At 68.8% G+C, this 57671-nt stretch carries 43 protein-coding genes and 1 pseudogene (1 of these 44 running past the window's edge); 34 read left to right on the top strand and 10 right to left on the bottom strand.

The window, feature by feature from the left end:
• Positions 1 to 162, top strand: partial view of a TetR/AcrR family transcriptional regulator gene (locus ACRWK8_RS22550; RefSeq protein WP_378746508.1) — the 3' portion only. Its footprint begins 450 nt before the window's first position; only the last 162 of its 612 coding nucleotides appear in the window; its start codon lies beyond the left edge, outside the window; the stop codon is at positions 160 to 162.
• A 181-nt stretch (positions 163 to 343) separates the two neighbouring features.
• Complete coding sequence (locus ACRWK8_RS22545) at positions 344 to 934, top strand: DUF4245 domain-containing protein (RefSeq protein ID WP_431872724.1); 591 nt, start codon at positions 344 to 346, stop codon at positions 932 to 934.
• Between the two features lie 75 nt (positions 935 to 1009).
• Here the strand turns inward: ACRWK8_RS22545 and ACRWK8_RS22540 are convergent, their stop codons facing one another.
• Positions 1010 to 1981: a 4-hydroxy-3-methylbut-2-enyl diphosphate reductase gene (locus ACRWK8_RS22540; protein WP_378746431.1), complete on the bottom strand. Its 972-nt coding sequence runs from the start codon at positions 1979 to 1981 to the stop codon at positions 1010 to 1012.
• A gap of 295 nt (positions 1982 to 2276) precedes the next feature.
• Here ACRWK8_RS22540 and ACRWK8_RS22535 point away from each other — a divergent pair, with 295 nt between their 5' ends.
• From ACRWK8_RS22535 to ACRWK8_RS22525, 3 genes are all read left to right on the top strand, one after another.
• A complete protein-coding gene (locus tag ACRWK8_RS22535; RefSeq protein WP_378746426.1) occupies positions 2277 to 2921 on the top strand; it encodes a DUF8129 domain-containing protein in 645 nt (214 codons plus the stop codon).
• A gap of 156 nt (positions 2922 to 3077) precedes the next feature.
• Positions 3078 to 4415 carry an exodeoxyribonuclease VII large subunit gene (gene xseA / locus ACRWK8_RS22530; RefSeq protein ID WP_378746423.1) on the top strand — a complete coding sequence of 446 codons (1338 nt, stop codon included), beginning with the start codon at positions 3078 to 3080 and terminating at the stop codon, positions 4413 to 4415.
• A gap of 2 nt (positions 4416 to 4417) precedes the next feature.
• Positions 4418 to 4660: an exodeoxyribonuclease VII small subunit gene (locus ACRWK8_RS22525; RefSeq protein ID WP_378746416.1), complete on the top strand. Its 243-nt coding sequence runs from the start codon at positions 4418 to 4420 to the stop codon at positions 4658 to 4660.
• A gap of 162 nt (positions 4661 to 4822) precedes the next feature.
• Here ACRWK8_RS22525 and ACRWK8_RS22520 read toward each other — a convergent pair whose 3' ends face one another.
• Both ACRWK8_RS22520 and ACRWK8_RS22515 read right to left on the bottom strand, forming a co-directional pair.
• The gene (locus ACRWK8_RS22520) at positions 4823 to 5389 is read right to left on the bottom strand and encodes a DUF6542 domain-containing protein (protein ID WP_378746504.1); all 567 of its coding nucleotides are present in this window, start codon (positions 5387 to 5389) and stop codon (positions 4823 to 4825) included.
• Positions 5390 to 5579: 190 nt separating this feature from the next.
• On the bottom strand, positions 5580 to 6938 hold the full coding sequence (locus ACRWK8_RS22515) for a DNA recombination protein RmuC (protein ID WP_431872720.1): 1359 nt from the start codon (positions 6936 to 6938) through the stop codon (positions 5580 to 5582).
• Between the two features lie 211 nt (positions 6939 to 7149).
• On the opposite strand from ACRWK8_RS22515, the gene ACRWK8_RS22510 reads away from it, so the two are divergent.
• A complete protein-coding gene (locus ACRWK8_RS22510; RefSeq protein ID WP_378746407.1) occupies positions 7150 to 7848 on the top strand; it encodes an alpha/beta fold hydrolase in 699 nt (232 codons plus the stop codon).
• 9 nt (positions 7849 to 7857) lie between these two features.
• Here the strand turns inward: ACRWK8_RS22510 and ACRWK8_RS22505 are convergent, their stop codons facing one another.
• Complete coding sequence (locus ACRWK8_RS22505; RefSeq protein ID WP_378746401.1) at positions 7858 to 8826, bottom strand: FkbM family methyltransferase; 969 nt, start codon at positions 8824 to 8826, stop codon at positions 7858 to 7860.
• A gap of 203 nt (positions 8827 to 9029) precedes the next feature.
• Here ACRWK8_RS22505 and ychF point away from each other — a divergent pair, with 203 nt between their 5' ends.
• Positions 9030 to 10115, top strand: coding sequence for a redox-regulated ATPase YchF (ychF, locus tag ACRWK8_RS22500; protein ID WP_431872717.1), 1086 nt, complete (start codon positions 9030 to 9032; stop codon positions 10113 to 10115).
• 179 nt (positions 10116 to 10294) lie between these two features.
• On the opposite strand, the gene ACRWK8_RS22495 is transcribed toward ychF, so the two are convergent.
• A complete protein-coding gene (locus tag ACRWK8_RS22495) occupies positions 10295 to 10981 on the bottom strand; it encodes a lysoplasmalogenase family protein (RefSeq protein ID WP_378746368.1) in 687 nt (228 codons plus the stop codon).
• Positions 10982 to 11401: 420 nt separating this feature from the next.
• On the opposite strand from ACRWK8_RS22495, the gene ACRWK8_RS22490 reads away from it, so the two are divergent.
• The 3 genes from ACRWK8_RS22490 to ACRWK8_RS22480 all read left to right on the top strand — a co-directional run bounded on the left by ACRWK8_RS22490 (position 11402) and on the right by ACRWK8_RS22480 (position 16794).
• On the top strand, positions 11402 to 12364 hold the full coding sequence (locus tag ACRWK8_RS22490; protein WP_378746358.1) for a conjugal transfer protein: 963 nt from the start codon (positions 11402 to 11404) through the stop codon (positions 12362 to 12364).
• A gap of 79 nt (positions 12365 to 12443) precedes the next feature.
• Complete coding sequence (locus ACRWK8_RS22485; protein ID WP_049568747.1) at positions 12444 to 12767, top strand: hypothetical protein; 324 nt, start codon at positions 12444 to 12446, stop codon at positions 12765 to 12767.
• Positions 12768 to 12786: 19 nt separating this feature from the next.
• Positions 12787 to 16794 (top strand): TcpE family conjugal transfer membrane protein, encoded by a 4008-nt coding sequence (locus ACRWK8_RS22480; RefSeq protein WP_431872714.1) that lies wholly within the window; start codon positions 12787 to 12789, stop codon positions 16792 to 16794.
• Between the two features lie 53 nt (positions 16795 to 16847).
• Here ACRWK8_RS22480 and thpD read toward each other — a convergent pair whose 3' ends face one another.
• A complete protein-coding gene (thpD, locus tag ACRWK8_RS22475; RefSeq protein ID WP_431872712.1) occupies positions 16848 to 17753 on the bottom strand; it encodes an ectoine hydroxylase in 906 nt (301 codons plus the stop codon).
• 531 nt (positions 17754 to 18284) lie between these two features.
• Between thpD and ACRWK8_RS22470 the strand changes: the two genes are divergently transcribed.
• The 5 genes and pseudogenes from ACRWK8_RS22470 (at position 18285) to ACRWK8_RS22450 (ending at position 24466) form a co-directional block, all read left to right on the top strand.
• Positions 18285 to 18944, top strand: a complete 660-nt coding sequence (locus ACRWK8_RS22470; protein ID WP_378746336.1) for a GmrSD restriction endonuclease domain-containing protein — start codon at positions 18285 to 18287, stop codon at positions 18942 to 18944.
• Positions 18945 to 19156: 212 nt separating this feature from the next.
• A complete protein-coding gene (locus ACRWK8_RS22465) occupies positions 19157 to 21619 on the top strand; it encodes an ATP-binding protein (protein ID WP_378746332.1) in 2463 nt (820 codons plus the stop codon).
• A 191-nt stretch (positions 21620 to 21810) separates the two neighbouring features.
• Positions 21811 to 22878, top strand: a pseudogene (locus ACRWK8_RS22460) (hypothetical protein).
• Between the two features lie 169 nt (positions 22879 to 23047).
• The gene (locus ACRWK8_RS22455) at positions 23048 to 23692 is read left to right on the top strand and encodes a hypothetical protein (protein ID WP_431872709.1); all 645 of its coding nucleotides are present in this window, start codon (positions 23048 to 23050) and stop codon (positions 23690 to 23692) included.
• Positions 23693 to 24466: a CPBP family intramembrane glutamic endopeptidase gene (locus tag ACRWK8_RS22450; RefSeq protein ID WP_378746318.1), complete on the top strand. Its 774-nt coding sequence runs from the start codon at positions 23693 to 23695 to the stop codon at positions 24464 to 24466.
• On the opposite strand, the gene ACRWK8_RS22445 is transcribed toward ACRWK8_RS22450, so the two are convergent.
• Entirely contained in the window at positions 24436 to 25623 is a 1188-nt protein-coding gene (locus ACRWK8_RS22445; protein ID WP_431872707.1) for a DUF418 domain-containing protein, read from the bottom strand. The two genes, ACRWK8_RS22450 and ACRWK8_RS22445, sit on opposite strands and share 31 nt — an antisense overlap.
• Before the next feature lie 225 nt (positions 25624 to 25848).
• Here ACRWK8_RS22445 and ACRWK8_RS22440 point away from each other — a divergent pair, with 225 nt between their 5' ends.
• The 3 genes from ACRWK8_RS22440 (at position 25849) to ACRWK8_RS22430 (ending at position 29043) form a co-directional block, all read left to right on the top strand.
• Entirely contained in the window at positions 25849 to 26520 is a 672-nt protein-coding gene (locus tag ACRWK8_RS22440) for a hypothetical protein (RefSeq protein WP_431872705.1), read from the top strand.
• 418 nt (positions 26521 to 26938) lie between these two features.
• The gene (locus ACRWK8_RS22435; RefSeq protein WP_431872703.1) at positions 26939 to 28792 is read left to right on the top strand and encodes a hypothetical protein; all 1854 of its coding nucleotides are present in this window, start codon (positions 26939 to 26941) and stop codon (positions 28790 to 28792) included.
• Between the two features lie 56 nt (positions 28793 to 28848).
• On the top strand, positions 28849 to 29043 hold the full coding sequence (locus ACRWK8_RS22430; protein WP_431872701.1) for a hypothetical protein: 195 nt from the start codon (positions 28849 to 28851) through the stop codon (positions 29041 to 29043).
• Between the two features lie 112 nt (positions 29044 to 29155).
• On the opposite strand, the gene ACRWK8_RS22425 is transcribed toward ACRWK8_RS22430, so the two are convergent.
• The gene (locus ACRWK8_RS22425) at positions 29156 to 29431 is read right to left on the bottom strand and encodes a hypothetical protein (RefSeq protein WP_431872699.1); all 276 of its coding nucleotides are present in this window, start codon (positions 29429 to 29431) and stop codon (positions 29156 to 29158) included.
• 255 nt (positions 29432 to 29686) lie between these two features.
• On the opposite strand from ACRWK8_RS22425, the gene ACRWK8_RS22420 reads away from it, so the two are divergent.
• From ACRWK8_RS22420 to ACRWK8_RS22345, 16 genes are all read left to right on the top strand, one after another.
• On the top strand, positions 29687 to 30448 hold the full coding sequence (locus ACRWK8_RS22420) for a MerR family transcriptional regulator (protein WP_431872697.1): 762 nt from the start codon (positions 29687 to 29689) through the stop codon (positions 30446 to 30448).
• An 845-nt stretch (positions 30449 to 31293) separates the two neighbouring features.
• Entirely contained in the window at positions 31294 to 32160 is an 867-nt protein-coding gene (locus ACRWK8_RS22415) for a hypothetical protein (protein ID WP_431872695.1), read from the top strand.
• Positions 32161 to 32226: 66 nt separating this feature from the next.
• Entirely contained in the window at positions 32227 to 34737 is a 2511-nt protein-coding gene (locus ACRWK8_RS22410; RefSeq protein WP_431872693.1) for a hypothetical protein, read from the top strand.
• Positions 34738 to 34863: 126 nt separating this feature from the next.
• Positions 34864 to 37953, top strand: a complete 3090-nt coding sequence (locus ACRWK8_RS22405) for a hypothetical protein (protein WP_431872691.1) — start codon at positions 34864 to 34866, stop codon at positions 37951 to 37953.
• Positions 37954 to 38267: 314 nt separating this feature from the next.
• Positions 38268 to 38591, top strand: coding sequence for a hypothetical protein (locus tag ACRWK8_RS22400; RefSeq protein WP_431872689.1), 324 nt, complete (start codon positions 38268 to 38270; stop codon positions 38589 to 38591).
• A gap of 230 nt (positions 38592 to 38821) precedes the next feature.
• The gene (locus ACRWK8_RS22395; protein ID WP_431872687.1) at positions 38822 to 40039 is read left to right on the top strand and encodes a hypothetical protein; all 1218 of its coding nucleotides are present in this window, start codon (positions 38822 to 38824) and stop codon (positions 40037 to 40039) included.
• Between the two features lie 66 nt (positions 40040 to 40105).
• Positions 40106 to 41995, top strand: coding sequence for a phage tail tip lysozyme (locus ACRWK8_RS22390; protein WP_431872685.1), 1890 nt, complete (start codon positions 40106 to 40108; stop codon positions 41993 to 41995).
• A gap of 176 nt (positions 41996 to 42171) precedes the next feature.
• Complete coding sequence (locus ACRWK8_RS22385) at positions 42172 to 43071, top strand: hypothetical protein (RefSeq protein WP_431872683.1); 900 nt, start codon at positions 42172 to 42174, stop codon at positions 43069 to 43071.
• Entirely contained in the window at positions 43071 to 43721 is a 651-nt protein-coding gene (locus tag ACRWK8_RS22380) for a hypothetical protein (RefSeq protein WP_431872681.1), read from the top strand. The genes ACRWK8_RS22385 and ACRWK8_RS22380 overlap by 1 nt, the downstream gene beginning before the upstream one ends.
• 289 nt (positions 43722 to 44010) lie before the next feature.
• Positions 44011 to 44838 carry a hypothetical protein gene (locus ACRWK8_RS22375; protein WP_431872679.1) on the top strand — a complete coding sequence of 276 codons (828 nt, stop codon included), beginning with the start codon at positions 44011 to 44013 and terminating at the stop codon, positions 44836 to 44838.
• Positions 44835 to 45506 (top strand): hypothetical protein, encoded by a 672-nt coding sequence (locus ACRWK8_RS22370; RefSeq protein ID WP_431872677.1) that lies wholly within the window; start codon positions 44835 to 44837, stop codon positions 45504 to 45506. The genes ACRWK8_RS22375 and ACRWK8_RS22370 overlap by 4 nt, the downstream gene beginning before the upstream one ends.
• A gap of 84 nt (positions 45507 to 45590) precedes the next feature.
• On the top strand, positions 45591 to 46103 hold the full coding sequence (locus ACRWK8_RS22365) for a hypothetical protein (protein WP_431872675.1): 513 nt from the start codon (positions 45591 to 45593) through the stop codon (positions 46101 to 46103).
• A 27-nt stretch (positions 46104 to 46130) separates the two neighbouring features.
• Positions 46131 to 47066 carry an AAA family ATPase gene (locus ACRWK8_RS22360; RefSeq protein WP_431872673.1) on the top strand — a complete coding sequence of 312 codons (936 nt, stop codon included), beginning with the start codon at positions 46131 to 46133 and terminating at the stop codon, positions 47064 to 47066.
• Between the two features lie 326 nt (positions 47067 to 47392).
• Positions 47393 to 49177, top strand: coding sequence for an AAA family ATPase (locus ACRWK8_RS22355; RefSeq protein WP_431872671.1), 1785 nt, complete (start codon positions 47393 to 47395; stop codon positions 49175 to 49177).
• A gap of 103 nt (positions 49178 to 49280) precedes the next feature.
• Positions 49281 to 51632: a hypothetical protein gene (locus ACRWK8_RS22350; protein WP_431872669.1), complete on the top strand. Its 2352-nt coding sequence runs from the start codon at positions 49281 to 49283 to the stop codon at positions 51630 to 51632.
• A 96-nt stretch (positions 51633 to 51728) separates the two neighbouring features.
• Positions 51729 to 55733 (top strand): type IV secretory system conjugative DNA transfer family protein, encoded by a 4005-nt coding sequence (locus ACRWK8_RS22345; RefSeq protein ID WP_431872667.1) that lies wholly within the window; start codon positions 51729 to 51731, stop codon positions 55731 to 55733.
• 124 nt (positions 55734 to 55857) lie between these two features.
• Here the strand turns inward: ACRWK8_RS22345 and ACRWK8_RS22340 are convergent, their stop codons facing one another.
• A complete protein-coding gene (locus ACRWK8_RS22340; RefSeq protein WP_431872665.1) occupies positions 55858 to 56949 on the bottom strand; it encodes a hypothetical protein in 1092 nt (363 codons plus the stop codon).
• Positions 56942 to 57559 (bottom strand): hypothetical protein, encoded by a 618-nt coding sequence (locus tag ACRWK8_RS22335; RefSeq protein WP_431872663.1) that lies wholly within the window; start codon positions 57557 to 57559, stop codon positions 56942 to 56944. The genes ACRWK8_RS22340 and ACRWK8_RS22335 overlap by 8 nt, the downstream gene beginning before the upstream one ends.
• Positions 57560 to 57671: the final 112 nt, after the last annotated feature.

Raw genomic sequence — 57671 nt, 5'->3', positions numbered from 1 at the left:
GACGAGCCCGTGGACGAGGCGCTGCTGATCGTGGTGAGCGGTTCCATGCTCCTGGCCGTCGCCGAGGTCGTGCGGCGCGACGACGTCGACGCCCACCGGCTCGCGGACGAGATCACCGGTCTGCTCACCGAACTCGAACCCCGCCACCGCCAGCGGGACTAGCCCCGCCGCGGGGCGGGGGAAGGCGGCCGCACGGCGGCACGGATCCGTGGCCGACCACGTCGGGGTCCTCGGCGCCGAGGGCCCGGTGCCCGGGTTCCCGTCCGGGACGGGGCGCCGCTCACACGCGCTAACCGCACCCCAGGTCGAAGTGGCCCGGGAGCTGGGGCAAGCTGGTCATGTCATGAGTTCATACAGCCGGGCCAACGCCACCTTCAAGAACTACGCCATCTCCCTCGGGGTCGTCGTCGCGATCATCCTGGTGATGGCGTTCGTGGTCTCCACGCGATCGGGTGAACGCATCCCCGAAGTCCAGTTCCGCCCGGACATCGAGGTGCTCCGGAGCAGCGCCGGGTATCCGGTGACCGCCCCCGACGAGAACCTTCCCGAGGGATGGACCCCCACCAGTTCCACCCTGGACCTGAGCGGCCCGGTCGAGTGGACGGTGGGCTTCGCCACTCCGAAGGACAGCCACGCCAGGCTGGTCCAGAGCGACGACGACCCCGACACCGTGCTGCGCGACACCGTCAAGGACGCCGAGCCCGTGGGCACCGTCATGGTGGGCGACCGCGAGTGGGAGCACCTGGAGTCCGAGGACTGGGGCGCCCTCGTGCTGCGCGAGGAGGGCCGGACCCTGGTCGTCGCGGGCAGCGCCGGTGTCGACGAGTTCGCGGAGCTGGCCGAGCACCTGGAGACCTTCCCGGTCCCCGAGCCCGAGGCCGCCGGGGACGGGGACGAGGCCGAGCCGTCCGAGGCCGCTGACACCGACTCCTAGGGCGTCGGCCCCGGCACGAACGAAGGGCCCCGTCGAACCGTGTGGTTCGGCGGGGCCCTCGACGTCGGGTGGCGGCTACTCGGCGCGCAGGTCCCGGCGGAGCTCCTTGGGCAGCGAGAACGTGAGGGTCTCGTCGGCCGTCGTCACGGGGCTGACCGAACCGAAGCCGTGCCCGGCCAGCTTGTCCAGCAGCTCGCGGACGAGGATGTCGGGCACCGAGGCGCCGCTGGTCACGCCCACGGTGGTGACGCCCTCCAGCCAGGCCTCGTCCATGAGGGTGGCGTTGTCGATCAGGTACGAGGCGTTCGCGCCCGCGTCCAGGGCGACCTCGACCAGGCGGACGGAGTTCGAGGAGTTGTCGGAGCCCACCACGATGACGAGCTCGCACTCCGGCGCCATCGCCTTGACGGCGTCCTGGCGGTTGGAGGTGGCGTAGCAGATGTCGTCGCTGGGCGGGTCGAGCAGGTTCGGGAAGCGCTCGCGGAGGGCGTCGACGGTCTGGTTGGTCTCGTCCACCGAGAGGGTGGTCTGGGACAGCCAGGACACGTTGTCCGGGTCACGGACCTCGACCTTGTGGACCTCGTCGGGGCTCTCCACGATCTGGATGTGGTCCGGGGCCTCACCGCTGGTGCCCTCGACCTCCTCGTGGCCGATGTGGCCGATGAGGATGATGTCACGGTCCTCGGAGGCGAAGCGCTGGGCCTCCTTGTGCACCTTGGTGACGAGGGGGCACGTGGCGTCGATGGTCTTGAGCTGGCGGCGGTGCGCCTGCTCGTGGACGGCGGGCGAGACACCGTGAGCGGAGAAGACGACGATGGCGCCCTCGGGCACCTCCTCGGTCTCCTCGACGAAGATCGCGCCCCGCTCCTCCAGGGTGCGCACGACGTGCGTGTTGTGCACGATCTGTTTGCGCACGTAGATCGGGGCGCCGTACTGTTCCAGTGCCTTCTCGACGGTGATGACCGCCCGGTCGACTCCGGCGCAGTACCCCCGAGGGTTGGCGAGAAGCACACGGCGTTGGTTCGTGGCAGTCGTCATCGCACTCATGGGACACATCCTAGGTGTGATCCAGCGCCGTGGGTCCGGGTGTGGGATAGGGCACGGAGTGGGTACGTCCATGGCGGGTTCGCAGGCGGGTGGGGTCGGTGCGACCGAACGCACACGATCCCGCGGCGAAGTGGCGCAATCGTTCGCTTCCCGTCCGCTCATGCCGCTACTCCCTCCTCTATCCTGGTTCACCATCGCATCTGTTATGAGGCGGTTCGCCCTCAACTCGGCCTTGCCTTGTTCGCTGGACGCGCGCCGCCGGCCCAACGCCGAGAGCATCAGGAGCCCCCGTCCTATGTCGAACCCGACCATCGTCACGAAGCTGACCACCCTCGTCAGGGGCATCTTCGGACGCAAGGACCCGGTCGTCACGACCGTGCAGGACAAGAAGGACGAGATCCCCGCGCGGGAGAGCGCGGAGAAGGTGGAGACCCCCGCCACCACGGACGCGTCGTCCGAGGAGACGGCCGAGCCGACCGAGGCGAAGGCCGCGAAGGCCGCGACCGAGCCCGAGGCCGTGAAGGCCGAGGAGAAGACCGACACCCCGGCCGGGGCCGCCCCCGAGGCGACCCCCGAAGCCGCGTCCGAGACCGCCCCGCTGGTCGAGGAGCCCAGGGACGAGCCCACCGTCCCGGCCACCGCCGACCTGCCCGAGGACGGTCCCGCCCTCGCGGAGGAGCTGGAGGCCGCCGAGGCCCACACCACGGTCGCCAGCGACGACGTCCTGGAGCGGGTCCGCAAGGAGGCCGCCCCCGCCGTCGACGACCTGGCCGTCCCCACCTACGACGAGCTCACCCTGCCGTCCATCCGGGCGCGCCTGCGCAAGCTCACCATCGAGCAGGTCCGCGACCTGCGCGCCTACGAGGTCGCGCACCAGGGCCGCCCCGAGTTCATCAAGATGTACGACAACCGGATCGCCAAGCTGGAGTCCGAGGCCTGAGTCCGGCCGTGTCCGTGGGCCCTCCCCGGACCACCCCCGCCGTCGTGACGCCCCGGAGGCCGGGGCCCGGACACCGGTCCGGCACCCCTCCGCCTCCGGGGCCGCACGGTCCCTCCTTCACCGAACCGTCCGTACCCTGGCCTAGGCTCTTGAGCCATGGGCATGGAGAGTTCGGCGGAGTCACCGCAGCCGGTCAGGACCGTACTCCAGGCGGTCGGCGGCTGGATCGACCGGCTGGGCGCCATCTGGGTCGAGGGACAGATAGCCGAGCTCAACTCGCGCGGACGCATGTCCTACATGACCCTGCGCGACCCGGTCGCCAACGCCTCCATCCGCGTGCTCTGCGAGACCTCCGTCCTGCGCCGCCAGGAGCCTGCCCCCGGCCCGGGCGACCGCGTGGTCATCCACGCCAAACCGGACTTCTACCAGCTCAAGGGCACCTTCTCGTTGCGCGCCCGGGAGATCCGGCACGTCGGGATCGGTGAACTCCTCGCCCGGCTGGAGCAGCTGCGCCGGACCCTCACCGCCGAGGGCGTGTTCGACCCCGCCCGCAAACGGCCCCTTCCCTTCCTGCCCGACACCGTCGGCCTGATCTGCGGTCGCGACTCCGCGGCCGAGCGCGACGTGCTGGAGAACAGCCGTCGCCGCTGGCCCGCCGTGCGCTTCGAGGTGCGCCAGGTGGCGGTCCAGGGCGACCGGGCCACCCGCGAGGTGATCGAGGCCCTGCACGACCTGGACACCCGGCCCGAGGTCGACGTCATCGTCATCGCCCGTGGCGGCGGTTCCATGGAGGACCTGCTGCCCTTCTCCGACGAGGCCATGGTCCGGGCGGTGGCGGCGGCGGGCACCCCCGTGGTCAGCGCGATCGGCCACGAACAGGACGCGCCCCTGCTCGACCACGTGGCCGACGTTCGTGCCTCCACCCCCACCGACGCCGCCAAGCGGACCGTCCCGGACGTCGGGGAGCAGTTGGAGATCATCCGCCAGCTCCGCGACCGGGCCCGCCGGGTGATCCGGGGCGGAGTCGACCGGGAGCGGGCCTGGCTGGAGAGCGTGCGTTCCCGCCCGGTCCTGGCCGACCCGGTCCGGGAGACCGACCGCCTCACCGAGCAGGTCCTGGAGCTGCGTGACCGCGCCCGCCGGACCCTCACCGCCGCGCTGGACCGCGCGGCCGACGGCATGGTCCACACCGAGGCCCGGCTGCACGCGCTCTCACCGGCGACCACGCTGGCGCGCGGCTACGCGATCGTGCAGCGCGAGGACGGTTCGGTGGTCCGCTCCGCCGCGGAGCCCGCGGTGGGGGAGACCCTGCGCGTGCGGTTCGCCGAGGACGGCCTGAGGGCCACCGTCGACGCCCTCGAAAGCGAGGCTGAGCCCGAGTCCCGTCCGGTGGGGAAGAAGGCGGCCACGGGCGCCTCACGCGGCAGGAAGAAGAAGGCGGCGCCCGCCGCCGAGGACACCACGGACAACCCAGCCACCACAGAGGGGGAGTAGGCATGGCCGACCAGAGCGAGGCGCCGGAACTGAGCTACGAGGAGAGCCGGGAGGAGCTGAACAACGTCGTCCGGAGACTGGAGTCGGGCGGCCTCACCCTCCAGGAGTCCCTGGATCTGTGGGAACGCGGGGAGAAGCTGGCCCGGGTCTGCGAGCACTGGCTGGAGGGGGCCCGCGCCAAGCTCGCCGCCGCCATGGACGAGCGCCGGGCCGACGAGCCCGGGAACGACGACACCCCGTTCTGAGAGACGGTCCGTGCCCGCTCCGGGTCCGGAGTTCGGGGCCTCCGGGTGCCGGGGCGCGCTCGGGCCGGGGCTCCCCGCCCGGTCGGCGCGGGGCGTGCGGGGACCGCGTCCGGCCGTGTCGGCTCCTGGTGCGCGCGGTCCGGGCCGCGGGAGTCGCGGGGCCTACTTGCGCCCGTTGAGCTCGTCACCGAGGTTGCGCAGGTTGCCCGGGAGGCCACGGAAGACCGCGACGACCAGGACCAGCGCCGTGCCGAGGAACAGCCACGGGGCGACCTCGGCCAGGCGCGAGGCCAGACCGAGGATGAGGACCCGGGCGAACCCCTCGTTGCCCAGGGCCAGCACGCTCTCGGCGGCGACCACGGCGACGAAGTAGGCGATGGGCGGGCTCACCGACAGCGACAGCAGGTCGCCGGGTCGGACCAGGGCCGCCGTCACCAGGCAGGCGAGGGTGAAGGCCAGGCCGGGTGCGGCCGGGGTCGACGTCAGGTGGGCGATCATGGTCCCGGCGAAGCTGAACACGACGATGATCAGCACACCGCCCCGCCCGGTCAGCCGTGGAGGTTGCCAGGCGGCGGGCGCCGCCTTCGGGTGACTGCGCGCTGTCCTGTCCGGGTTCGGGTGGCTGCGCGCGGACCTGTCCGCACCCGCCGCCCCCCGACCGCGACCGTTGGACCGCACGAAGTACGGGGCCTGTCCGGGATCCGGACCGTCCGACTTGCGCGGGGGCATGGTCGTGCGCCTCCCCAGTTGATTACTCACAGTGTTTAGTGTGTCACTTCTCGTGAAACTTCGGGGGTCTTTCCTGGGATCGTGTCGCCATTTCGGCCACATGCCCCTTCCGGGCTGATCGCGGCTTCCACCCCTTGGACGCCGAGATCTCCCCTCCAGGTTCCGGCTGGTTCCGGAGACGGGGGTCCGGTCACTCGCTGCGAACGGCTCCCCCTGCGTCCATTTGGGGCGAACCGTTGCGACCGTTACCACCATGCCGAATTCCGCCGACCTCGGCGGCGCTGGCGAGCTTCAGGTCCGACTTGTCCGCATCGTGTGGAGACGTCTCCGCGACCCCCGCCGACGCCTCCGCGAGTTCCGGTGCCGCCACCGTACGCGGCCGCTCCTCCACCCCGGAGAGCCGGTCCAGGTCACCGTCGACCAGCCCCAGCTCACCGAAGCGCCGCGCGGTCACCAACACCCTGCTCTCCAGGGACCCCACGGTCTGGTTGTAGGCCCCCACCGTACGGTTCAGCGCCCGGCCCAGCCCCTCCACGTGGCCGCCCAGCGTGGCCAGCCGCGAGTACAGCTGCTTGCCCAGGTCGAACACCTCGCGGGCGTTCTCGCTCAGCGCCTCCTGCTGCCACGCGTACTGCGCGGTCCGCAGGAGCGAGATCAGCGTCGTCGGCGTCGCTATGTGCACCCGCCGCCCCATCGCGTGCTCCAGCAGTCCGGGGTCGTACTCCAGTGCCGGAGCCAGGAACGCCTCACCCGGGATGAACAGCACCACGAACTCCGGCGCCGGGGTGAACGCCGACCAGTACGACTTCGCCGCCAACTGGTCCACGTGCGTGCGCACGTGTTTGGCGTGCGCACGCAGCCGCTGCTCCGACGCCGCGCCCTCTCCGGCCTCCACCGCGTCCAGATAGGCGGCCAGCGGCACCTTGGAGTCCACCACGATGTTCTTGCCGCCCGCCAGCCGCACCACCATGTCCGGCCGCTGCGCCTCGGAGACCGCCTGCTCCTCGAAGTCGCAGTACGCGGACATCCCGGCCAGCTCCGCCACCCGCCGCAGCTGGAGCTCACCCCACCGGCCACGCGCCTCCGGCCTGCGCAGCGCCGTCACCAGGGACTGCGTCTGGTCCCGGAGCCGGTCCGACCCCTCACGCACGTACTCCACCTGCTTGGCGAGCTCCGCGTGCGCGGCGGCCCGCCCGGCGTCCACCTCACGCAGCTGGGTCTCCACCCGGTTCAGGGTCGCCGTCAGGGGCTCCACCATCCGCTCCACGGCGCGGCGCCGTTCGTCCAGGTCACCCCCGGCCTCCGCGCTGACCGCCCGGAGCCGCCCCTCGGCGAGTTCGAGGAAGCGCTGGTTGGTCTGGTCCAGGGCCTGCGCGGAGAGCGCGCGGAACCGGTCCGCGAGCTGTTCCTCGACGTAGGCGGCGCGCTCCTCCGCCGCCCTGGCGTCGGCGCGGGCCTCGGCGTCACGACCACGGGCGAGCAACCAGCCCACGGCGGCGCCGACGGCCAGACCGATGACGAGAACGAGTACGAGTGCGAGGGCGTCCATGGCGCCATGCTCTCAACCACCGGGGGTCACGCGCCCGCCAACGCGCAGGAATCCGCGTGCCGCACCGCCCCGGCGACCCTGACCGGAACCGGCCACGGGCGGGGGTTGCCGGGGCGGGAGCCAACACCGACGCTGGGAACCCCCGTGACGTCGGGGGCGCGACACCTGTGGAGACCGCGCCCACACACGGCGCCCGAGAAAGGTCACCCACATGCGCCTCGCCACCCACACCAGCGGAGCGGGCGACCGCCGCGCCGTCCTCGTCCACGGAGGCACGTCCCTGCACCGGACCTGGCACGGGGTCGAGGCCGAGCTCCTCCGGCGCGGCTACCAGGTGACCGGTGTCGACCTGCGTGGACACGGCGCGAGCCCACGCGGGACCTACACCGTCGAGGCGCTGCGCCAGGACCTGGTGGACACCCTCCGACCCGGTGCCGAGCTCGTCATGGGCCACTCCATCGGCTGCCTCGCGCTGTCCCTGGCCCTGGACCACCTGCGCCCGGGGCGGGCCGTCCACGTCGACCCGGCCTTCCGGATCCCGCCCCAGCCCGAGGGTGCCAGCGAGCGGCTGAGCGTGGCCGTCGCCACGGCCGACGCCGACCGGGTACGCGAGCTGCACCCCGGCTGGAGCGACGAGGACGTGCGGATCGAGCTGGCCGGGTTCGCCGCCACCGACCCCGACTTCCACACGTGGGTGATCGACCACGTCGCGGGCGAGGATCACTTCCCCAAGACCGCCGAGGTGCCCTCCCTCGCGGTGATCGCGGGAGTGGGCTCCCCGATCGGCGTCGAGGGCGCCCGCGTCCTGGCCGAGCGCGGCTTCACCGTCCGCACCGTGGAGGGCGCCGGGCACCACGTGCACCGCGACGACCTGCCAGGGCTGCTCGCGGCGCTCGACGGCTGGATCTGACCGACGTCCTCACGGCTCCGGCGGACGGCCGCACGCCCGGAGGGCCGCGCGCCACACGGTGACCGAGTCCCAGAAGCCGCTCGGAGGCTCCTCCGGAGCGAACATCCACGTCCGCTCCCACGCGGGGGAGGCCCGGCCGGAGATCTCCGCGCGTGCCTCGTAGGGCGGATCGCCGCTGATCGGGAACCACCGGTACTCCAGAGGGTCCAGAAGGGCCATCAGCCGCTCCTCCACGCCCCGGTCCGGTCGCACCTTCGCCATCACCCAGGGCCGGAAGCGGCGCAGCACCTCCAGACCCCCGGCGACCACGTCCGGCTCGGTTCCGGAGGTGTCGATCTTCACCACCGAGGGGAAGGTCGCCGCCGTTTCGTTCCAGCGGGACAGGGTGGCCGTGCGGACGGTGATGTGGGCGAACCCGAGCCTCGCCGAGCTCACCAGCCGGTTGCACATGTCGTTGTGCAGGGCGCGACGCAGGTGCCCGCTGCCGTTGTGGTTGCTCAGGGCCAGGTCCACGACGCCGAACCCGAGGTCGCCCGAGGCGGAGACGGCGCGCGCGGCGGCGGCCAGCTCCGGTGTGGGCTCGAACGCGAAGACGGGACGGCGGGTGCGCGCGGCCGCGAGCATCGAGTACACGCCCACCCCCGCGCCGACGTCGAGGACCGCCCCGGGAGGGGTGTGGTCGAGGATCGCCATGAAGTTGGCCAGGCTGTCGGGTTCGTGCCGGGACAGGCCGGAGGCCGCGAGGCGGCGTGGAACCGTGAGGTCACCGGACAGCTGGAGGGTGATCGTGTCCGGTCCGACCCGGCGCCGGTCGTCCTCGGGGCGGGGCAGGACCAGAGTGAACCTGCGGTTGCGCGGCGGAACCCGGGCCGGATCCAGCCCGCCCAACCTCCGGGGCAGGTGGACACGGAGCTGCCGGGTGGCGAAGCGCACGAGCGGATACCGGTGTACGAGTGCGCGCAGCTGGTCCTGGACCACAGTGTCTTCCCCTCAGGAGAACGGAGCCGCGGTGGCTGCTGCCGGGGGCCGTACGACGCCGTCCTGTCGGCTCGTTCCCTGTTCGTGGTGCCCGGCCGCACCCCGAACCTACTCTCCGTGTCCAGTCGGGCGCACTCCGTTTCCGCGATTGGCCGTCGGTGCCCGGGTCGGCCCACCCGCCGCTCCGCATAGACTCTGACCTTGTGAGTCTGTCTATCGGGATCGTCGGCCTGCCCAACGTTGGCAAGTCCACCCTCTTCAACGCGCTGACCAAGAACGACGCTCTGGCGGCGAACTACCCGTTCGCCACCATCGAGCCCAATGTCGGAGTCGTGGGCGTGCCCGATGCCCGGCTCGGGAAGCTGGCCGAGATCTTCGGCTCGGCGAAGATCCTGCCCGCCACGGTGGACTTCGTCGACATCGCGGGCATCGTGCGCGGCGCCTCCACCGGTGAGGGCCTGGGCAACAAGTTCCTGGCCAACATCCGCGAGAGCGACGCCATCTGCCAGGTCATCCGGGCCTTCGAGGACGCCGACGTCACCCACGTCGACGGCGACGTCGAGCCCTCCCGCGACATCGAGACCATCAACACCGAGCTGATCCTCGCCGACCTCCAGACCCTGGAGAAGGCCATCCCGCGCCTGGAGAAGGACGCCAAGCGCAACGCCAAGGACAAGGACTCCCAGGAGCTCCTCAAGGCCGCGCGCACGGCGCAGGAGATCCTCGACGAGGGCGTCTCCCTGTCCCAGGCCAAGGACGTGGACCTGGACCGGCTGCGTGAGCTGAGCCTGCTCACCGTGAAGCCGTTCATCTACGTGTTCAACCTCGACACCGACGAGCTCGCGGACGAGGCCCTGCGCGGCAGGCTCCAGGACCTGGTCGCCCCGGCCGAGGCCATCTTCCTCGACGCGAAGATCGAGGCGGAGCTGGCCGAGCTGGACGACGACGAGGCCCAGGAGCTGCTGGAGTCCCTCGGCCAGACCGAGTCCGGCCTGGCCCAGCTGGCCCGGGTGGGCTTCGCCACCCTCGGCCTCCAGACCTACCTGACCGCAGGGCCCAAGGAGGCCCGCGCCTGGACGATCCGGAAGGGCGACACGGCCCCCGAGGCCGCCGGGGTCATCCACACCGACTTCCAGCGCGGCTTCATCAAGGCCGAGGTCGTCTCCTTCGACGACCTGGTCGCGGCCGGGGACATGCAGTCCGCCCGCGCCGCGGGCAAGGTCCGCATGGAGGGCAAGGAGTACGTGATGGCCGACGGCGACGTGGTGGAGTTCCGCTTCAACGTCTGAGTCACACGCGAACCCACGAAGGGGGGGGACGAGTCCTCTCGGCCCGCCCCTTCGTCGTCTCCGGGGGGCGCGCGGACCCACGGGCCTCAGCGGGTGTGCGTCGTGCCGCTGGTCCGGGCCACACACCCCAGCGCGTCGAAGCCGGAGAACGCGGTGCGCCCGCCCGCCCGGCGCGGGGCTCAGGGGCTCGCGGCTTGGTTCTCCTGTGCGGCCTCACGGCGGAGCAGGCCCAGGACGATCAGGACCTGGGCGGCGATGTAGGTGCTCATCACCAGGAGGTCGCGCTGGGGCAGGTCCAGGCCGGGGGCGAACGCGTTCAGGGCTATCAACGAGTCCGAGACCAGGAAGAGCGCGCCGCCCGCCGCCACCCACGGGCCCATCCCGGTGGCCAGGACCGCCATCAGACCCAGGAGGAGGCCGTAGAGGAGCACGGGTACCAGCAGGACACCGGTGTGCGGCGCGCAGACCCACACCAGGGCGGCCACGTAGACCACGTACGGGACGAGGAGGAGGCGCCGCCGGTACAGGAGGCTTCCGGCGCGGTGGGGCCAGAAGGCGATCACGAACACCACCTGCGCGACCAGGAAGAAGCCCACCATCAGCAGGAACGCGGTGTCTCCCGACGCCAGGCCGGGGGCGGAGTCACCGAGCCAGGAGAAGCCCAGCGCCACGAGCGCGAGTCCGAGCAGCCGACCGCGCGGTCGCCGGGACGCCGCGAGCACCACCAGGGCCAGCGCGGGCATCAGGAGGACCTGGGTGGGGCGTGACCAGGCCTGCGGGCCCAGCACCTGGACACCGAGGTGGACCAGGGACAGCAGCACGAGGACCAGCAGCGCGGCCCGCGCCAGGGGAGTGTGGGGGATCATCGCGCCATCCTAGGCAGCGGGGTTCCGCCGGGCTTCGGCCCCCCGTGGGTCCGGGCGGTCCGGAGTGTCCCTGGTTACATCCGCCCAACGGTTTCCTGGCCACTCAGGACACATCTTGCTCACCAAGCGGTGACCAATCCCTTTACGGTCCGGACAGAAATGCCCTGACGTGCACATACGTGAGAAGAGGTCAGTGGTGAATTGCCACCCTCTGCACCTTTTAGGTGGATCCTTCGCGTCGGGCAATGTGACCCCGGTCGGGAAACACGGACCCGTCCTGGCCACTCCCAACCCGCACAATGCCTCACTATAGGGATGGGGTAGACAAGGGCATGGCGGAAAGCGTCGGCGACGACGCGCGGAGGACCGGCGTCGGCACAGCGGCCGACGCGTCACTGTGTGCGGGATCAGGAGGCGGGGATGGCCAAGACGGCGCGGCGCGACACCGCGGTGCGTGACCGGGTGGACGACGTCGAGCACGACGAGCTCGACGCACCGCGTCCCCGAAGGCCACGCGCCGGTGCGGGCGGACGCTGGTGGGTCGGCGTCGGACGCGTCCTGCTGTGGGCGTTCATCATCGTCGTCGTCTTCAACGGCATCTGGTTCCCCATCCGCAACGGTTTCTCCCTTCCGGCCACCGGCGCGGAACCCGAGGTGAACGAGACCCTCGACTTCCCCGAGGCCTCCGCCGCGGCCTTCGCGCTCCGCTTCGCGGAGTCCTACCTCGACACCTCCGACCCCGAGGCCCGGCTCACCTCCCTCGCGGCCTTCGTCCCCGACGGTCGGGCCAGCGACCTCAACCTCCCCGCGGACAGCCTCTCCGGTGAGAACCTGACGGTGATGGACGTGGACGTGCGCGACGAGCACAACGCCGTCGTGGCCATCCGCGCCGACGTCAACGACGAGGCCATGAGCCTGGAGGTGCCCGTCTACAGCGACGGCTCCTCGCTGGTGCTCTCCGGCCGCCCCGCACTGCTGGCCGCGCCCAGCCAGGCGGAACTGCCCGCGGCTCCCTCCTACGACACCGACTCCCAGGCCGCCGAGCAGCTCGAGGGCGTGCTCACCGGCTTCTTCGAGGCCTACGCGGAGGAGGCCGGGCACCTCGACCGCTACGTCGAACCGGGCGCCTCCGTCACCCCACTTCCGGCGAACAGTGTGGAATTCAGCGAACTGTCCGTTATGCCGGTGCCATCCAAGTCCTCGACCGGGGATGATGACGTACGACAGGTGGCGACCACCGTGGTCTGGGGCCTCCCTTCCGCCGGTGACGGCGAGGGAGAAGCCGGACAACTGGCGCAGAGCTACCTGGTCACGGTCGTGAACTCCGGAAACGAGTGGTACGTGCGTGACATCCAGGGCGCCCCGCACTCGTTCGGTGACTGACCGACGACGGGGCCTGTAGGCAAGGAGACGAGACCAACCATGCGCACACCAGTAACGACAGCGGAGGAAGGCGCCTGACATGCTCCCCCTGTTGTCCGCCACGGCCGACACCATGACGGCCCTCGGCGCCGCCGACCCGATCTCCCTCGCGGTCGAGGCCACCCCCGCGCAGAACGCGCCCGACACCGGCGGTCTCGCGGACTTCCTGCGTGGCTTCTTCGGGCCGCTGTTCCTCGTCATCGTGTCCATCGTGGCGATCTTCTTCCTGTTCACCAGGGAGATCACCCGCTTCATGCAGTTCATCATCCTGGCGATCTTCATCGGGATCGTGTTCTACGTGCCCGGCATCATCGAGGTCATCGCGGTGGCGCTCGCCCGAGCGATGGGCGTATCGACGGAATAGGCGAGGGAGGCCGGAAAACGTGGATCTGCCCACGTACACCAACATCTGGCGTATCGAGAAGCGGCTGTACAAGCTCTACGATTTCCGGCTGCCCATGCCGCTCCCGGTGGGGACCTTCGGGGTCGCCCTGGGCGTGTTCGCGCTGTGGGTGGTGCTGCTCAGCATCCTCAACGCCCCGTTCGCCTTCGGTAACGGCTGGCACCTGGTGCTCTGGGTCGTCCCGCCGGGAGTGATCACCGTGCTGGCCACCCGGCCGGTGATCGAGGGCAAGCGCCTCACGGAACTGCTCATCTCGCAGGCCCGGTTCCTCACCGAGGCCCGCGTGTTCACGCGGCTCGCGCCCGAGTACGAACCCGCCGAGATCCGTGTCTCGGTCCGCGTGTGGCACCGGGATGCCGAGGCCGGGCCGCTGCCCCTGCCCCGGGGCGCCCGCCGGGCCCAGACCGAGACCGAGACCGAGACCGAGACCGAGACCGAGTCCCAGGCCGCGCCCGCCGAGGTCCAGGAGCCCGAGGAGGCGCCGGCCCTGGAGAGCGCGCGCCGGGCCGCGCCGCCGCTGCGCGGCGTGCCCGCGCGCCCGCCCGTCCCCGTCGTCGAGCACGACGACTCCGTCGAGTACACCCCCGCACGGAAGGTGCCGGTCGCCGTCGCCGCGGGGGCCGGAGCAGACCAGGAGGACGACGGCGTGGCGGAGCCCGGGGAGCGGTCGGACGACACCTCGGAGGAGCCCCGCACGGGCGTCGGCCGTCGTGTCCTCAACTACTTCGGTTTCGGCCTCCCGGACACCCGGGAGGAACCGGCCGAGCAGGACCGGCCCGGTGACTTCGACGAGCCCCTGTACGTCACCGAGGAGGACGAGCAGCGCGACCGCGACGAGTGGTTCGCCCGGCTGCGCGCCTCCTCCGGGGAGACGCCCCTGGGACTGACGGCCAAGAGCGCCTACTCCGACAGCGACACCGGTGCCATGAGCAGCGCCGAGCTCACCGAGGCGGTCACCCCTCGGCCCGACGCCTCCCGGCGCCGTGCCGAGGAGATGATGGCCGCCCCCGTGGAGGAGGAGTCGCCCGCCGCCCGCCGCCTGCGCGGCCGGACCCAGGGCATCCAGGTGGCCAAGGATCTCGCGGACCGCCGCGAACGCACCCCCGAGCCCACCCGCGAACGAGCCCAGCAGGCGCCGCCCGCACGGCCCGCCCGGGCCCGGGGAGCGGCCCTCCCCGACACCTCCGAGGACCGGCCGACCAGGCAGCGCCGCGAGGGTCGGCCCCACGCCACCCCGTGGGCGATCGAGGAGAACCGCACCGAGTACCCGGACCTGTCCGACTACGCCACCCGCTTCGCCGCCGCGACGGGTCGTCCCTCGGCGGCCGGGAACGTGTCGGCCGCCCCATGGCTTCCCCCGGCCGCGGCGACCCCCGAGGACCCCCCGGCGGCGACGCCGGAGGAGCCCGAGAGCACGGACGAGCCGACCGGGCGTGCCGAGGTGGGCCCGCAGGTCTCCCACGCCACCCACGGCCTGGGGCGCCCGGCGGCCGAGGAGACGACCAAGCCGCCGTTGCAGCTGGACCACGGCACGGGCGAGCACGAGGCCATGCCGGTGGAGAGGGAACACGGCACCCAGTGGAACGAGCACATGTCCGTGCTCGACCGCCACCTGATCAAGGCCGACACCCCGGCCCCGCCCCGGCCGAAGTTCGCCGACGCGGTGCCGAGCCAGGAGCGGGACGACGAGCGCCGCGACCCGGCGGACTGGTTCGACGACGGCAAACGGCGCCACCCCGACCAGCCGAAGGTGGGGGACAGGGACAACCCGGTGATCGTGGTCAGCGAGCTCCGCGAAGAGCGCCGCGCCGCCGCCGAGGCCAGGCGTCAGAAGGCGGAGAAGGCCGAGAAGCCGGAGGCGGCGCAGGAGACCGCGCGGGCTCAGGGCCCGAAGGATGACCGGGACGCGGCCGTCCGGGGTACCGGGCGGGTCCAGGGCTCGAAGACGGATGGGGCGAACAGGGAGGCCCCGGAACTCCAGGTCCACGACGCACCGTCCGTCCAGGGGCCCGAAGAACTCCCCGAGACCGAGCAGGTCGAGCGGGCTCCGGACTCCACGGGTGTCCGGGACGTCGAGAGGACCGCGCCGCCGCAGGGGCAGGGGTCGCCGTCGGCCCGAGCGGCCGAGGGTCACCGCGAGACCGAGCAGGTCGAGCGGGCTCAGGGCCCGAAGGATGACGGGGACGTCGCCGAGGCCGTACAGGGTCGCGAGGCCCGTGAACCGCTGACCGCCGCAGAGGTGGGAGGGTCCGAGACCGATCAGGCGCGGGGCGCACGGGACGCGGGAACGCTCGAGTCCCACCAGCCCCCGACCGCGTCCGGGGCTCGCACGGTGGAGAACGCCGACCCCGAGGAACAGACCCAGGGTGGGGCCGCGCGGGCCCCCGAGGTTCACGAGCCGCACGAGGCCCGCGAGCCGGTCGGGACCGACGAGTCCGCGTCCGCTCAGGCGGCTGGTGAGCCGCGCGTGACCAACGGGGCCGCGGAGGCGCACGAGGCCGAGATCCAGCGGGCCACGCGGGCCGAGGCCCACGGATCCACCTTCGTTGACGAGCCCGCCGACGCGGCACGGTCTCAGGGGGAGCACGAACCCCGGGGGCCCGAGGCCGGTGGCGTCACGGGGTCCGCGCACGTCGAGGGGCCCAAACCGCCGACCCAGCTGGACCACGGTACGGGCGAGCTCGTGAGCTTCGTGGAGGTCCGCAAGGAGCCCCGCGTCCCGAAGTCCACGGCACCCGCTCCCCGGCCGAAGGAGGACTCCGCTCACCGACCCACCGAAGCCGAACTGGCCGAGGCCGAGGCGGCCGCGCTGCGGGCTCGCCGTTCCCGTACCGCGCCGACGGGGGAACCCGAGACCGCCGAGCGGGAAGACGCCGAGCAGGCCGAACACGACCCCCACGACGGGGTCTTCCACCGGGTCGCGCAGAACGCGCGCCGGATCGGTCAGCTCTTCGGACAGCCCACTCCGGGGGAGGAGCCCGAACCGCCCGAGACCAGAGCGGACGCCGCCAAACCCGACCTCGAACTGGACCACGGCACGGGCGAGCAGGCCCGGCTGGGCGACACCCCCAACGGGGTGCCCTCACAGCGGACCGACCCCGAGCCCGCCCGGAGCGAGGAGGAGCCGGACTCCGGTTCCCACTCCGGTGGCACCCGGGGCTGGCGCCGGCTCGCCAAGGTGGTCACCGGAGGCGCGACGCCGGTCCGTTCCGACCTGCCCTCCAGCGACATCGAGAGGCTGCGCGCCCCGCTGGCCGAGCCCCGGTCCCTGGTGGTCCTCGGCTGCACCGGCGGCGCGGGGCAGACGGTCACCGCCCTGATGATCGGCCACACCCTCGCGGCGCACCGCGACGACCGGGTGGTGGCGGTCGACGTCAACCCCGGTCCCAACGGTCTGTCCCGCCGGGTCGGCGCCCAGGCCCCGGAGACCCTGACCGCGCTCCTGGCGAACGCCGACGCCGTCGACGAGTACGAGCACATGCGCGCCTACGCGGGCCGTGCCGGGACGGGGCTGGAGGTCGTGCAGACGCTGGACGACCCCTACGTGCAGACCCTGGACGACCGCGACTACGGCCAGCTCACCGGGCTCCTCGGCGGCTTCTACGGAGTGACGCTGCTGGACCCGGCCGCCACCGGTGTGGCCCGGGCCCTGCCGGTCACCGACGGCCTGGTCCTGGTGGCCCCAGCCAGCGCCGACGCCGAGCGTGCGGTGTCGATGACCTTCGAGTGGCTGGACGGCAACGGGTACGCCACGCTGAGGGCCAACTCGATCCTGGTCGTCAACGGGGTCAGCAAGCGCAGCCTCCAGGACGTGGACGCGGCCGAGCGGGTCGCACGCGGCCGCTGCCGGGCGATCGTGCGCATCCCCTGGGACGACCACCTGGGTTCCTCGTACACGAAGATCGACGTCGGTGCCCTGCGCCCGGCCACCAAACGGGCCCACGGCGCCCTGGGCGGGGTCCTGGTCAACACCCTGGCCCCGGCCTGAGCCCACGCACGTTGTGGCCCGCACCCGCTTCCGGGTGCGGGCCACGGTCGTTGCTAGCGTCCCGCGGGCGTGGTGTCCCTCGCCGCTAGGAACTCCGGTCGGGCCTGGTTCGCGCTGAACGGCTTCGCGCAGACGTTGTCCACGCTGTTGAACACCACGAACACGTTGGAACGAGGGTAGGGCGTGATGTTGCCGCCCGATCCGTGCATGCAGTTGGAGTCGAACACGGTGACGTCGCCCGCCGAGCCGGTCAGCACGTCGATGCCGTGCCGGTCCGCGATCAGGTTGAGTGACGCCTGGTCCGGCGTGCCCACGTGCTGGCTCTTCAGCGAGGAGCGGTGGTGGTCGTCCGGCGTCCGTCCCACGCAGGAGACGAAGGTGCGGTGGGACCCGGGCATGATCATCAGTGCGCCGTTGTGCGTGTAGTTGTCGGTGAGCGCCACGGAGAAGCTGACGGCCCGCATCCGGGGCATGCCGTCCTCGGCGTGCCAGGTCTCGAAGTCCGAGTGCCAGTAGAACGAGCCGCCGCCGAAGCCGGGCTTGTAGTTGACCCGGCTCTGGTGCACGTAGACGTCGGAGCCGAGGATCTGCCGGGCACGGTCGACGAGCCGGGGGTCGTTCACCAGGTCGTGGAAGACCTGGCTCACCCTGTGCACCTCGAACACCGAGCGCACCTGGTCGGAGGAGGGTTCGACGACGACGCGCTCGTCGGCCCTCAGTACGGGGTCGGCGCTGAGTCGTCGCAGCTCGGCGCGGTAGGCCTCGATCTCCACCGGATTGACGATCGACTCGACCTGCGTGTATCCGCGGCGGTCGTAGCCGTCGAGTTCCTCGGCGGTGAAGGGGCCTTCGGCCACACCGGGCCAGACGACGGGATCGCGGCGGTAGAGCAACGCGGGCTCGGGCGCCTTACGGGTGGGGTAGTCGTCCGCTGTCGGAAGTTCCATTTGCAGAGTCATGGCGCTCCCCTCGGCGGGGGTGCTCCTCTCGGCTTGGGGTCCTTCGTACGACATGTGAACCTAACAAACCGCGATTTCACGAATGAGATCGACTTCTTCTCGCCGTGTTTACACGTTCACTATCTGGGTATTACTGGTCTACTATATAGGCGGAAACCGGGAAGTCCGAGAGATCTGCTTTCGTGTTCTGATTCGCCGGTTCGCCTTTCTTCGGGTGCTCACCTGCGCGAGGCCCCTCCCGGTCCGCGTGCTCAGGGTCGCCCCATCTGGATTCCTCGTCGTCGCAGCTCATCGCGGTGCACGCGGAATCGTTCAACCCTGTGCTCGCCCGGAGGGTCGGTTTTCTGTGATCTATTTCACCAGCACTTGGCGCAGGGCTCGGTGCAATGAAACACGGCCGCGTCCTCTCCGTTATTCCCGAGTGACCTTCGATTCACTCGGAATTCTCGTGTGGGGGCTGGCGTGTCAGCTTTCGTTACCGCACAGTAGTGGGGTCCGGATTTCCTCGACCCGCTCAAGAGGAGAAACACAGTGCCCCCCTTCCCCCGTGTGCTCGCACGCACCGCGGCCAGCGTCTCCGCCGCCGCCGTGGCCATGGTCCTCGTCTGGGCCGCCCCCGCCGCGGCCGACCACACCCTGCCCCCGAACATCCCCAGCGATTCCGAGGCCCAGACGCAGCTGGGCTCGCTCACCGTCGCCCCCAAGGGCCCGCAGACCGGCTACGACCGAAGCCTCTTCCCGCACTGGAACGTGGTCGACAGTCCCTGCACCGCCCGCCAGGTCGTGCTCCAGCGCGACGGCCACGACGTGGTCACCGACTCCAACTGCCAGCCCACCTCGGGCAGCTGGTGGAGCGCGTTCGACGACGAGTGGGTCTACGACGTCCCCGGTGACATCAGCGTCGACCACCTGGTCCCGCTCAGCGAGGCCTGGAAGACCGGCGCCGCCGACTGGTCCACCAGCCAGCGCGCCGACTTCGCCAACGACGTCACCAGCTCCCAGCTGTGGCTGGCCACCCCCTCCAGCAACGGTGCCAAGGGTGACAAGGACCCGTCCGAGTGGATGCCGGACAACACGTCCGTCCACTGCGACTACGTGAAGTCCTGGATCAACGTGAAGCACGTCTACGACCTCACGATCACGTCCTCGGAGGAGTCCACCCTCCAGAGCACCCTCGACACCGCCTGCTAGCCGTCACGGCGGTCGACCTCCACGGAGGCGGTGGAGAGTGACGCGGTCCGGCTCCCGACGGGGCCGGACCGCGCCCGTGTTCCCGGTGGCGCGGTGTTTCCGGTTTCTGGCACACCGACGTCTCGGCTTCTCACCCCCCGGCCTGATGCAGCACTATGGGTGATGGCTACGGGGCGGAACCCGCCAGCGCCGTCACGAGGAAGGGCTAGCAGATGACCGGTACCAGGGGCACCCGGGGCGCGACCCGTCTCGCGGTTCGCTACTTCGACGACCGAGTGCTCTTCAGCGACAACGAGGCCTGGGCCTACTTCCGGCTCCCCACGGTGTCCTACGAGTTCACGACCCCCGAGGAACGCCAGGCGCTGGCCACCAACATCACCATCGCCCTCGCCGCGATCCGGATGAACGACGCCGAGGTGCACCTGCGCGTCGCCCACCGAACCTACCCGGCGGCCCAGTGGGCCACCCGCCTGGACGAGACCGCCGACGCCGGGCCCGGCTGGTACGACTACCTCGAAGAGATGTACCGGCACGTGTGGGCCAAGGACTTCTGGACCAAGGAGGTCTACCTCGGTGTGCGCCTGGGGCTGCGCAACGCCGGTGCGGGGCTGGGCCTGTTCTCCCAGGTCTTCGGTGCCTACCAGCGCACCGAGCAGGTCCTGGGGATCAACGACGACGCGATCGACGACAAGGAGATCGCCCGCTGGACCGACCAGGCCGAGCGCTTGGGCCGCGCGTTGGCCGCCAGTTCCCTGCACGCCCGGCACGCCACGTCCGACGAGATCGCCTGGCTCATCCGGCACGCGGTCAGCGGCACCGCCGAGGAGATCCACCCCTCGGCCACGGGCCGCCGAACCTGGGGCCGGGGCGAGATCGAGCAGCTCGTGGACGGGGTCATCCACAACGGCCGCTCCACGCTCCGACTGGAGCAGCCCGCGGGCTCCACCCACGTGGCGTTCCTGTCGTTCGCCCGATTCCCGGACCTCATGCCCTTCCCCGACGGAGAACCGTGGCTGCACCACGCGGACGCGCTGCCCTTCCCCGTGGAGATCTCGCTGCGGATGAAGCTCATCCCGCCCGCGAAGGCCTCCAAGGACGTCGGCCGCAAGCTCGCGCACGCCCGCGACATGGACGCCCACATCCGCGAGGCCGGGGTGGAGGCGCCCATCGCGCTGGCCGAGCAGATCGACGCCGCCCGCATGCTGGAGCACGGCATCACCAAGGAGCGGCTGCCGTTCGTCTACGGATGGCACCGGCTCATGGTGTCCGCGCCCACCGAGCGCCTCCTGGGCCAGCACGTCGAGGCGGTCGTGGAGCACTACCGCGACATCGGCATCGACGTCATCAACTCCACCGGCGACCAGTTCTCCCTCTTCAACGAGTCGCTGCCCGGCGACCGCATCCGGCTCAACGCCTACGCCCAGCGCCAGCCGCTGCGCACCATCGCGGGCGGCATGCCCACCGCCACCGTGGAGGTCGGTGACCGCACGGACCACCAGGGCGGCGGCTGGGTCGGACCCTACGTGGGGGAGACCATCGGCCGGGCCCGCTCCATCGTGCACTTCGATCCCATGGTCGCCGCGGCCCGCAACCGTCCCACCGCCATCGCCATCACCGGCGAGCCCGGCGGTGGCAAGACCACCCTCGCGCTGCTGATGATCTACCAACTGGCCCTGCGCGGGGTCACCGTCGCCGCCATCGACCCCAAGGGCGACGCGGAGTCGCTCGTGGAACTGCTCAAGCACCGGGGACGCAAGGCGCGCATCATGTCGCTCGGGTCGGCCCAGCCCGGTCTGCTCGACCCCTTCGCCTTCGGGGACGACCTCGCCGCCAAGAAGACCATGGCCACCGAGACGCTGCGGCTCCTGCTGCCCCGCATGAGCGAGGAGCGCGAGTCCGCCATGATCCAGGCGGTCGCCACCGTCGCCAACCAGCCCCAGCCGTCCCTCGCGAAGGTGGTCGACCACCTCGTCTCCGCCGAGGACGCCGCCTCCCGGAACCTGGGCGCGGTGCTGGGCTCCATGGCGGAGATGCGGCTGGCGTCGCTGTGCTTCGACCCGCAGGGGGAGGCGCGCATCGACACCGAGGGCTGGACCACCGTGTTCACCCTGGGCGGTCTCACCCTCCCCGACTCCGGGGTCAACCGCGACGACTACTCCTACGAGCAGCGCCTGTCCGTCGCGCTCCTCTACCTCGTGTCCCAGTTCGCCCGGCGCCTGATGAACGGTCTGGACCGGCGCCTGCCCAAGGCGATCTTCCTCGACGAGGCGTGGGCGGTCACCTCCACTCCCGAGGGGGCCAAGCTCGTCCCCGAGGTCTCCAGGATGGGCCGCTCGCGCAACACCGCGCTCATCCTCGTCTCCCAGAACGCGGGGGACATGCTCAACGAGCAGGTCACCAACTGTCTCTCCTCGGTGTTCGCCTTCCGCTCCAGCGAGGCGCACGAGGTGGCCGACGTGATGGCGCTGCTCGGGGTGGACGTCAACGAGGACCACATGGCGGTGCTGCGCAACCTCGGCAACGGCGAGTGCCTCTTCCGCGACCTCGACGGCCGCTCCGGGCGGATCGGCGTGGACCTGGTCTCCGAGGGGCTGCTGCGCTGGCTGGACACCAACCCCACGCGGGAGCGGCCCGCCGGCGACCCGCTGGTGTCCGCTAACGGCCGCGAGCAGTAACACGCGTTCCGGGGCAGGTCAGCGGCGGCCACCACGGCCAGGGGCGGACATCGGATGACAAAGGGTGCGGGGAAGTCGGGTTCGGGCATGACGAGGATGGGGATCAAGGAGATTACCCCCAGCCCTCCGATACCGGCCCGCTGAACCCAGCCTCCCCGCACCCCCCGACCGACACTCACGAGGGACCGCCCATGAGTGAGGACGTCATCCGGCCGCGCCCCGTCGTCGACACCGCCCTGCCCGAGGAACTACGCGAGGACATCCTCCGAGAGGCCAGCGCCCCGGAGCCCGGACGCCCGCGCGAGGACGGGGAGACCGCCCCCGGCCGCGCCCTGCGCCTGCGCGAGGGCGCGGTCCAGCTGTTCGGGGTCGGCTTCACACTCGTCCTGGCCATGCTCACCGCCGGGTGGTACTTGGGCATGGTGATCGTCAGCATCGGCCTGATCGCCTACGTCGGGGCGCTGGCCGTGCGCAGGGAGGCCGACCCGATGGTGCGGGCCGTCGGCGGCGTGATCGGCGCGGGCGCCTTCGCGACCGCGCCCCTGTGGCTGTTCGACTTCCTCCCCCAGGACCCGCCCCTGGGGGTCCCCTGGCTGTTGTTCGGCCTCCTCGCGGGTCTGGTCACCGCGGACACCCTCACGGTCCGGGACCAGGAACCGACGGGGGAACGCCACCGGGACCGCGTCCTGCTGCCGGAGGACATCAGCGCCGCCGACCACGGCCTCCTCGTGGCGGTCCAGCAGACCATCGACAAGGTCACCGACGCCCGGGTGGAACTCGGCTCCTCCGACACCCTGGACACCGCGCGGAGCCTCGGCGTCCTGCGGGAACAGGAGTGGCGGATCGCGTCCCTGCTGGCGCGCCAGCGCGAACTGCGGCGGGAATACCTCCGCCGCTGGCAACGGGCGTCCTCACCCCGGGTACGGGAGGTCCTGCGGCCCCAGCGCGAGCACCTCGTCGCGGTCGAGGGGCACATCCGCGCCCGGGTGGACCAGATCGTCGAGTACGGGCGCCTGGTGGACTAGTCGGTCCTGGCCCACCGCGAGTGGGAACAGTGCCAGGAGGCCCTGGCCGCCATGGACGCCTACACGGACCTGAGAGCCGAGGCCTCCCTGATGTCCGCGCCCTCCCCGGAGGTCGCGGAGCTCACCGACACCGCCGAGGTCGCCCGCGGCGTGCGCGACGACAGCGTCGCCCGGGTCCGCGCCGCCACCACCGACCTCGTCGAGCTGCCCGAGCGCCAGGCGGGACCGAGGTAGACCCGGAACGGGCCCCGCGGGCTAGGCTGGTGCCCCCGTCTGCCCCCTGCGTCCCCCGCCCCCGTCCTCCCCGGCATCGGTGCCCGTGCGACGGGCGTCCACGCGTGTGCGGAGACAGCAGGGACGGCCGACCGGCGCGAACCATCCTCGGACTGCACGGGAACGACTCATGAGCGACACCAGAAGCGGCACCACCGAAACCGACGAGGGCCGCACCGAAGAACCGCGTGTGGAGCGGACCGTCGCCTTCGTCGCGGACCCCGGAGCGACGACCTTCCTGCTGCGCGCGACCGTCGCCCGCCTGGTGGGAAGCCTGGGTGTCCAACGCGGACTGGTGGACCTGACCACGCTGCCCGGGGTCGCCGTCGCCCTGGCCCTCGAAGGGGAGGGCGTGCCCTACGACCTGCTCGACTTCGGTCAGCTGATCCCGGGCGAGGACCCGGACACCGAGCCCGTCCCGGTCCCCGGTGAGGACGTCACCATGGCGGAGGCCCCCCGGCTGCGCGAGGCCGCGGCCGGGACGGTCAGGGTCGAGTCCGACCGGATCGGTTCGCTCGACGCCAACCTCATGCTCATCCCGACCGTGCGTGAGGACGGGGCCCCGCAGGCCGAGTTCGGCATCGGGACCCTGCCGGGCCTCGTGCTCGACCAGGCCGAGCAGCTGGGGCTCCGCATCCTCGTGATGTGCCCGCCCGAACAGGGCGTGCGGCGGTACCAGGACGGTTCCTGGGTGCGTCAGATCATGCACGTGACCACCGAGCGGGAGGCCGCCGAGGCCAACCGCCAGTCCCGGGGCGAAGCGGAGAACGCCTAGGTGAGCGCGCCGAGTGTGAGCACCGGACGGTCGTCCTCCTGGTGGGCGATCACCGCCCAGTGCGCCGCCGGACTCGCCCTGTACGTCTCCACTTCGCTCTCCGTGGCGCTGCTCTCCGGCTCCGCGGTGCTCGGCGCGGTCGTCTCCGGACTGGTGATCCTGGGTGCCGTCGTGGTCTGGCGGCGCTGGCAGAACGGCACCTGGGCGCCGGGGCCCCTCTCCGCCCGCGCGCAGGACCCCGGGTTCTGGGGGCTGGTCCTCTTCGGCCTGGTGCTGTGCTTCTTCGGGGGCCAGGCATTGGCCCTCTGGCTCCACGCCCGGTACGGCTCCTCGGCCTTCGACTCCGTCCAGGGCGCCCAGAACGCGGTCCCGGTCCTCCTCCTGCTGTTCGCCATGATCGTGGCGGCCCCGGCGGGGGAGGAGGCGCTCATGCGCGGCCTGGTCCACCCGCTGCTCCGCCGCCGCTGGCCGGTGGTCGTCTCGGCCCTGGTCAGCTCGCTGGTCTTCGCCGCCCTGCACGGCAACCTGGTGCAGATCGCGGTGGCGCTGCCGCTGGGGGTGCTGCTGGCCTTCGTGTACGAGCACGTCAACCGGCTCTGGCCGGTCATCGTGCTGCACGCGCTGTTCAACCTCGCCTCGGCCCTGGTGCCGGTGCCCCTGATCGAGGTGCTGGCGACTCCCGCCGTGTTCTGCCCCGCGCTCGCAGGTGCGGCGGCCGTGCTGGTCGCGGTGCACCCGGGCCGTCAGCCCCGCGGGCTCCCGGCCACCAGCTGACGCAGCGACCGCTCGGCGGGCCCGCGCACCCCGTGGCGCTCCGCCACCGAGCAGAGCAGCACCGAGACCGACCAGACGACCACCGCGACCACCAGCTGCCAGGCCAGCGCCAACGAGTCGACCCCGCCCAGGCGCAGCGCTCCGGCCGTGCAGGCCATGAGCACGGTCTGCGCCAGGTAGGCCGACAGGGCACGCCGCCCGGTGGCCGTCAGCGCCCGTCCGAGGACACCCGTCCCGGCCGTGCGGTGGGAGGCGACCAGCGCGATCAGGGCCAGGCACGCGGCCCCCGCCAGGACCCCGGCCAGTCCCTGGTGCCAGGCGACGAGCACCCGGGCCGGGGCCCCGGTGCCACCCGATCCGGCCCAGAGCACCGGAGTGACGACGACCGGCACGACCAGCCCGACCAGAACCAGCGCGGCCAACCGTGGCCGGTACCGGCCAGGTCGCTCGATCGGCCCGCGCCCCGCCAGCCACGCGCCGAGCAGGACACTGGGCACCACCATGGAGGTCAGCGCCGTCGCCGGAGCCACGACGACCCACAGCGCCAGACTGGTCGCGACCCCGAGCAACCCCTCCTCGAACAGGAGCTGAGCGGCCGCACCGTACCCCCGGGTCAGGGCCGCCTCGGGCCCGGCCACCAGCAGGAACAGCGTGGAGAGCGCACAGACGACGGCCCCCAGCGCCAGCGCGACCCGCCAACGGTGTGCGGTGACGATCCCCGCGACCAGGATCGTGACGAGCCCGTAGACCCCCAGGATGTCCTGCGCGAAGACCAGGGCGTGTACCCCGCCGAACACCACCAGCCACATCCCCCGCCTGCGCAACAGCGCGACGGTCCGGCGCTCTGCCCCTCGCTGATCGAGCCCGGAGTCCAGCCCGGCCCGCACCGACCCGCGCGCCACCATGGCCAGCCCGAAACCGAGCAGCAACGAGAAAAGCGGATAGACCCTCACATCCACCAGGAGAAACAGTAGCGTGGAGAGGAGGTTCTCCCACGCTTCGGAGGCTCCGGGATCCTGCCGGAACCAGAAATGCACGTTGCCGACGGCCACGAGCAGGAGTGCCGCTCCGCGTGCCAGGTCCGGCACCAGCAGCCGTGAACGGGCGGGGGCCGTAGTGCCCGACGCCGGAGTTTCTTCCCGTCCGTCAGTTCGCATGTCTGGAAACTAGCAGCGGGGAATGGTCCCCGTGACAACGGTGAAGTCAGCAAAACCCGAGGTGAAGCGGTGGGTCGGGTGCTTCCTCGGTACTTCTCGGCCACTGGTGCTTCGTTGCGGTGCGGGTGACGTCTCGGGTCCGGGATTCCGGAGTTCATCGCGGTGCGGTAAAACAGAGAGCGTTATGATCCCTGGGTTTCAGCCGAGTTTGAGGAGATCAACCCCGTGACCAGCATTAATCCTCCTGTGCGGCTGGCGGCTGCGAGCCTGGCCGCTGTCTTCGCCCTGACTGCCTGCTCTTCTTCTGAGCCATCCGAGGGGACTGGTTCCGCCGATGATCCGGTGGAGTCGGCTGGGGACACTGAGTCTTCGAACGTGTTCGATTTCACCGAGTTGACCATGGGGCCGGCTGAGACCATCGAGTTCAGAGTTCCTGATGAGCTACTCGAGATGGACCAGGAGTATTCGCAAAATCGTGTGGTCGATTCCGTGACCCTGACTGCGACCGAAGCCGAAGACCCCTCGCAGTGCGCTGTGAAGTACGACTTCGACTACACCGATGCTGACTTCGCGCGTCTCACCGAGTTCGCTGAGAATCACTATGAAACCAGGCCACCACAGGAAGCCGCGTTCAACGCCTTTACCAATGAAGCCCCGAATGATACCGACATGGAAGAGGACTACTCCTCGGCGGTGGTCCAGCTGAAGTGTGGCCTCTCGCCGGCCGATGACGGTGACACCGCCGAGGTGAGATTCGTGCGGACCAACGACAAGGGCGGGACGACCTTCTTCATTGGGGCCGAGGTCTCCGTCATGAGTAGCGGTGAACTGTTCGTCCATGGTATTGAGGCGCGTAGCTGGCAGTTGGACAGTAACGGAAGTTGGGTCAAGGGATAGCCTTCGTCCCTCACCGTTCACTCGCTCCCCACCTGTAGCGCCCGGGAGGCGTGTCTCCCGGGCTCTTCCCTCGCGCTTGTTGGCTTCGTGGCGGTGACCAGGGAAGTCAGTAGTGTCAGCCATTGCTGTTCGATGACATTGATAGACCGGGTCATGTTCGGGATAATATGGCATTTGAAGAAATGGATGACTCGCGATGGTGAAGGCAGTGGCTATCTGCGTCAGTGCCCAAACAGGGAGGGCGTGAAGCAGTCAACATGAAAAAATTCACTGCTACGTCAACTTGCTCATCCATAACGAAGCGGCCGCGCCGTGGAGCCACCACTGGTCGACTCGTTTGGTGGAAGCGTGCCAGGCACACGACGACGGTCCATCGCTGAACTGAGGCGGGGCACAACGGACAAGGAAGGAACTGGCCGTGGCGAAGGTGCAGAAGAAGAGGAAGCTGGATACCACTCGATATCCGGAACCGGTGTCACCGGGTTCGGCTACCAGCGGCGGTCCCGGCACTGGTCAACCAACGCAACGTCTCACCAGCAAGGTCGTCCCGCAGCGCCTCCAGCAGAAGGCGTACGACAACGGGGTGGAGCGCAGGCAGAAGAAGGCCAAGCGCGACGCCCGTGGCCGCAACCCCGACCCGGCGGCCCAACTCCAGGTCGACCTGGACCAGGCACGGTCGAGTTACCTCAGACAGATGCGGGCCTCGGGCATCACCAGCCCGGGTGAGACGCAGGACGCCCAACGCCGAAAGATGCGGCGCAAGCACAGTGGCTTCGCCGCGAAGTCGGCGCGTGCCTGCCTCGGCGCTGTCAAGCTCGGCCTCCTCCCCAAGCGCATGGTCGCGAAGGTGACCGTGGGAACGGCGATGTGGGCTCTCTCGCCCAAGCGTCGCAGCAGGGCGGGTGGTGACCGTCCGGGGGTGCTCGCAGCCGTCACCGACAAGGTCAAGCGCCAGGAGCGGCGCGAGGCCCGAATCGTGGACAAGGGCGCCGTCTCCCGCCAGAAGGAGAGCGAACGCCTCGCCAAGACCGGTGAGGGCCGCGAGAGCATGAGCCGCAGGCACCGCAAGCGGCTGGAGCGTATGGACCGGGTGGAGCGCGACAACCGTGACCCGTTCACCGAGCACAGTGCGGCGCTCACGCACGTGGCCATCCTCCAGAACGCCCACGACGAGATGCGCAGGCCCGGCGCCGACCCGGCGAAGGTCAGGCAGCAGTACGAGAGCGCGCTGAAGCTGCTCTACAGCGACGCGCAGGCCGACGGCCTGGACCGCGCCGCCGTGGAGCGCAACACACGCGTCATCGCCGGTCAGCTCATGGAACGCGATCCCGCGCAGGCGGCGACCTTCGCCGAACTGGGGCACGGCCGACTCGCCAAGTCCGAGCCCCAGACGGTCAGGATGCCCGGTTCCCCCGAGAACGCGCAGCTCTGGACCGGCGACTACGACGACGCGTACGGCGGCACCAGGAAGTCCGAGGGGGCGATGACCCCACGTCGGCCGATGGGTCCCAAGGGGCACAGAACCGCGGTGGCCCGGACCATGTACGGCGAACTCGCCAGTGCGCGGACCCCGGCGGAATTCAACGAGACCATGAAGCAGTACGCCGCCGGGGCCGACGTCCGTAAGCATCCTGAAATGGCCCAGACGACCGGGGACCCCAAGGCACGCGCGCGCATGGGCCGGGCCGGGGCGATGTTCTCCTCCATGCGCGCCGACGGGCTCACCGACCAGCAGCAGAGGGTCGCCTACATGAACGGGCTCCAGGAGTCCGTCAGGACGGTGGAGAGGACGCACCCCAAGAAGGCGGCGGAGTTCCGTCGGACCGCCGGGCCCGAATGGGAGCGGGAGACGCGTGACCTCGCTGGGAGGTACCGCGCCTCCGGCCAGAAGGCTGCCCGCGAACGCGGGCAGCGGAACGAGCCGCTCCTGGCGGGGCCGGACGCGAGCTCGCTCCCGGAGTCCTACGAGGACTACGTTTCCTACGGCGAAGTGGTCGACAGTAGGGCGGCTCAGGGTGCCCCCACCCCGCAGGCCGGTCCCAGACAGGCCGCGGCCGACCAGCGGAGCTCCGGGCAGCACTCCGCACCGGCCACCCAGTACCGTAACCCGGGGCCGGAGACCCTGCACCAGCAGGCGTCGGTCAAGAACGGCGTGCGCAGGAAGCCCTCCCAGGTGGGTGCGGAGCTACGGAGACTGGCCTCACGTGATCGTTCGCGCGTGCGCACCAACCAGGTCCACGGCGGTGTGCAGGGCCCGGAATACGGGGGCTGAGCGGCCACCACGGCGGGTGATGGGCGAACGGAACCGGACCGGAGGAAGGCGGCGCGGTGGAAGAGCCGAAGGAGTCGATCCTGGATGCGATCGACTTCAAGGGACTCCTGGGTTTCGTGCCCGGCGAGGACGATGAGCTCTGGGAGGAGATGGAGGAGTCGCGGCGGGAGCGTGAGGCCCGGGGCGGGGGTATCGGCTGGGACGATGAGCGGTCGGCCGAAACGGACGGGTACCCGGAACAGCGGGACTGACGTCCCACTCGTCGACCTTGTGGCTCCGCTTCGACCCGTGGGAGCGGCAGCACGGACGAAGGGGTGCGCGGGAGGGAGATCCTTCCGCGCACCCCTTCGTGGTGGCCGGGCCCTATTCGAAGATGAAGAGCAGCACCAGCATGTGGGGGATGGCGATCGCGGAGAGCGCCAACAGTTGACCGCCCCAGTCGATCCCCAGCGGATCGTTGATCATCGCGATCACCTGCGCGATCGCGGGACCGGCCAGTTCCACCAGGGGGGCGGCCAACCCGGACTGGAACGCCAGCCAGAACAGACCCCACAGCATCGCCACGGCGACGAACGCGCCGAGGAGACGGCGCAGACTGAGTGAGCGCCGCCTGTGCAAGTTGGCTCTGTTCGGGGGCATGAACTCCTCCTCGTGTTCGAGCCGATTCGCGCACTACCTTACGACTTGTCGCCTATTGTGGTGATTCCTCGTTAAAGGGAACTCAATCCTGAAGGGCCTTTCGCCGCGGCCGTGCCGACCGCCCGGAAGTCACCGAAGCGGTGACACCCGCGGAAGTGCCGTGTGATCAGGAGAGTGCGTACTCATGGGTGAGAGGCCGGTGGGCAGCCGATGAACGGCGGAGCGACGGGTGGCCGGGCCACGACCGTCGGAGTGGTGGCCGCACTCGTCGGGGTCACCGTTCGCACACTGCATCACTGGGACGAGATCGGACTGGCCGGGCCGAGTGAACGCTCCGCTTCCGGTTACCGGATCTACACGGCCTCGGACATCGCCCGCATCCACCGCGTGATCGTGTACCGGGAGCTCGGGGTCTCCCTGGAGGAGGTCGCCCGGCTGTTGGAGGCGGACGCTGAGGAGGCCACGGAGACCCTGCTCCAACAGCGGGACCTGCTGCGCGGACGCATCCGGAAGCTGGGCCGGATGGTGGATGCCCTGGACCGGATGGCCGAGGCGCGGCGGGAGGGAGTCCTGCTGTCCGCTGAGGAGCAGGTCGCCATCTTCGGTGCGGACTGGCGGCCCTCCTGGGCGGCGCAGGCCCGGGAACGCTGGGGCGACACGCGGCAGTGGGCGCAGTTCGCCGAGCGCGCGGCGGAGCGAACCGCCGAGGACTGGCGACAGGTCGCGAAGGAGGTCTCGGAACTCAACGCCGCTCTGGCGGACGCGCTGCGGGCCGGTGTCGAGCCGGGGACTCGGGAGGCGAACGTCCTGGCCGAACGGCACCGGGGGTCGATGGGCGTCTACTTCGACTGCACGCACTCGATGCAGGTGATCCTGGGTCAGACCAACGTGGACGATCCGGGCTTCAGTGCCCACTACGACGGTCTCGCACCCGGCCTGGCTGTCTGGCTCCGCGACGCCATCAACGCCAACGCCTTGGCCCACGGCGTCGACCCGGGGACTGCGGAGTGGGAGTGAACGGGGCCTCTGATCGGCCTGTGAACAGGGCGGAGTCGGATTCCGTTACCACTCGGCAATTTTTGATGTGAAGTGCATCACATGGCCGATTTCGGCCATCCGTCACATTCTGGTCTCTGTGCGTTCTCGCTGTGCGTTTGACCTCGCGGGACACCTGGGGCCCTCTTGGGAACTCCTCTCCGTGCAGCGGAAGTGACAGCCGCAGGGCGAGATAAATCCTGTCAAAATGAGAACTGCGGATACGCACAGCGCAACTCACACCACGCAAGGCGATCTGGCCGTGTGGGCACGAGAGCGGAGAAGCAGACCCGTGAAGTTCGAGTTCACCCCACAAGAGGAGCGGGACTCACCCCGGAACACGATCCTGACGACGAACGTGAACGGCCGAGGGAGAGGCCCCCTCCTCCCGCGTGCTGCTCGCTTCTGCCGGAGAGTGACTCGGGACGCGGGTACGTGCGGGCCTCACTCCACCGAACCCCCGGTCGGGTCGAGACTGCCACACGATCGACTCCCCACTCCCGGACCTCGGGTCGCCCCTCCCCTCTCAGTCCGCTGAGCAGGGAGTGGAGTTCCTCCGCGAAGAACCGTGAAGCCGGCCACGGCACGCCGGCCCCCTGACAGACCGACCCCCGTCAGCCGCCGTCCGACAGGCGGTGCACTGACCAGACCACCGACCGCACCGACATCGGTGGCGGAGCGCCCCGGCTCTCCGCCGAGTGCTGCGTTCGCAGGCAGCTCGTGTCGGGCGGCCGCGGGTGGACGAGTCCGACCGTCGAACCGGCGGGCACCGTCCCTTCGCGGTCGCACGGTGTTGCTCGACTACGAGTGGAAACGGAGTACGTGGCGTGGCCAAGAGCACCTTCAAGATCCCCACCAGCCTGAACCGGTCCTTCCTGGACCACGAGATCGCTCTGGCCGGTGGCGGGTTCCAGATGCGCCCGGTGCCGACGAAGGTGCTCCTGTTCTGGCTCGCCTCCGTGATGGTCCTGTTCTGGGTCTGCACGTCCACGTTCGTGTCCAGTGCCGACGGCTGGCTCATCTTCCTGGTGGCCGTCTGGTGGCTGGCGGCCACTGCCTTCTTCGGCCGGTACTCCAACACCAAGGAGATGCGGTTCACCTCCCTGCCCGCGCTCCTGGAGTACGTGCCCCGTCCCGCCCGCCGCGTCGTCACCCGGCGCGGCTCCGACCCCAGTCCCTTCGCCTCGGTGACGAACATCAGGGGTGTCGACGACAACGGTCGCATCGACTGGGCGGACGGCACCGTGGGGCAGGCCTACCTGGTGGTCGGTTCCGCCTCGGTCCTGGTCTTCGAAGAGGACAAGAAGGCCATCCTCAACCGGGTGGACGCGTTCTGGCGCAAGGTCGACACCAGCGTCGACTACGTCTGGATCACCACCAAGGAACCACAGCGGGTCTACCGTCAGCTCGGCAACCTCGAACTGCTCAACCAGGGACTGGAGAACCGCGATCCCGAACTCTTCGAACTGCTCGACGAGCGGTACTCGATCCTCAAGGACTACGTGGGCGGCCAGTTCAACTCCATCCACCAGTACCTGGTCGTCAAGGCCGACAACCCGGAGGCCCTGCGGAGGGCGCACGCCCTGGTGAAGGCCGAGGTCGAAGGCTCCAGCCTGATGATCAAGCAGGCCTCCATGCTGGGCGCCGACGACCTCTTCGAAATGCTGCGGACCATCTACACCGCCGAAGGGTGAGACGAGCCCGGACATGACGCTGCGCAGAGTATCGGTCGACGAACGCGGAGAAAGTGAAGGGCGCGCATGAGCACCGGAGCACAGTTTCCTGGCGGCGCGTCCGGGCCCCCGCACGGGCAGTGGCCCGTCGGGACCCCGGACGGCGGCCAGGGCTCGGCGTCCCCGGACCAGGACGCGCTCGCCCAGTGGACCGGCCAGCCGACGAGTGCCAAGGCGCCGACCTTCAGCGAGCTCTTCCCCGACCTTGCGGGCCACGGCCCGAACGACGACGAACCGCAGAGCGGCAAGCGAAAGCGCAGGGCCGACAAGGTCAAACGAAAGGCCGAGAAGGCCAGGGCCCGGGCCGACCGGCGCGGAGGTGTCTCGAGCGACGCCGTCACGGGCGACTCCGAACAGGCCGATGCCGACCGAGCGCCGAGCGACAAGGAACGCCGCGCCGCCGAGAGGGCCGCCGAGAAGGCGGCGAACCAGCTCTCCGGCACCTTCGACGACTATCCGCACCTCCTCGCGATCAAGCCCAGGGAGCGCTACGTCTTCCGGAGCGACTACTTCCGGGTCGACAACCGCTACGCCTGTGTCCTGGGCTTCTTCCACGACGACGGGGCGCGTGACGACTTCGGTGCGTTCTGGGGCATCAACCGCATCCCCAACGGACTGCCCGACGGTGTCACCGTGGTGATGTTCGAACAGGTCCGGCGCATGGGCGAGAAGTGGATCGAGGAGAAGCTCAAGACGGTCGAGAAGCTCGACCGGATGGAGGAGGGCGAGCAGGCGCAGGCCGGCACCATGACGTCCCGGCGCAAGTCCGCGAAGATCAGCGACGACATGGAGATCGTCGCCGGTGAGATCCAGGACGGCGCCAGCTACCTGCACGTGCACAACCGCCTCCTGGTCCGCGGGCCCAGTCTGGAGGTCCTCGACGAGGCCGTCGAGCGGATCAGTCGGCTCTACATCGACCGCTTCGGCACCGTCAAGGTGGCGGCCTACCCGGGTGAGCAGCGCCAGGAACTGACCAACCTCTTCGGGAAGAACGAGCGCAAGCGCGGAAAGGGGTTCCACTTCACCAGCGTGGAGTTCGCCGGATCGCACTCCCTGGTCACCAACGGTCTCAACGACCCGGCGGGCGAGTACGTCGGTTCGATGATCGGTGACGTCAACAACTCGGCGGTGCTCTTCGACGTCAACGACTACGAGCACCACGTGGTCGTGGCCGACAACGGGGTCAACCCGGTGCTGAACCGGGCGCACATCCCCGACATGTGGGGGTCGAAGATCTCCCAGTCGGCCCTGCTGTCCAACGCCCGCACCGTGCACATCGTCCTGAACGGGGCTCGCCTGGACGACCTGGGGCCGCGGCTGGACAGGATCACCGCCCGACTCGACATGAACTCGGGCGACATCAACATGTTCGAGATGTTCGGCAGGACCGAGGACGAGCTGGGAATCTTCCCAGCCCACCTGGAGAAGGTCGTCCTCATGGCCGAACAGGCCTACGAGACCACCGACTCGGACCGCTCCATCATCCGGGGGTCACTCAAGGAAACGCTCACCCAGTTCTACGTGGACAAGGGCATGTGGGCGCGTAACGCCAAGCACAACCGGGACCGGCTGCGCGTGGTCGGCATCCCGCACACCCAGGTGCCGCGCCTCCAGGACATCGTCACCTACTTCGACACCCAGTACCGGGCGCTCTCCAACTCCAGCGCCCGCGACGACGAGATGCTGCACGCCTACAACATCCTGCGTCTGGTCTTCAAGGACCTGCTGGACAACAACGGCGACCTGTTCAACACCCACACCAACGACGAGATCGACGGGGTGGCCGACGCCCGCCGAGTGCTCTACGACTTCTCCCGGCTGCTCAAGCGCGGCAAGGGCGTGGCGATGGCCCAGTTGGTCAACGTCATCGGCTTCGCCGTGGACAACCTCGGCCTGGGCGACACGGTGATCCTGCACGGTGCCGAGAACATCGACGACCGGATCAAGGGCTATCTCAGCGAGCAGTTCACCCACCTGTTCCTGCGCGGCGGACGCGTGGCCTACCTGTACAACGACGTGGACCGGATGCTCGCCGACGAGGCGTTCAACCGCTTCGACGCCGCCGACTGGACGATCCTCGGCACGATGCGCGACGCGACCGTCACCAACTACCAGCGCCAGCTGCACCAGGACATCCCCCCCGACCTGGAACGGTTGGTGACCACACGCGGGGAGAACCTGGCCTACCTGCGCCGGGGCCACACCAACGTCGTCTTCCACATGGACCTCCCGTTGGGAATCAACCCCGCCCGCGCCGAGCGCCGAGCCCAGATCCTGGGCTCGGCACAGCGGGAGCACGATGACCGAGTCAGTCCCGAGGAGTCCTCGGCCATAGCGGAGGCCCAGGGCGACATGGCCGAGGAGAGGGCACGGCGTGTGGCGGCGGAGGGCGCCGAGGCACGGCTGGAAGCCGAACAGCGTGAGCGTATGAGGCCGAGTCGGAAGAGGCGCAGCGGGAAGCCGACCCAGGCACCGGGTAAGGGCAGGCAGGGCCAGAGCCCGTCGAACGAGGGCAACCGCAGAAAGCGGGGCCTCTAGATGGACGTGAGGGAACGGCAGCGAGCGGTGGAGCAGGATGCGCTCGGACGCGGTCAGCGAGGTCCGTCCTCTGGTCATGAGCGGACCAGTGCCTGGCGACGCCTGGCCGTGTGGTTGCGCTTGGCCGTGCTGGCGATGCTCCTCGCCTTCCCGTTGGCCATGCTGCCTGGCGACTCGCTGCCCGCGCACGCTGACAGTGACAACGAAGAGGAAGTCCAACAGGACGAGGGAGACGAGGACGAGGAGGAGTCGGCAGACGTCGGCGCCAGGGACGGTGGCGCCAGGGGTGGAGACAGCGGCGGTGAAGAAGACGAGCTGGACAGCCTGTCGTTCTACCGGCTCTCCTCGTCAATGACGGCTCTGTTCTCGACCGCCCAGGAGCCGGGCAACACGATCGAGCTCGGGGGAAACTGGGAAGCGCTGATCCAGAATCCGGCCAGTTCCGGATCGATGCTGGGGTACCCCGACGAGCAGTACAACATCCTGCGGGGATGGATCGACTCACGCAACGCTCAGTCCTCCAACGACGTCGGTTACGGGTCGTTGGTGGGAGCTCAAGGGTCCGGCTTTGATCACGCCTCAGGGGCCCGCAACTACGCGCTCTTCGGGGCAAGTCTCAACGGCTTGGGCCTCGACTCCACCAGCTCTGGTCTCGCCCTCGGATTCTCCAGTTGGATGATGGGCGGGATCGTCCTGATCCTGTTCATGGTCGCGGCAGCCATCGACTCCCTTTGGTCGATCATTCTCAGTACTCTGATTCTGCTCAACCCCTTCAGGCTGATCTACGACGGGGTTCAGGCTACCTCCGGTCAAAATTTCGCCGACAATATGACCGGCGGCCAAGGTGGGTCCGACACTAATTGGCTGACCGACAATTTCGTCGCTCTGGTCGGTTACGGTTACGGTCTGCTGGTCGGGATTTCATGGGCTGTGCTTCTTCCGGTCTTTCTTGGTGTCTTCGTCATGGGTCTCCTGCTGTTCAAGAGAATGGACCGTGGAGCTGCGACGAAGAAATTCCTTATTCGCTTCGTCTTCATCTCTGTTGGGGTACCGATTATCGGGGCCATGTACAGCGGAGTGCTCAACTCGATGCAGGAGGCTACTAACGAGGGAAATTCAGCCGCAACGGAAGTAGTTTTCTCCACCTTCCTCGATTTCGAATCCTGGGCCATGCGGGAGCGCCTGCGTGTGCCCTCGGGGGCCGTAATCGAATGGGACGTGAAGGATCAAGCGCCATCCGGTGATTCTCAAATAGCTGTTCGCGACACCGCTTTGCTGATCAACGCCAACTCTCTGGGATTCTCGGAGGGGCGTGTCCGGCTCTCAGGGGAGGAGGCGACCTGGGGTAGTGACATGTTGGCGGGAGACAGCTCGACTTACGAAGATTCGCACTACGCGGCGGTCAGTGACATGCTGAACCGGTACATGAATGTCCATCACGTTAATGCCGCCTCTTTCGAGTCCGAGTCCAAGTCGACCGTGGCCGCCGAGGACATGGAAAACGCGACCAGCTGGTTCGATGAGTATATGGAGCGCCCCTCAAGCCTTCAGGATCTTGAAGACGCTCAGTCGAACCCGTTGCTCTCCGTCGCTCCCGACTCTGGACTGACTGCGAATCGAGAAATGGCATCGGGGGAAAATAGAAGCGACAAGATCCATTTTATTAGCGAGCGGGGGACGCAAGCGGCGTGTGGGCGCAAGATCGCTGACACGGGAGGTGTACCCGCAGCCTGTAACCTCGCTCCGTTGGCGATGTACAACTACCTCAACACGGATTTCGGGCCGACCTCCTACACCTCCTACTCTTCGGGCAAGTCCACCAGTGAGGCGACTCGGTACATCCACAATTCGGTGAACCTCGTGGGTACCGGCATCATGAGTTTCATCTACTGGATCCATGCCGTGGTTCTCCTGGGAGCGTTCGTCGTCATCGGGCTCGGCTACTCCCTTGGGCTGTTGATGGCCAACATCCGACGCACCTTCCAGCTGATTGGATCGATCCCGTTCGCGGTGGTGGGCGTGGTCTCGGGCATCGCCAAGTTCATCATCTACACGGTCGCGATGATCATGGAGATCCTGGTCACGATCTTCCTCTACAAGCTGGTGTTGGCTCTTCTGCTCGCGATGCCGGAGATCATCTCGGCCCCGTTCTCCGGGGCCCTGACCGGCAATGAAGCGCCAGCTCCGCCAGCGTTCGTGGAATTCCTCCAGCAATCAGGGTTCCTGCACATGGTCGTCACCCTGGTGTCGATCGTCGCCGTCATCCTTTTCACGATCATGGCGATGCGTGTGCGCAAGACCCTGGTCAAGGCGGTCGAGGACGGAGTCACCAAGGCGGTCGAGAAGTTCGTCGACAGCAAGGCCCAGACGCCCCCCAACACCATGCGGCCGCACAGGCCCGGCAGCGGGAAGGCCTCGGCGGCGGGTGGCAACCGGTCGATGAACGGAGCCCGGGGCATGAAGAACCCCAAGGGCCTCAAGGGTGCGAACGCGGGTGGGACGAACGCGGGGGCCGCCGCAGCGGGTCTCGGAGCCGGAGCGGGAGCGGCCGCGATGACGGCCGACAACAACACCAAGGTGAGCGGTGACGTCAACACCGACGGCAAGTTGGAGGCCGACGATCCCGCGATGGCCGGCGGAGGCAGCTCGGGTTCTGGACTGGAACCCAGTGCCCAGGAGCGGAACGCCGCGGGTGAGGCCGAGCTCGGCCGTCGGGTCGAGCGGGACGGTCTGTCCGACGACCCGATGAAGGCCATGGGCGAATCCGCCCGGCAGTCCGCCGCGGGTTACGCGGAGGCGGACAGACAGCGGCTGGGGGCGGCCAAGGACGGCGTCGCGGCGGCCGGCTACTCCGCGATGGCCGTGGGGCGCGGTGTGGTCGGGGACAAGGCCGGAGCCGTCGAGTCGGCGGGCAAGGCCGCAGAGAGGCGCGGTTCGGCCATGTCGAGGAACGCTGAGGCCAGCCGAACCGCGCAACAGGCCGGGAGGTCCTCCCTCGACCGTCCGCAGAGCACCCCCAGGCTCGACCGGCGGGTCCAGAAGGGGCAGCAGATCTCGGACACCGGACGCAACGTGTCCGACGTCGCCGGTGCGGTCGGAGGCGTCAGCGGTGGTGCGCCCAAGCCCGCGCAGCCGCAGCCGACCCCGAAGAAGCCGCCGAGCGCGGGTGGGGGCACCCCGCCGCGGAACCGGAGGCGTGGACCGAAACGAAAGTGATTTTGGTAACTGGGAAAACCTTTGATCGTTGAGAGGAAAGGCGAGAGTGGATCCGCTTGGTCTCACACGTGTTGGCCGGAGTTGGTCAATGTGACGGTGCTCGGAGTTTCCCCTGATCCGGAGCTAACAATGTGATGGACAAAGTTGCCGCTCGCGACACCCGACAGTTAGAATCAGCCCTCAGAGAGCCCGCATTGGAACGGAAGACCGAGGTACTGGCACCCTCATCCGTACCCCAGGCCTGTTGAGCTTTCTGCCCTCACACTCCCTCACAGTCGATCCAGGCCAGGACCCGAGGACAAGGACCACCGAAAATGAACCTGAGCAATCTCCCCTCCGCGTCATGGGACCTCCTCTCATTTCTCGAGAACGCCACCAACTACGTGCGACTGGCTGGCGGATCCGCCCTCGCCCTGATGGGCACCGTCGGCGTGATCTGGGGTGGCGTCCTGCTCATCAAGAAGCTCATGGCCACCCAGCAGGACCAGACCAGTTGGGGCAAGGTCGGCGGGCTGATTCTGGTCGGCGGTGCCCTCATGGTCGGCGGATTCAGCCTCCTTTCCACCATCGCCGCTGGTGGTAGGGCCACCATCGAGGACCTGGGCGGTGGAGCCATGATTCTCCTGGGGCTCGGCTAGTCCACGACGAGGCACCACCGCACCATCGTCCTGAATCATGGTTGTGCATCGGTAGGTACGAATGAGGGTCGGCGGCGCGAGAAGCCGTCGACCCTTTGCGCATTCCACAGGTAGGCCCATGTTCGAGCGACACGGCAGGAGCACGTCACGTGAGTTTGAAGGAAACCATAACGACGTACGCGAAGAAGATGAAACTGGGTCCCCATCACGCCATTGAGCGTTTCGGGGTCATGACCGCCTGTTTCACCGTCACCTTCGCCATGCTCCTGACCGGGACCATCGCCTCTGCCGTCGCCAACAACCGGTCCCAGCTGAGTGAGACCGCGCTGTACACGGCTTCGTTCACCACCTCCAGGACCGAACTCTCCGGAACGGTCGAGGGGATCTACACGAACGGTGACGGTGACCGCGCCCTGGTGCTCATGCAGTTCAGTGACTCCAGCGTCGGATCATTCTCCGCCGACGCGGCCAACTACCAGGCGTTCCTCACCGGGTCGAACGAGCGCCTCGACACCCAGGCGCTCGGCACGAACATCACCGGCTCCATCATCGTCTTCGGCTCCACCGGATACATCGGGGTGGTGCTCGACTCCGACGCCCCGTTCGCCCAGCAGATCATGAGCCTGACCCTGCGTGCCAACAGCGAACTCGTGTATTCGGAGGACGCGGGCCGCAACCTCAGCCAGGACCTTCGCGACGACGGCAGCTTCGCCGAGTTCGACCAGTGGCGGGTGTTCGTCAACCCCGGAGCCTCCGGCACGGTGGAGGCCCCCTCCCTGGACAGCAACAGGGTCGACCCGGTCGCCATCTACTACGAACTGGTGGTGGCCGAGCAGGAGGAGGAGATCCGTACCCAGATGGACGAGCAGCTCCTCCAGATGCGCGCGGTGCTCAACCGCATCGGCGAGTACGACGGCGAGATGAGCCGGATCAACGTGGACGGCGTGTTCATCGAACCGCCCGAGGTGCCGGTGCAGCTCGCCGGTGACGCGGTCACGGGTGACGAGGCCGAGGGCGAGGACGAGTCCACGTTGGAGCTGGAGACCGAGTGGGTGCACCCACGCGGTTTCGACTTCGACTGGCGTTCGGGTTCGGTCGAGGAGGGCTATCTGGACGCGATCATGCCCGCGGACGAGAGCTCCTACGTCACGTTCCTCAACGAGAAGGCCCGAGCCGAGGACGGAAGCACCCTCTTCTCCGGCAACGAGATGGAATGGATCCTCACCGACGGCAACGACCTGCAGGAGTACGGGCACTCGAACCAGTCCATGAAACCGCTGCGGGACATCATGAACAACACGACCCAGGCCTACCAGGAGTACCTCGGCCTCAAGAGCTCCTACCAGGTCGACTCCTACAGCGAACTGCTGGAGCTGGAAGTGACGCTGCGCGGAGTCGACTCGGCCGGATCGGTCAACGGGGACGAAGAGGTCCTGCTCACCTACTGACCCCGGTCTACGGCGGGGCGGTTCAGAAATTCCAGACGGTGCGCTGAGGGAAGAGGAGAGGGCGTCATGTCGGGCATCGGCGGCGAGGACGAGATCCCCGAACTCCCGGGCTCCGGGTCGCGACGCGGCCGGACCCCGGGCCTGGGAGCGGCGGGTGACGCCGCCGGTATGGCGTCGGGCGGCAACGTCCCCGGTCTCGGATCGGGCGGCGGCGGTGTCCCGGGCGTCGGTGGCGAGGACGGCGTCCCCGGCGCCAAAGGGGCGGGTAAGCGCATCCTGGGCGCCATGGCCGACGACGGGGGTGAGTCGGAGGAGGAGAGTGATCCGTCCAAGAAGGCAGGCGCCGGCGGCCCCGAGTTAGGGGCGGCCGGGACCTCGGCAGCCGCCAAGGGCGACTCCGAGGAGGGTAAGGGCAAGGGCGGAGGAGCAGGCAAGGGCATGGGAGCGGCGACGGTCGCCCCGGCCGTCAACATGGCGTCCCAGCTCATGGTCCTGCTGAAGTTCCTCAAGTGGCTCAAGGGCATGGTCACCTCGATGGTGGCCTCGGCGATCAATCTGTTGCAGATGGTCGCCTTCTGGGCCACCGTGGCCGTCAAGTTCGCGGTCGGCGCCGCACTGGTCCTCGGCGGGATCGTCGCGGCGGCCCTGGGCGGAGGCGTGATCGCGGGAGCGATCATGGGGGTCGGCGCCGTGCTCATGGTCTTCGCCGTGATCGCCATGGTCGCGGTGGGTGTCGCCGGAGAGGGCAACACGGCCGCCCAGCACGACGGCAGCGTGGACGACTGCCGTCCCCAGGCCGAGGCGGTGGTGAGCGAGATCGATGACAACTACCAGTCCGGGAGCGACAGCGACTCCATGGACGAGATGGCCGAGCAGATCTACGCGGTCCTGTCGGGCATGGGTATGCGGGACGAGAACATCGCGGGGGTCCTGGGCAACTTCGAGCAGGAGTCCTACATCGACCCGACGACCGTCGAGACGATCTACAACGAGCGCTACCGGGTCGGGCCGCGGACGAAGGACGCGGAGGAGAAGGGTTTCAAGGTCGAGTTGATCGACGCCGGCTACGCCGCGGACTGGCCCGCCATCGACCTGGTGGGCATCGGTCTGGGCCAGTGGACCAACGGCCGCAACTCGATGCTCACCGACTACGCCGACAAGGTCGACGGCGAGTGGTACGAGCTCGAGACCCAGCTCAGTTTCATGGTGACCGACGACGACCCCACCCGGGTGCGGTTCGTCAAGTCGTTCATCGAGGACTCCGACAACTCGATCCGGCAGGCCACGGAGGACTGGATGGTCAAGTGGGAGGGCCTGACGCTGGACAACTCCGTGAACCAGCCCCGGCTCGAGAGCCGCTACCAGAACTCCCGTGTGTGGTTCTCGAAGATGAAGTCCTGGGAGGCCGACGAGGAGCTCGCGGACTCCATCCTCGAGCAGGCCTCGATGTCGGTGAGCAACGCCAACCAGAACCGCCGCGACGCCGCGATCCAGGAGTGCCGGACCGCCAGCACGGGCGGCGGGAGCGTGGTCCAGGCCGGTGACACGGTGCCCTGCGACTCCTTGGGGCGGATGCACCCGGACGCCTGTGACATGCACAAGTTCCTCCAGGACGAGTTCGGGGGCTTCTTCCTGACCGCTGGCGGACAGCGCAACGAGCCGAGCAGCAACCACCACAACGGCCAGGCCATCGACTACATGATGGCTCCGCTGAACAAGGTGCCCTCCGCCGAGATGCGCCGATCAGGGGACACCATCGTCAACTTCGTGATCGCGAACTCCGAGGAACTGAACATCAGCGGAATCCTGTGGAACGAACGCAAGTGGGCGGCCGGAAACGACCCGATCGGAGAGTGGAACGAGGAGAACACCCGGTACGCGGGCGGGCGCGGGAGCAACACCCAGAACCACGTCGACCACGTTCACATCAGTGTGGGGCCGGACCCGTTCAAGTAACGCCGTGTGGGACCGAGTGACAGGACAGGAACCAGGAGAGGAGCGCGACGGTGTCCGACGAAGAACACGGGAAACGTACCGACCGAGCCGAGGACCCGTCGGGTGACGGAGCCTCATCGGAAGAGCCGGCGACGCCTGAGCGGAAGCCCTGGCACCAGATGAGCCGGGAGGAGGTGATGGAACGCCTCGACAGGTTCGAGGCCAAGCAGCGGCCCAACCGCCGGAGGATGACCGGTGACGACGTGGAGGAAATGCTCCGCGATCGTCGTGCCCGGCGTCAGGAGCGCAGACGCGAACGCGGGGAGCGGCGCGCCACCTCCCCGCACTCCGAGCGTGACGTCGGCAGGACCGTGCGGTTGAGCCTGGGAGCGGCGTTGCTGGTCGGGGCACTGGGATTCGGGGCCCTGGCCGCGTCCAGTACGGACACCACGGAGGCTCGGGCCCACGCCAACGAGGAGTCCATCGCCATGCTCAAGGGCGACATCCGCGGCCTGGAGTCCGAGACCTGGAACGAGGAGGACGCCGCCGCCTTCGAGGAACAGATGGAGCGGGCCGTGTCGGAGGCCTGGGAGAAGGGTGGGCAGGTGGCCGAGGCGCAGAACACCTACCAGGAGATCTTCGCCGACCTCAACGACGCGGAACTGTCCGGGGACGGGGACGCCGGCGAGGTCTACGCCCCAGTGGGTGAACACCGCGAGGAGCTCATCGACTTCTTCGCGGAGTCGGCACGGATCATCGAGGACGAGGAGGACTACTCTCCGGGAGCCGACGTGTTCTACGGCCCCGGTGAGATCGACGTGCTCGCCCCCTGGTACACCCGCTACGCCGACGAGGGCCTCACCACCTACGCGGAACCCTCCGCGAACTCCTGGGAGCTGGTGGCCGTCACACCTCGCGGGGGATCGTCCCGCACGGTCAACGTGGCCTGGCTCAACCGCGACTCCTCCAGCGGTGACCTCCTCGCCTGGGCGAGGGCCACCTACAGTTCCGACGCGGGGACGTTCCACAGCCTCTACGTCGGTGAGACCACGATCGGTGAACGCCCCTCGGGCGGGCCGGACCGGGATGAGGACTGATGGGATTCCTGCAACGCAACTCCTTCCCCTTGGTCGGGGCCGGTGTCCTGGTCGTCGCGAGCGTCTCCTTCGCGCTGACACGGGGCGCTCAGGAGGACGTCCTGGCCGAGCAGGAGCAGCAGATCGTCGAGCTCGACGACCGCAGGGCCGAGTTGGTGGCCGAACAGGAGGACCGGGGGCGCCTGGTCGCTGACGACGTCGTGGGCACGAACGTCCATCGGTTGGCCGAGGACGAGGAACTCATCGAGGAGGTGCTGGGCACAGCGCTGACGTGGGAGAGCCATGCAGAGTACGAGTCGGCGCGCACCACGATGACGAACGTCCACGGTGTCCCCGAGGACTCGGCGTTCATGACCGAGTTCCTGCCCAGCGCACCGACGAACGTCGAAAGGGGGGGAGAGGAACACTCCCTCATCGACCTGCTCGGACTCGACTCCCGGGTGAACAGTTTCCAAACCGACCTGATATCGATTCAGGGCACCGAGTACGCCTATCTCGTGGTGGTCGATGTGCGGACCACCTCCGACGACGGACAGGCGAGCTCCCTCAGCACTGCGACGGTGCTGTTGACCACCGACGGCGACGGCGGAGTGGCGGACCTCGAGGGGTACGCCACGACCTCCCGGGTGCGTTCCTCCGGTCCCGACTGAACCGGAACGGGTGCACCGGCCCCGGTGGTCCAGCGGGCCGGGGGCGCGGAATCCATCACTATTGTGTGGGTTGAGAGAGCCATTCTGTTTATGACGAGAAGTACCGCGTGGTCACTGAGGAGAGGAGGTCAACGTGGCCGATGGTGAATACGGGTCCGAAAGGCCCTCTGCGTCACCGTCGTATTCGGCGAACCCGACCGGCGGCGCCCACCAGCCGGCGGGCGCCGAATCCTCGACCGGGCCGAAGGGGGCCTCACCCCGGCGCACCGGGGTCGGATGCGCGACCCTGTTGCTGCGCCTCCTCTACTGGTCGGGCACGGTGCTGTTCCTCCTGGGCGGACTGGTGTTGCTGGTCGGCGCGGCCGCGATCAGCTCCCGTCACGAAAGCCAGCTCCAGGAACAGGCGCAGGACGGCTTCGACGCCCAGCGCAACATCGGCGTCGCCGAGCAGGGGCTGGAGGACCTGCCCGGCGAGGAGGAGGCCAACCGCTGGCTGGGCCAGGCGACCACCGTGGGCGAAACGGTGGCTGAGGCGCAGAACACCTATCTGGAGCACGCCGGGCCGCTGCGCCTGGACGAACTGCCCGAGAGGACGCCCCGGTTGGGTGAACGGGACGAGTGCGTGTCCTACCTCGACGAGCGGCCCACCGAGCCGCGTGACTACACCAACGAGGAGCTCACCGCCTGCGCCGAGGGCCTGCGCCAGGAGGGTGTCGGTGGTCTGAGCCGCCATCTGACCCCGCACTTCGCCGCGCACGTGCGTGACGACAACGGTTTCAACGCCGTGAGCCAGTGGCACTCCGAGGTGGCGGCCCTGGACGGCCTGGAGGACGAGTCCACCGTCACCGACTACACCTGGACCTCTCATGAGGCGAAGGTCTTCGAACGGGACGGGTCGATTCCCATGGTCTGGACCCTGACCCACGAGGAGACCGGACAGATGGTCGCCTGGATGCACGGGACCTACGACCCGGTGGTCAAGAAGTTCGACCAGATGGTGCTGGGGTCGGTGGCGGTCGGTGCCGAGGAGGAGGACGCCGGGGACGAGGGCGTCGGCACGGACTCAGGTGAGGACACCGGGGACGGTGCCGACGCGGACGGGGGGGACCCGGAATGAGCTTGGCGGAGATCGAGGCCTACGAACGTGAGCGCGAGCTCCGCCGGAAGAGGATCCGGCTCATCCTCTCCTGGGCGCCCCTGACCGTCGCCGTGCTGCTCTCGGCGATCGGAGGGCTGGCCGTGTGGCTGGCCTCCTCCGGACACGAGGAGGACCGGGCCCAGGTCGCGACTCTGGTCGAGGAACTCCAGGAGGATGACGAGCGGGCCCAGGCCGAGTACCGGACGGGCTGGATCGAGGCGTTGGAGAGCTCCTCGTCCGTGCGCGTCGCACGGGTGGAGGCCGACGGCGACTGGATGCGCGAGCTGTTGCGTGAGGCCGTGGAGGCTGAGGGCGACGTCCGGGTCGAGCCCAGGGTCCCCGTCGAGGAGGAGTCCCTGCTCCCGGCCCAGGAGTTGGCCGACGGCGGTGTCCCGGGCCTGGGGCCGGAGGCCAGGGCCGCTCTGGGGGAGTTCTCCCCGGTGGTGGTCGAGAGCAGGAAGGCCGACTACTCCTACTTCGCCTACGTGGAGGTCTTCGACGCCGACGACCTTCCGGAGGCCGGAATCGACGAGGATGACCAGGTGTCCCCCGTCGCGACGCTGTCCGTGGCCTGGACGACCGACTACGCGGGTATGGTGACCCACTTCGACGTTCAGTGGACCGACGAGGATCCGCTGCGATCCTGAGGGGACGCCGCACATCCGACCCGTTCCCGGGGCACTCCGCCCGTCCCCCCAGCCCCGACCCCCGTCCCCGCCAGGAGAACATCCATGAGCCCCGCCCGACCACCGGCAAGGAAGAAGGCGAAGTCCGCCTTGGCCTCGACGCCCCGACGTGAGACGAAGCCGCAGGACGAACAACAGGACGGGAAGGAGCCCGCGGGGCGGGCCACCGCGACCGAGCCGACCCACGGGAACGACTCGGCACGGCCGCCACTGGCTGCGCGGATCCGCACGCGCCTGGGGCACTCGGGGACGCGGGCGCTGTTGGTGGTCGTACGTTCCGGCCTGAGGTTCGGGGCGGTCGCCGCCACCTACGTTCTGGGGATGTTCGCCGCGGTGACCGTGGTCCCCAACGTCTTCCTCATGGTCTCGGGTGGAAGCGGTGTCGGTCCGGCGTCGCCTCTGGAGATGCAGGTGACGTACTGGCTGGTGCCCTCCCTGTTCCTCATCGGTCTGATCTTCGTCCTGGTGCTGGTCGTGGCGCGGTGGCTCTGGCGTGCCCAGGGTGGACTGGCCACGAAGGCCCGGCGCTCCCTGCTGGGAGAGGAAGCCGGTCGGTGACCCCTCGTACCGAAGAAAGGCGAACGCGTGAAAATCGCACCCCTGAAGCTCACTGACCCGTGGCTCCATCGTCTCGCCCGCGACAGCGAGGCCGACACGGAGACCCTGAGCGCGGTGCCCTGTGAGATCTCCGTGCGCATGGAGACGGTGTCGGTCCTGCATCACGGCACCGACCAGAACCATCGCCCCTACCTGCACCTGCGCGGACAGATCGTCCAGATTCAGCCCGACGTCGCCCTGCCCTACGGCATCACCGCGTTGCCGTTCCGCTCCGGGTCGGAACCGAACTTCGACGCCTTCTACGAGTTCGGCACCGACCAGCTGCTCGAACTGGTGCGCAAGGGCTACTTCGGATCCCGGTTCCAGGTACCGGAGTCCATGACCGGCATCGTCTGGGAGCTGCCCGCGGAAGCCGACTTCCTCCTGGTCGCACCGGAACGCATCGACCAGCCGCCGCTGGCCTTCGTAGGCGTACGCAACCAGAACAACACCGAACTCAATGAGGGGAACAGCGGGTACACCCTCGCCGAGTACTTCCCCGACTACTCGACGGAGGAGCCGGAGTGGGCGGTGATCGAGAACCAGCCGGCCGTGTCCGAACGCTCGGAGCAGATCGAGGACCTGTTCGCCGATGAGGAGTTCGACGTGGTCCAACGCGGCCAGACGAGCTCCGTGCGCCGTGACGAGGGCGCGGTCGCGAGCACGGTGAACCAGGTGCCCGGAGGGGTGTTCGACCGTGTGCTGGAGGAGGTGCGGGCCCAGCGTCGCGTGGAGGAGGCCACCCTCCGGCCCGGGGTTGACTACGTCGAGGACACCCCCGAGGGAATGCTGCGATCGAGGATCCACCCGGGTGTGGCGGCAGCGCTGTCGGGTTCGGGGCGAGACGTCCCGGCCGACCGTCGCGGTACCGACCACGCCGCGGGGAGCGACGACCCCGACGGTTTCCTCGACCTGGACGATTAGGGCCGACGCCGGAACCGGGCCTCGACCCGGGAGAAGCGTGCTGACTAAGGCGTGGGGCGGGACGGGCTATCGCGGAACCCGCGAACACGACTCGACGGTTCCGGTGCGGTTCCGTGCTTTCTTCCCGCGTCTTTCACGCATGCTCTCGGGGCGCCTTCCCCCCGTTTGGAAGGCGGCCCCCGGTGGCATTTACGGGCCCCTTGAACAGGGATTCCCGTTGGTCCTTGTCAGGGTGCTGCGTGCTAGGATATTGCTGATTTATGAGCACAAATTGAGCGGCATCGAGACGAAGCCGTAACCTTCTCATCCACAGAAGGTGGTGTTGGTTGTTCACCCGGTCCGACGGTTCCCTCGCTGAGGACCTCAACGAGCTCTACCCGAAGCTGGCGAAGTACAGCGATCCGCTCAAGGCCGCCGAGCGTGAGATCGTCGGCCGGGAACGCGAGATCTCCCAGCTCATGGCCGCCATGTCCCGGCCCGAATTGTGCAACGCCCTTTTGCTGGCTCCCCCCGGTTCGGGAAAGACCGCCCTGGTCCAGGCGGCCATGACGGCGGACACCAAGCGGCTCTACCTGGAAGTGGACCTGGCCAGGATGATCGCCGGCCTGAGCACACCCGACGAAATGGCGGCGCTGCTCAAGGGCCTGTTCGACGAGGCCGAGCTGTTCAGCACCGACGAGCAGGTCGAGCTGGTCCTGTTCATCGACGAGTTCCACCAGGTGGTGCAGCTCAGCTCGGCCTCCGTCGAGGCGCTCAAACCGGTGCTGGCGGCCTCGGGCGCACGCGGTATCCGGGTCATCGCGGCCACGACGTTCGACGAGTTCCACAAGTTCGTGGCGCCGAACCAGCCGCTCATGGAACGCCTCCAGCGCATCAACGTGAACCCGCCTGACCAGAGCACCACGGTCCGGATCCTCAAGGGGATGGCCCGGCGGTACGGCGTCGCGAACCAGTTCTACGACGACCACCTCTTCGAGCTGATCTACGAGTACACCAACCGGTACATCCCGGCCTCGACCCAGCCGCGCAAGTCGATCCTGGTGCTCGACTCGATGGTGGGCTGGCACCGGCACAGCGGGCGCCCGATGGACCGTGCCCTGCTGGCCGACGTCCTCATGGAGTCGACCAACGTCAACGTGGCCTTCAGCGTCGACGCGGTGAAGATCAAGCAACAGCTGGACAGCGCGGTCTTCTCCCAGGACTTCGCCACCAGTGTGGTCGCCAAGAGACTCCAGCTGTGCGTGGCGGACCTGAACGACAAGACCAAGCCGATGTCCTCCTTCCTGCTCACCGGTTCGACCGGTACGGGAAAGACGGAGCTCACCAAGCAGCTCGCGAAACTCCTGTTCGGTGACGACCAGCGCCACCTCATCCGGTTCGACATGTCCGAGTTCGCCCGCGAGGAGTCCCTGGACCTCTTCCGTTCGGAACTGACCAAACGTGTGTGGGACCTCGGGCACGCCGTCCTGCTCTTCGACGAGATCGAGAAGGCCGCCTCCGCGATCACCCGCGTTCTGCTCCAGGTGCTCGACGACGGCAGGCTGACCGACGACAACGGTCGCCAGGTGTCCTTCCTGAACACCTACATCGTGCTCACCACCAACGCGGGTTCGGAGATCTACGAGACCATCGCCCAGTACAACGAGGACGACACGGGGTCGGGAAAGGAGCTGGTGGAGAAGATGAAGGAGATCCGCCGCTCCATCGCCACCACCCAGGGCGACAACAAGTTCCCGCCCGAACTCCTGGGCCGTATCGACGCGATCGTTCCGTTCCAACCGCTCTCGCGTGAGACCCAGCGCAAGATCGTCAAGAACAGGCTCCGCCAGATGCGCCGCGAGATCATGGTCAAGCACGGGGTCCGGGTCGAGATCGCGGAACGGGTGCTCCAGTACCTGATCGACGACCACGCCGACACCGATTCCAACGCGGGCGGAGCGCGTGCGGCCATCGCGAAGATGACCGACGAGGTCACCATTTCCCTGGCTGCCTTCATCAACGCCCATCCCCACGAACGGGTGCTGCGGGTGGACGTGCGCGGCATGATGCGCAGCGAGAACAAGGGACTGCGCCAGAGTGATTCCTATGTCGAGGTGACCGCGGCCCGATAGGGAATCGGCATGGACCGCGGGGATTTCCCGTGCCGAAAAAGCCACTGGTCCTACGTGATAATCACTTCGTTAATTCAGCACAGGAACGGGAGAGGATGTGCCGATGGGACTCATGGACAACATGCGGCAGCAGGGGGCGGACGACGGCACGTCCTCGGAGAACACGGAGGCGGCCGCCGCCGCGCCGGGCGCCGACGGGAAGAAGCGCCGTAAGCGGAGGAAGCCCGAGGAGATGCTGGCCAGCGTGGTGCGGGAGAGCGCGGTCAACGCCGCCGTCGACCTGCTCAGGCAGAACGAACGCTTCTCCCTGCCCGGCAACAACTCCTGGGTGGCCCTCGCCCTGCCCGTGGCCGAGATCGGGGGGTTGAGCAAGAAGCAGCAGAGGGACGAGGCCAAGGGCTCGCTCATCGAGCTCATCAACCACGACCTCATCCAGGCCATCACCACGCGGGCCCTCCTCGACGAGGAGATCCTGGGCATCATCCCCACCCCTCAGACACTGGAGCGTATGGAGGAGTACTCGCTGCTCACCAACGCCACCTACTTCTGGATGGTGCTGAGCCCGAGCCAGGACGGCACGGAGCTGACGGTCAACCCCGTCAAGGACAAGCCGGCCACCTACGCGGACGCGGTGGCGGTCGCCCACGGAAACCGCGACATGTCCGAGTACCTGCCGCACGTGTGGGCCTGGACCCAGGCCATCGACGCCCCCGAACCCGGGCCCGGCCCCATGGTCCCCGGAGCCGCCACCGGGCACGGTACGGGTCCGAATGCGGCTGCTCCGGCGTTCGGTACGGGTCCGAACCCCGCGCCGCTCGCCCACAACCCCGCGCCGCCCCAGGCCGCCCCCCACCCCGACGCGGGCGGCGGCTTCGGCGTGCCCGCCCCCACCGGTCCCTTCCCCGGTGCCCAGCCCCCCGAGACCAACGCGGCGTCCGGCCACGCCCCGTCCGCCGACGACCCCTCCACGGGCGGTGAGGACCCGCTGATGTTCAGCGAGGAAGCCGACGACGTGTTCGCCGAGGAGACCGACGAGGGTCTGGGAGTGCTGGACCCCGAGGACTTCCGTGACGACGAGTCCGGCGGATTCGACGAGGGGGTCGAGTACGAGGAGGACGAGGAAGAGGAGGACGAGGACACCGCGACCTGGGAGGAGTACGCCGAACAGCACCGGGACCGGGAGTTCACCGAGGACGAGGTGCGCGCGACCATCGCGCGGCGCTTCCTGACCGGTGACCTGGACCTCGACGTCACCCTCGACGAGTTCGAGGCCACCTTCGACACCAGAGCTCCGGCGGTCCTGCTGGACCTTGACGACTCGTTCACGGACAAGCCCACCGACTGGCTCGGTGAACAGGTCCACCAGCTGGCCAAGCAGGCCAACGCCGAACTGGCCACACTCCACAACAAGCACCGTGGTGAACTGCGCGGGCTCTTCGTCGAGACGATGAGCCTGCACGCCGAGTCGGTCATGCGCGAGGTGGACGAGGAACGAGAGGGCTCCGTCTACCAGAGGCTCGCGGCCGCCACGGAACAGGAGTACCGCGAGCTCAAGACGAGAGCGCCCGAGGAGGTCAGCCATCAGCGCTCCGAGATCACCCGGCGCTACGAGGAGGACGCCGACCAGCGGGCCGAGCTCGCGGCGGCCCAGGCCCGACAGGTCTTCTGGGACCGGGTCCGGCCGGAGTTCGAGCGCAAGATCGCCGACGTCGCCCCCGAGATCGAGCACCGCAACGAGGAGCGCCACGTCCACCAGCGCCAGATGGTGCTGGAGATGCGCCGCAGGGACGCGCACACACGGATGCAGCTCGGTGCCACCCGCGCCTTCCAGCTGCTCTCCGAGCGCGAGGCCGCCCAGCGCGAGGCCGAGACCGCCCTGCTCACCCAGTGGAACGCGAGGCTGACGCGGTACATCGACGACAACCGCAAGCAGGACATCGCCCGTGCCGAGGCCCTGGCCGTGCAGCTGCGGCTGGACAACAGCATCGAGAAGATGCAGGCCTCGAACGCCCAGCGGACGGCGGAGCTCAAGTCCGAGCACGAGGCGCAGACGCGCAGGCTCACCAGTGAACTGGATGCCGTCAAGGCCGAACTGGAGCGCACCCGCGAACACGCCGAGGCGCGGATACGCGAGCGCGAGCTCGAGTGGCGGCACAAGGCCGAGACCAACAACCAGATGTACACCGGCCTGGCGGATCGGACCCGTGGCCTCACCGACACCATGCACCAGGAGTACGCCAACCAGCTGATGGCGGTGAACCGCGCCAACCAGGCCAGCATCGAGGAGCTGGACCGCGCCAACCAGGTCCAGCGGCGCGCCAACAAGATCCTCTTCGTCCTCATGGCCGTGGTCTCCCTGGCGGCTATCGGCGTGGGCGTCATCCTCGGCTGGTGGATCGGGTTCAACACGTTCGGCAGCAGCGCGATGGCCCTCTCTGTGTGGCTCGACCAGTAGACGCCCGCAACGCCCCCACCCAGGCCCGCACCACCGCACGGACTGGGGCCCGTCCCGGTGCCCACGTCGCGTGCACGTACCAAGGAAAGGCGCACCATGGCCAGGAGGAGTTCCAGCCCCAAGGCGGGCGCCTGGGACAATCTCTCCTCACGCAAGACCGAGGAGACGATCGCCAACCGCGACGTCTACGAGTCCCAGCAGCTCGAACGATCGAAGATCGAGGACAGGAAGACCCGCACCTCGGGCACCGTCCTCGCCGCCTCCGCCGGTCTGGTCGTCGTGGGGCTGGTGTGGTCCCTGTGGTCGGTGGGCGAGTACGCGGTGGACACCGTGAGCAGGACGCTGAACGGGCCGACCGCGCCCGCGTACGTCGAGCGCGAACAGGTGTCCACCACCCAGGTCTGCTTCCGGGTGTTGGACGAGGCCGGGGAGGCCGTCCCCGACCAGCCCTGCCACGAGACCCGGGCCGCGGCCGAGGAGGAGACACCCCAGTGGGTGCTCGATGACATGGAGGCCCAGCAGGCGGAGCTCGACGCCGACCGCGCGGGCCTGCCCGACACCCCCCTGGGCTGGTTCGTGCGCCCGAACCTGTTCAAGCTGGGCGTCGGTCCCGGTGTGGGCCTGCTGGCGTTCGGCCTGGTGTACCTGTTGCTCATGCGCAAGCGGGACTCCCAGAACCTGCTGCACGACACGAGCGACATCAACCAGTACACCGGTGACCAGCACATCGCCCTGCCGCAGGAGATCGTGCGCAAGTTCGACTGGTTCCCCGACGTCGGCGCGCACTCGGCCGTGCAGCCGAACTCGATGATCAGTCACGTCATGATGACCAACAAGGGCCTCAAGCAGGTCCCGGTCGCCCAGCGCGCCACGGAGGACGTCCTCGACTCCGACGGCGACATCGAGTACCTCAAGGGCGAGATCCTCCGCGATGACGACGACCGGGCGATCACCCGGAGGAAGCCGCTCATCGACGAGAGGTTCGGTGACGACCTCTTCGAGGCCTCGGGCCTGCCGAAGGACAAGTCGCTCCGCAAACGGTTCGACACCACCGGGATCCCCTACAACCCCGACGGCAAGGACCGGGAGAAGCTCGGGAGGTACAAGACCGTCGCGGACATGATCAACGACGACTGGACCTTCCCCGAGTACGAGGTGCAGCGTCCGGCCGGCGCCTACATCGTGGACACCGCACCGGTCAACACGATGGTGCTGGCCATCACCCGGGCCGGCAAGGGCCAGACCTACATCGAGCCGATGGTCGACATGTGGTTGCGGGAGAAGCGCCCCAACAACATGGTCATCAACGACCCCAAGGGCGAACTGCTGGTCAAGCACTACGTACGGGCCACGATGCGTGGCTTCCAGGTGGTGCAGTTCAACCTCATCAACGCCATGAAGACGGACATCTACAATCCGCTCGGCATGGCGGCGGAGGCCGCTCGTGAGGGCGACTCCACCAAGTGCGCTATGTACATCGAGAACATCGCCGACGTCTTCTTCCCGCTGGACGGCGGCGAGGACCCGGTGTGGCCCAACGCCGCCAACAACGCCTTCAAGCGCGCCGCCTACGGTCTCATCGACTACTACCTGGAGGAGGAGCGCGAGCTCCGCGACTACGCCGCCCGGGTGAACATGGACCCCAAGGTCCTGGAGACCAAGCTCGACGAGCGGTGGGGCAAGGTCACGCTCTACAACTGCTACCAGCTGTTCGTGCAGCTCTCAGCGAAGAAGGTGAAGAACCCGGTCACCGCCGTCGAGGAGAAGGCGCAGAACGGCGACTACGGCAGCCCGGACGACGGCACGTTCCGCGAGGAGGAGGCCGTCTCCGAGATGGAGGAGGCCCAGCGCCGGGAGTTCCTGTGGGAGGGCAAGGAGGAGCTGGACATGCTCACCCTGTTCTTCAACGCCACCAACGGGCTTCCGCCGAACTCGATGCGGACCCTGGTCGGCAACGCCGACAACGCACTGCGGGCCATGGGCGCCGCCGAGAAGATGCTCGCGTCCGTGTACGGCATCGCGATCACCGCGATGAGCTTCTTCACCGACCCCACGATCTCCACCCTCACCTCGGGCACCCCCAGCCAGAACACGGACCTGGGCGGGCTGAGCTTCCCCCGGCGCATGGGCGTGCGGTTCGCGAGCAACTACCTCAAACGCGACCACCTGATCGGCGCCCAGGCCAGGTGGGACGCCTACGCGGACGCGGGGTTCACGGAGCCGCTGGGGCAGGACTTCGAGCACGACGACATCGTCTCCCGTGAGGGCTGGGCCCGGTTCTACTTCCAGGGCAAGTTCCCCAGGGACGTCGCCCACGTGCGGCTGCGGTTGCTGAACCCCCAGACCGGCATGCTGATCCGCACCTTCTACTTCCGATTCATGAAGGACTACCAGACCTCGCTCAACGGCAGGTTCTTCATCACCGATCCGGTGACCGACCAGAAGATCGTGCGCAACGGCATCCTCCTGGAACTGAAGAGGAACGACGACGGTGCGTTCGCGCCGGGGCGGACCACCTATCCGCAGATGCGGCTGACCAACATCACCGGGGACCTGCCCGAGAAGGAGATGGCTCAGGCCAACGCCATCATCAACACGATGGTGCGCTACTCGGAGCAGCCCAAGGCCGTCTTCCTGGTGACCCCGCCGCACCTGATGAAGTACGCCAAGCTGATCCTGATCCTGATCAAGCAGCTCGTCGACCTGAACTTCGACAAGTCGTACATGACCAAGGAGAACCAGAAGCCGCTGTACAAGACCCGGTTCATGCTGGACGAGCTGGGCAACCTGCAGTCCGAGGGGCACGGCATCTCCGGGTTCGAGACGATGCTGTCCATCGGTCTGGGCCAGGACCAGCAGTTCACCCTCATCCTCCAGACCCTCCAGCAGCTGCGTGAGGTCTACGGCGAGAGCGTGGACAAGATCGTGCAGGGCAACACCTCCAACATCGTCTTCCTCAAGAGCACCGACGACTCCATGCTCGAGACGCTGGAGAAGATGTCGGGCAAGCGCCACACCACCTACATGGACTCCAAGACGGTGACCCAGGACAAGGGGAAGCTGCTCAAGGGATCCAATGTGGAGGGCAAGGTCTCCTACACCATGGCGACCAAGGAGGAGCCGGTCATCTCCTACAACGACCTGGCCTTCATCTCCGAACGCAACTCGATCGTGTTCCGTGCGGGCGACTCACCCGTGTGGAACCGCAACGAGATGATCCTGCCGATGAGCTGGCGGCTCTTCAAGGACACGATCGTGCACCCCGGCCACGACTACACGCTCCAGACCATCCCCACCCTCTCCAGCGCGCTGGACTTCGACGTGCGGATGAACCAGCCCGACTTCGAGGCGATGCTGGCCAAGCGCATGCAGCAGGCGGAGCTGGCCGTGGCCTGCCGTGAGAAGCACCAGAAGGCACACGGCCTGTCCCCGGTGGACGTCTCGCGGTTGGACCCGGACACCTACGCCAACGAGGTCATGGAGCTGGTGGACGCCGCGCGCGGTGAGGAGTACGCCGAGGAACGGGGCATGAGCGCGTCCGAGGAGGTCAACCCGGAGGACCTCCAGGACGACCTCGGCCTGGACGACCTCGACTGGGAGTTCGACGAGTCCCTGCAACAGCTCGTCGACATCCAGCAGGCACGGATGGACGACTTCCGGACGATGCGCTATGCGAACAGGACCGTCAGCCGGGACATGCTGGTCAACTTCTCCTCCGACCCGGAGCGCCCCCACGCGGGCGCACTGGACGGCACGTTGGACAGCCAGATCATCGAGGCGTACAAGCTGGCCCGCTCCTACATGGAGCAGGACGGCGCCCACTTCTCCACGGGTCCGGACGGCTCGCTGCGTAGTGCTGACGGCTCGCGGGACTTCATCTCCCGTCAGGACGAGTCGGACGCGATGCGGAGGCTCCAGCAGGCCAACGACGACGGCCAGGAGCGGGTCTTCGCCGAGGACCCCCAACAGCTGGTCGACCTGCACGGGTTCCGGGTGCACGGGGCGTTCTACGAGTTCCTCGCGGAGCGGGACGACTGGCTGGACCTGGGCCGTGGGGAGTTCGACCGGGCGATGGCCAACGTGATGCGCAGACAGGAATAGGAGCTCGGGCGGTGGAGTCCGCTGGGCCGACGAGGGGCGTGTGAGCGGTCGGCGCGCGCCCCTCAGTTGTCCGAGCGATGCTGAGCGCGGCCTCCGCCCAGCGCTCAGCCCGGGAGGTCGGTTCCTACACGTCCGGGCCGTCCTCGTCCTTGGAGTCGTCCGTTTCGGACTCGTCGATGATCTTGGCCAGCTTGGCGGTCCCCTTGGCCACGGTGGAGCTTCCCTTGGCGAGTGAGAGCAGACGCTTCCTCTTTGCCGCGCGCCCGGATTCCGGGGGCGCGGAAGCGGGACGGGCGGCAGCACCGACAACAGGCCCCGCACCCTTCGCCGCGCCCGCGTGGTTCGTGCTGACGGCGGTGCCGGTCGGCCGAACGGTGCGGGGCCTCAGGTCCGCGTAGGACGTGGCGTTCCGCAGTATCGCGGTCTCACGGTCCCTCTCGGCGTGCAGTCGCGGCGGGAGGCTGATGGAGTCCAATCTGGCGGCCAGGGCACGCGGGCTCGGGCTCCTTGCCCCGTAGTCGTCCATCGTCACCTGGGCGCGTACCGCGTCGTGTGCCAGGAACCGGTTCAGACTCTCCGGCAGGTGCGGCTGTCGGGGGAACTCGGTGACGAACGCGATGTTGTCGAGCCCGACCTTCGGGTTCCTGATCAGGGCGGGGAGCTCGGTCTGGGCGAGAAGGGTCCTCGCATGCACCTCGGGGGCGAAGACGCGGACCCTGCCCTCGGCTGCCCCGGCCATCGACGCGGAGAGTTCGGCCCATGCCCTGTTCCTGCTCCGCGCCGTGACCGTGGTGGGGATTCCGTACTCTGATCTCAGATACTGGACCACGTGGTCGTCGTAGAGGCGGTAGCCGTCCAGGCGCCTGCCCGCGGAGGTCTCCGAGAGGACCTGGTAGTTCCGTGTCCTCGCGCAGGCCTGGGCCTGGAAAAGGCTTCCGACCGGGGGAGTCGACCCGTCGGGTGCGGACCTGTCAGTCCCGAACGCGAAATCCCGGCCGGTGGCCCCGTCGACCGGATTGTTGGTGGCGTAGTCGTTGAGGTAGCCCGCGACGTCGGGATCCCCGTGGGTGACGTAGCCGGCCCTTCCGCAGTCCTGGACCAGCCTCTCTGCGGCGCGCTCCAGTTCGTCCACGGAGACGGTGTCATAGGAGGACTCGATCCTCCGCGCGTCCGCCCACTCTTCGGGGGTCAGGCCTCGCCTGCCGGGGCTAACCATGTGTGGCACCCACCGCCGGAGGGTGGAAGGAGAGGCTCAGCAGGGCGGCGGCGCGGTGGTCGGCCTCCCAGGTGAACCTCGGAACCCCCAGGGTGAGCAGGACGACCGGGCCGTCGGCGCCTGGGGGCGGTGACCAGAAGGTGACCCGGAAGGGGTTGTCCGAGGGGGACTTCGGCCTCCTCCAGGGACCGTCCAGGGGAGACTCGGGAAAGGCGTCGTCCCCCGCGCGGCCGGTCCACGTCGGACTCCCCCAGACACGGGAAACGAGCTGGCCGAACCGTTTCCACTCCGCGATGCCCCGCTCGACCACCGCCCTCTTCTCGTGCGCCTCGGAGGTTCTGACCTCCGCCGGTGCATGGTCGAACCGCACCGCGTTGACCGGGCTCCAGTGGCCGTTGGAGGCGAGGGTGATCCGGTTTCCGTGCCCCGTGGTCACCGTGAGTTCCCGCTCCACCGTCCGGGGTTCCCAGCCGTACCGAGAACACCACGCGTCGAATTCGGAGGGTCCCGGACCGGGAGGCCCTCTCCAGACGTCCGGCCAGTCCACCCGGGAGAGGCTCGTGACGTCGTCCAGGAAGGCCTCGCTCGACATGGGGTGTTCCACCTGCATGGAGTGATTCCCTTTCCGTGTCATCAACGAGCCGAGTACGGTCCGCCCTCTTGGATGCTGGGGACGGCCTCGTTGTTCGCGGAACGGGAAGAAGGGCGGGCGGACAGGAGGG

It is taken from the genome of Nocardiopsis eucommiae, from assembly GCF_965344335.1.
In the GTDB taxonomy this organism is placed as follows: Bacteria; Actinomycetota; Actinomycetes; order Streptosporangiales; family Streptosporangiaceae; genus Nocardiopsis; species Nocardiopsis eucommiae.
This window is presented reverse-complemented; position numbering and strand designations above follow the sequence as displayed.

Excerpts from the sequence above, each read along its gene's own strand:
- ACRWK8_RS22545 (WP_431872724.1), top strand. The coding sequence starts at position 344 with ATGAGTTCATACAGCCGGGCCAACGCCACCTTCAAGAACTACGCCATC.
- ACRWK8_RS22540 (WP_378746431.1), bottom strand. The coding sequence starts at position 1,981 with ATGAGTGCGATGACGACTGCCACGAACCAACGCCGTGTGCTTCTCGCC.
- ACRWK8_RS22535 (WP_378746426.1), top strand. The coding sequence starts at position 2,277 with ATGTCGAACCCGACCATCGTCACGAAGCTGACCACCCTCGTCAGGGGC.
- xseA (WP_378746423.1), top strand. The coding sequence starts at position 3,078 with ATGGGCATGGAGAGTTCGGCGGAGTCACCGCAGCCGGTCAGGACCGTA.
- ACRWK8_RS22525 (WP_378746416.1), top strand. The coding sequence starts at position 4,418 with ATGGCCGACCAGAGCGAGGCGCCGGAACTGAGCTACGAGGAGAGCCGG.
- ACRWK8_RS22520 (WP_378746504.1), bottom strand. The coding sequence starts at position 5,389 with ATGCCCCCGCGCAAGTCGGACGGTCCGGATCCCGGACAGGCCCCGTAC.
- ACRWK8_RS22515 (WP_431872720.1), bottom strand. The coding sequence starts at position 6,938 with ATGGACGCCCTCGCACTCGTACTCGTTCTCGTCATCGGTCTGGCCGTC.
- ACRWK8_RS22510 (WP_378746407.1), top strand. The coding sequence starts at position 7,150 with ATGCGCCTCGCCACCCACACCAGCGGAGCGGGCGACCGCCGCGCCGTC.
- ACRWK8_RS22495 (WP_378746368.1), bottom strand. The coding sequence starts at position 10,981 with ATGATCCCCCACACTCCCCTGGCGCGGGCCGCGCTGCTGGTCCTCGTG.
- ACRWK8_RS22490 (WP_378746358.1), top strand. The coding sequence starts at position 11,402 with ATGGCCAAGACGGCGCGGCGCGACACCGCGGTGCGTGACCGGGTGGAC.
- ACRWK8_RS22485 (WP_049568747.1), top strand. The coding sequence starts at position 12,444 with ATGCTCCCCCTGTTGTCCGCCACGGCCGACACCATGACGGCCCTCGGC.
- thpD (WP_431872712.1), bottom strand. The coding sequence starts at position 17,753 with ATGACTCTGCAAATGGAACTTCCGACAGCGGACGACTACCCCACCCGT.
- ACRWK8_RS22465 (WP_378746332.1), top strand. The coding sequence starts at position 19,157 with ATGACCGGTACCAGGGGCACCCGGGGCGCGACCCGTCTCGCGGTTCGC.
- ACRWK8_RS22455 (WP_431872709.1), top strand. The coding sequence starts at position 23,048 with ATGAGCGACACCAGAAGCGGCACCACCGAAACCGACGAGGGCCGCACC.
- ACRWK8_RS22445 (WP_431872707.1), bottom strand. The coding sequence starts at position 25,623 with ATGCGAACTGACGGACGGGAAGAAACTCCGGCGTCGGGCACTACGGCC.
- ACRWK8_RS22425 (WP_431872699.1), bottom strand. The coding sequence starts at position 29,431 with ATGCCCCCGAACAGAGCCAACTTGCACAGGCGGCGCTCACTCAGTCTG.
- ACRWK8_RS22410 (WP_431872693.1), top strand. The coding sequence starts at position 32,227 with ATGAGCACCGGAGCACAGTTTCCTGGCGGCGCGTCCGGGCCCCCGCAC.
- ACRWK8_RS22400 (WP_431872689.1), top strand. The coding sequence starts at position 38,268 with ATGAACCTGAGCAATCTCCCCTCCGCGTCATGGGACCTCCTCTCATTT.
- ACRWK8_RS22395 (WP_431872687.1), top strand. The coding sequence starts at position 38,822 with ATGACCGCCTGTTTCACCGTCACCTTCGCCATGCTCCTGACCGGGACC.
- ACRWK8_RS22390 (WP_431872685.1), top strand. The coding sequence starts at position 40,106 with ATGTCGGGCATCGGCGGCGAGGACGAGATCCCCGAACTCCCGGGCTCC.
- ACRWK8_RS22385 (WP_431872683.1), top strand. The coding sequence starts at position 42,172 with ATGGAACGCCTCGACAGGTTCGAGGCCAAGCAGCGGCCCAACCGCCGG.
- ACRWK8_RS22380 (WP_431872681.1), top strand. The coding sequence starts at position 43,071 with ATGGGATTCCTGCAACGCAACTCCTTCCCCTTGGTCGGGGCCGGTGTC.
- ACRWK8_RS22370 (WP_431872677.1), top strand. The coding sequence starts at position 44,835 with ATGAGCTTGGCGGAGATCGAGGCCTACGAACGTGAGCGCGAGCTCCGC.
- ACRWK8_RS22365 (WP_431872675.1), top strand. The coding sequence starts at position 45,591 with ATGAGCCCCGCCCGACCACCGGCAAGGAAGAAGGCGAAGTCCGCCTTG.
- ACRWK8_RS22350 (WP_431872669.1), top strand. The coding sequence starts at position 49,281 with ATGGGACTCATGGACAACATGCGGCAGCAGGGGGCGGACGACGGCACG.
- ACRWK8_RS22345 (WP_431872667.1), top strand. The coding sequence starts at position 51,729 with ATGGCCAGGAGGAGTTCCAGCCCCAAGGCGGGCGCCTGGGACAATCTC.
- ACRWK8_RS22340 (WP_431872665.1), bottom strand. The coding sequence starts at position 56,949 with ATGGTTAGCCCCGGCAGGCGAGGCCTGACCCCCGAAGAGTGGGCGGAC.
- ACRWK8_RS22335 (WP_431872663.1), bottom strand. The coding sequence starts at position 57,559 with ATGCAGGTGGAACACCCCATGTCGAGCGAGGCCTTCCTGGACGACGTC.